Origin of the sequence: Streptomyces sp. MMG1121, from assembly GCF_001280015.1 — a bacterium.
In the GTDB taxonomy this organism is placed as follows: Bacteria; Actinomycetota; Actinomycetes; order Streptomycetales; family Streptomycetaceae; genus Streptomyces.
Genome location: NZ_LGDV01000201.1, coordinates 57,672 through 115,342, shown reverse-complemented (window position 1 = coordinate 115,342; position 57,671 = coordinate 57,672). Strand labels below are relative to the sequence as shown.

At 73.5% G+C, this 57,671-nt stretch carries 49 protein-coding genes and 1 riboswitch (2 of these 50 cut by a window edge); of the genes, 27 read left to right on the top strand and 22 right to left on the bottom strand.

What is annotated here, in order from left to right:
- From ADK64_RS25575 to ADK64_RS25545, 7 genes are all read right to left on the bottom strand, one after another.
- Window positions 1-893 carry the 5' portion of an amino acid permease gene (locus ADK64_RS25575; protein ID WP_053662331.1) on the bottom strand. It extends 547 nt beyond the left edge of the window, so only the first 893 of its 1,440 coding nucleotides appear in the window; its start codon is at window positions 891-893; its stop codon lies beyond the left edge, outside the window.
- A 167-nt stretch (window positions 894-1,060) separates the two neighbouring features.
- Window positions 1,061-1,762, bottom strand: a complete 702-nt coding sequence (locus tag ADK64_RS25570; protein WP_053662329.1) for a GntR family transcriptional regulator — start codon at window positions 1,760-1,762, stop codon at window positions 1,061-1,063.
- A 22-nt stretch (window positions 1,763-1,784) separates the two neighbouring features.
- A complete protein-coding gene (locus ADK64_RS25565) occupies window positions 1,785-2,786 on the bottom strand; it encodes a proline racemase family protein (RefSeq protein WP_053662326.1) in 1,002 nt (333 codons plus the stop codon).
- Window positions 2,787-2,812: 26 nt separating this feature from the next.
- On the bottom strand, window positions 2,813-3,709 hold the full coding sequence (locus ADK64_RS25560) for a dihydrodipicolinate synthase family protein (RefSeq protein WP_053662324.1): 897 nt from the start codon (window positions 3,707-3,709) through the stop codon (window positions 2,813-2,815).
- A complete protein-coding gene (locus ADK64_RS25555; RefSeq protein WP_053662322.1) occupies window positions 3,706-5,160 on the bottom strand; it encodes an NAD(P)/FAD-dependent oxidoreductase in 1,455 nt (484 codons plus the stop codon). Before ADK64_RS25555 ends, ADK64_RS25560 begins: the two co-directional genes overlap by 4 nt.
- Window positions 5,153-5,455 (bottom strand): (2Fe-2S)-binding protein, encoded by a 303-nt coding sequence (locus tag ADK64_RS25550; RefSeq protein WP_053662321.1) that lies wholly within the window; start codon window positions 5,453-5,455, stop codon window positions 5,153-5,155. The genes ADK64_RS25555 and ADK64_RS25550 overlap by 8 nt, the downstream gene beginning before the upstream one ends.
- A complete protein-coding gene (locus ADK64_RS25545) occupies window positions 5,452-6,612 on the bottom strand; it encodes an NAD(P)/FAD-dependent oxidoreductase (protein ID WP_053662319.1) in 1,161 nt (386 codons plus the stop codon). The genes ADK64_RS25550 and ADK64_RS25545 overlap by 4 nt, the downstream gene beginning before the upstream one ends.
- Before the next feature lie 176 nt (window positions 6,613-6,788).
- On the opposite strand from ADK64_RS25545, the gene ADK64_RS48710 reads away from it, so the two are divergent.
- From ADK64_RS48710 to ADK64_RS25525, 6 genes are all read left to right on the top strand, one after another.
- A complete protein-coding gene (locus ADK64_RS48710) occupies window positions 6,789-6,911 on the top strand; it encodes a putative leader peptide (RefSeq protein WP_324614437.1) in 123 nt (40 codons plus the stop codon).
- Between the two features lie 78 nt (window positions 6,912-6,989).
- Window positions 6,990-7,877, top strand: a complete 888-nt coding sequence (locus ADK64_RS25540; RefSeq protein WP_053662317.1) for a glutathione S-transferase C-terminal domain-containing protein — start codon at window positions 6,990-6,992, stop codon at window positions 7,875-7,877.
- A 77-nt stretch (window positions 7,878-7,954) separates the two neighbouring features.
- A riboswitch (SAM riboswitch) is annotated at window positions 7,955-8,067 on the top strand.
- Between the two features lie 33 nt (window positions 8,068-8,100).
- Window positions 8,101-8,250 carry a hypothetical protein gene (locus ADK64_RS46110; protein ID WP_159046330.1) on the top strand — a complete coding sequence of 50 codons (150 nt, stop codon included), beginning with the start codon at window positions 8,101-8,103 and terminating at the stop codon, window positions 8,248-8,250.
- Between the two features lie 135 nt (window positions 8,251-8,385).
- Window positions 8,386-8,859, top strand: coding sequence for a putative leader peptide (locus ADK64_RS49105; RefSeq protein WP_420713034.1), 474 nt, complete (start codon window positions 8,386-8,388; stop codon window positions 8,857-8,859).
- Between the two features lie 132 nt (window positions 8,860-8,991).
- Window positions 8,992-10,203, top strand: coding sequence for an LLM class flavin-dependent oxidoreductase (locus ADK64_RS25530; RefSeq protein ID WP_053662313.1), 1,212 nt, complete (start codon window positions 8,992-8,994; stop codon window positions 10,201-10,203).
- Between the two features lie 25 nt (window positions 10,204-10,228).
- Window positions 10,229-11,611 (top strand): NtaA/DmoA family FMN-dependent monooxygenase, encoded by a 1,383-nt coding sequence (locus ADK64_RS25525; protein WP_053662311.1) that lies wholly within the window; start codon window positions 10,229-10,231, stop codon window positions 11,609-11,611.
- Between the two features lie 114 nt (window positions 11,612-11,725).
- On the opposite strand, the gene ADK64_RS25520 is transcribed toward ADK64_RS25525, so the two are convergent.
- Window positions 11,726-12,811, bottom strand: coding sequence for a M12 family metallopeptidase (locus tag ADK64_RS25520; RefSeq protein ID WP_053662308.1), 1,086 nt, complete (start codon window positions 12,809-12,811; stop codon window positions 11,726-11,728).
- Window positions 12,812-12,933: 122 nt separating this feature from the next.
- On the opposite strand from ADK64_RS25520, the gene ADK64_RS25515 reads away from it, so the two are divergent.
- On the top strand, window positions 12,934-14,622 hold the full coding sequence (locus ADK64_RS25515; protein ID WP_234384700.1) for a helix-turn-helix transcriptional regulator: 1,689 nt from the start codon (window positions 12,934-12,936) through the stop codon (window positions 14,620-14,622).
- Window positions 14,623-14,645: 23 nt separating this feature from the next.
- On the opposite strand, the gene ADK64_RS25510 is transcribed toward ADK64_RS25515, so the two are convergent.
- Entirely contained in the window at window positions 14,646-17,249 is a 2,604-nt protein-coding gene (locus tag ADK64_RS25510) for a CHAT domain-containing protein (protein ID WP_053662793.1), read from the bottom strand.
- A gap of 86 nt (window positions 17,250-17,335) precedes the next feature.
- On the opposite strand from ADK64_RS25510, the gene ADK64_RS25505 reads away from it, so the two are divergent.
- The 3 genes from ADK64_RS25505 to ADK64_RS25495 are packed head-to-tail and all read left to right on the top strand — an operon-like array spanning window position 17,336 to window position 19,886.
- Window positions 17,336-18,769, top strand: coding sequence for a S8 family peptidase (locus ADK64_RS25505; RefSeq protein ID WP_053662304.1), 1,434 nt, complete (start codon window positions 17,336-17,338; stop codon window positions 18,767-18,769).
- Window positions 18,766-19,404, top strand: coding sequence for an RNA polymerase sigma factor (locus tag ADK64_RS25500; protein ID WP_199829709.1), 639 nt, complete (start codon window positions 18,766-18,768; stop codon window positions 19,402-19,404). Before ADK64_RS25505 ends, ADK64_RS25500 begins: the two co-directional genes overlap by 4 nt.
- On the top strand, window positions 19,401-19,886 hold the full coding sequence (locus tag ADK64_RS25495) for a hypothetical protein (RefSeq protein WP_053662300.1): 486 nt from the start codon (window positions 19,401-19,403) through the stop codon (window positions 19,884-19,886). The genes ADK64_RS25500 and ADK64_RS25495 overlap by 4 nt, the downstream gene beginning before the upstream one ends.
- 6 nt (window positions 19,887-19,892) lie before the next feature.
- On the opposite strand, the gene ADK64_RS25490 is transcribed toward ADK64_RS25495, so the two are convergent.
- The 6 genes from ADK64_RS25490 to ADK64_RS25465 form a co-directional block, all read right to left on the bottom strand.
- Entirely contained in the window at window positions 19,893-21,116 is a 1,224-nt protein-coding gene (locus tag ADK64_RS25490) for a cytochrome P450 (protein ID WP_053662298.1), read from the bottom strand.
- Window positions 21,117-21,198: 82 nt separating this feature from the next.
- Window positions 21,199-21,978, bottom strand: coding sequence for an N-formylglutamate amidohydrolase (locus ADK64_RS25485; RefSeq protein ID WP_107093078.1), 780 nt, complete (start codon window positions 21,976-21,978; stop codon window positions 21,199-21,201).
- A gap of 138 nt (window positions 21,979-22,116) precedes the next feature.
- Window positions 22,117-24,336 (bottom strand): NADP-dependent isocitrate dehydrogenase, encoded by a 2,220-nt coding sequence (locus tag ADK64_RS25480; protein ID WP_053662294.1) that lies wholly within the window; start codon window positions 24,334-24,336, stop codon window positions 22,117-22,119.
- A gap of 144 nt (window positions 24,337-24,480) precedes the next feature.
- Complete coding sequence (locus tag ADK64_RS25475) at window positions 24,481-25,590, bottom strand: mechanosensitive ion channel family protein (RefSeq protein WP_053662292.1); 1,110 nt, start codon at window positions 25,588-25,590, stop codon at window positions 24,481-24,483.
- A gap of 181 nt (window positions 25,591-25,771) precedes the next feature.
- On the bottom strand, window positions 25,772-27,304 hold the full coding sequence (locus ADK64_RS25470; protein ID WP_053662290.1) for an amino acid permease: 1,533 nt from the start codon (window positions 27,302-27,304) through the stop codon (window positions 25,772-25,774).
- A 44-nt stretch (window positions 27,305-27,348) separates the two neighbouring features.
- Window positions 27,349-28,335 carry a hypothetical protein gene (locus ADK64_RS25465; RefSeq protein WP_199829708.1) on the bottom strand — a complete coding sequence of 329 codons (987 nt, stop codon included), beginning with the start codon at window positions 28,333-28,335 and terminating at the stop codon, window positions 27,349-27,351.
- Window positions 28,336-28,590: 255 nt separating this feature from the next.
- Here ADK64_RS25465 and ADK64_RS25460 point away from each other — a divergent pair, with 255 nt between their 5' ends.
- Genes ADK64_RS25460 through ADK64_RS25445 form a run of 4 tightly spaced genes read left to right on the top strand, consistent with a single transcriptional unit; the run spans window position 28,591 to window position 32,935 of the window.
- Window positions 28,591-30,021, top strand: a complete 1,431-nt coding sequence (locus tag ADK64_RS25460; RefSeq protein WP_053662286.1) for an FGGY family carbohydrate kinase — start codon at window positions 28,591-28,593, stop codon at window positions 30,019-30,021.
- The gene (locus tag ADK64_RS25455; protein ID WP_053662284.1) at window positions 30,018-31,436 is read left to right on the top strand and encodes an FAD-dependent oxidoreductase; all 1,419 of its coding nucleotides are present in this window, start codon (window positions 30,018-30,020) and stop codon (window positions 31,434-31,436) included. Before ADK64_RS25460 ends, ADK64_RS25455 begins: the two co-directional genes overlap by 4 nt.
- Entirely contained in the window at window positions 31,433-32,734 is a 1,302-nt protein-coding gene (locus tag ADK64_RS25450) for an NAD(P)/FAD-dependent oxidoreductase (RefSeq protein WP_053662282.1), read from the top strand. Before ADK64_RS25455 ends, ADK64_RS25450 begins: the two co-directional genes overlap by 4 nt.
- A gap of 39 nt (window positions 32,735-32,773) precedes the next feature.
- Entirely contained in the window at window positions 32,774-32,935 is a 162-nt protein-coding gene (locus ADK64_RS25445) for a hypothetical protein (RefSeq protein ID WP_159046329.1), read from the top strand.
- 12 nt (window positions 32,936-32,947) lie between these two features.
- On the opposite strand, the gene ADK64_RS25440 is transcribed toward ADK64_RS25445, so the two are convergent.
- Together ADK64_RS25440 and ADK64_RS25435 are read right to left on the bottom strand one after the other, a co-directional pair.
- The gene (locus ADK64_RS25440; RefSeq protein WP_053662278.1) at window positions 32,948-33,712 is read right to left on the bottom strand and encodes a crotonase/enoyl-CoA hydratase family protein; all 765 of its coding nucleotides are present in this window, start codon (window positions 33,710-33,712) and stop codon (window positions 32,948-32,950) included.
- A 39-nt stretch (window positions 33,713-33,751) separates the two neighbouring features.
- A complete protein-coding gene (locus ADK64_RS25435; RefSeq protein WP_234384699.1) occupies window positions 33,752-34,735 on the bottom strand; it encodes a lysylphosphatidylglycerol synthase transmembrane domain-containing protein in 984 nt (327 codons plus the stop codon).
- Between the two features lie 195 nt (window positions 34,736-34,930).
- Here ADK64_RS25435 and ADK64_RS25430 point away from each other — a divergent pair, with 195 nt between their 5' ends.
- The 6 genes from ADK64_RS25430 to ADK64_RS25410 all read left to right on the top strand — a co-directional run bounded on the left by ADK64_RS25430 (window position 34,931) and on the right by ADK64_RS25410 (window position 44,032).
- Window positions 34,931-36,808: an ABC transporter ATP-binding protein gene (locus tag ADK64_RS25430; RefSeq protein WP_053662276.1), complete on the top strand. Its 1,878-nt coding sequence runs from the start codon at window positions 34,931-34,933 to the stop codon at window positions 36,806-36,808.
- Window positions 36,809-36,973: 165 nt separating this feature from the next.
- A complete protein-coding gene (locus ADK64_RS25425; protein ID WP_053662274.1) occupies window positions 36,974-38,332 on the top strand; it encodes a lectin in 1,359 nt (452 codons plus the stop codon).
- Between the two features lie 24 nt (window positions 38,333-38,356).
- On the top strand, window positions 38,357-40,549 hold the full coding sequence (locus tag ADK64_RS25420; RefSeq protein ID WP_053662273.1) for an RICIN domain-containing protein: 2,193 nt from the start codon (window positions 38,357-38,359) through the stop codon (window positions 40,547-40,549).
- A gap of 63 nt (window positions 40,550-40,612) precedes the next feature.
- Window positions 40,613-40,771: a hypothetical protein gene (locus tag ADK64_RS46105; RefSeq protein WP_159046328.1), complete on the top strand. Its 159-nt coding sequence runs from the start codon at window positions 40,613-40,615 to the stop codon at window positions 40,769-40,771.
- Window positions 40,768-43,134, top strand: a complete 2,367-nt coding sequence (locus tag ADK64_RS25415; RefSeq protein ID WP_053662788.1) for a glycoside hydrolase family 65 protein — start codon at window positions 40,768-40,770, stop codon at window positions 43,132-43,134. Before ADK64_RS46105 ends, ADK64_RS25415 begins: the two co-directional genes overlap by 4 nt.
- Window positions 43,135-43,222: 88 nt before the next feature.
- Window positions 43,223-44,032, top strand: coding sequence for a LytR/AlgR family response regulator transcription factor (locus ADK64_RS25410; protein ID WP_053662271.1), 810 nt, complete (start codon window positions 43,223-43,225; stop codon window positions 44,030-44,032).
- Between the two features lie 14 nt (window positions 44,033-44,046).
- Here ADK64_RS25410 and ADK64_RS25405 read toward each other — a convergent pair whose 3' ends face one another.
- From ADK64_RS25405 to ADK64_RS46100, 5 genes are read right to left on the bottom strand one after another with little or no spacing between them, the layout of a single operon-like run.
- Complete coding sequence (locus ADK64_RS25405; protein WP_053662269.1) at window positions 44,047-44,580, bottom strand: hypothetical protein; 534 nt, start codon at window positions 44,578-44,580, stop codon at window positions 44,047-44,049.
- Window positions 44,577-45,752 (bottom strand): hypothetical protein, encoded by a 1,176-nt coding sequence (locus ADK64_RS25400; protein ID WP_053662267.1) that lies wholly within the window; start codon window positions 45,750-45,752, stop codon window positions 44,577-44,579. The genes ADK64_RS25405 and ADK64_RS25400 overlap by 4 nt, the downstream gene beginning before the upstream one ends.
- Before the next feature lie 48 nt (window positions 45,753-45,800).
- Window positions 45,801-47,999: a hypothetical protein gene (locus ADK64_RS25395; protein ID WP_053662265.1), complete on the bottom strand. Its 2,199-nt coding sequence runs from the start codon at window positions 47,997-47,999 to the stop codon at window positions 45,801-45,803.
- On the bottom strand, window positions 47,996-49,072 hold the full coding sequence (locus ADK64_RS25390) for a hypothetical protein (RefSeq protein ID WP_053662263.1): 1,077 nt from the start codon (window positions 49,070-49,072) through the stop codon (window positions 47,996-47,998). The genes ADK64_RS25395 and ADK64_RS25390 overlap by 4 nt, the downstream gene beginning before the upstream one ends.
- Window positions 49,073-49,085: 13 nt before the next feature.
- Window positions 49,086-50,000 carry a protein kinase domain-containing protein gene (locus ADK64_RS46100; protein ID WP_159046327.1) on the bottom strand — a complete coding sequence of 305 codons (915 nt, stop codon included), beginning with the start codon at window positions 49,998-50,000 and terminating at the stop codon, window positions 49,086-49,088.
- Between the two features lie 266 nt (window positions 50,001-50,266).
- Between ADK64_RS46100 and ADK64_RS25380 the strand changes: the two genes are divergently transcribed.
- The 7 genes in view from ADK64_RS25380 to ADK64_RS25350 are tightly spaced (at most 1 nt apart) and all read left to right on the top strand, a layout consistent with a single transcriptional unit that may run on beyond the window.
- Entirely contained in the window at window positions 50,267-51,121 is an 855-nt protein-coding gene (locus tag ADK64_RS25380) for a CHAT domain-containing protein (RefSeq protein ID WP_107093077.1), read from the top strand.
- The gene (locus tag ADK64_RS25375) at window positions 51,118-51,759 is read left to right on the top strand and encodes a hypothetical protein (RefSeq protein WP_053662256.1); all 642 of its coding nucleotides are present in this window, start codon (window positions 51,118-51,120) and stop codon (window positions 51,757-51,759) included. Before ADK64_RS25380 ends, ADK64_RS25375 begins: the two co-directional genes overlap by 4 nt.
- A 1-nt stretch (window position 51,760) precedes the next feature.
- Window positions 51,761-52,774 carry a HesA/MoeB/ThiF family protein gene (locus tag ADK64_RS25370; RefSeq protein WP_053662254.1) on the top strand — a complete coding sequence of 338 codons (1,014 nt, stop codon included), beginning with the start codon at window positions 51,761-51,763 and terminating at the stop codon, window positions 52,772-52,774.
- Window positions 52,771-54,270 (top strand): effector-associated domain EAD1-containing protein, encoded by a 1,500-nt coding sequence (locus tag ADK64_RS25365; RefSeq protein ID WP_053662252.1) that lies wholly within the window; start codon window positions 52,771-52,773, stop codon window positions 54,268-54,270. Before ADK64_RS25370 ends, ADK64_RS25365 begins: the two co-directional genes overlap by 4 nt.
- Complete coding sequence (locus tag ADK64_RS25360; protein WP_053662250.1) at window positions 54,263-55,369, top strand: JAB N-terminal domain-containing protein; 1,107 nt, start codon at window positions 54,263-54,265, stop codon at window positions 55,367-55,369. The genes ADK64_RS25365 and ADK64_RS25360 overlap by 8 nt, the downstream gene beginning before the upstream one ends.
- On the top strand, window positions 55,320-56,189 hold the full coding sequence (locus ADK64_RS25355; RefSeq protein WP_159046326.1) for a hypothetical protein: 870 nt from the start codon (window positions 55,320-55,322) through the stop codon (window positions 56,187-56,189). Before ADK64_RS25360 ends, ADK64_RS25355 begins: the two co-directional genes overlap by 50 nt.
- Window positions 56,186-57,671 carry the 5' portion of an ATP-binding protein gene (locus tag ADK64_RS25350; RefSeq protein WP_053662245.1) on the top strand. The gene runs 434 nt beyond the window's last position, so the window shows 1,486 of its 1,920 coding nt (coding positions 1-1,486); its start codon is at window positions 56,186-56,188; its stop codon lies off the right edge, out of view. Before ADK64_RS25355 ends, ADK64_RS25350 begins: the two co-directional genes overlap by 4 nt.

The following is a 57,671-nucleotide window of genomic DNA, read 5'->3' as shown; positions in this document are numbered from 1 at the left end:
GCGTCCGAGAACGGCGCGGTGGAGTGCACCAGACGCTCGTGCGGGACCGTGCCGAAGACCGACAGGGTGCCCAGCAGGTACACCAGCGCGGCGCCCGTCGTGCCGATGACGGTGGCCCGGCCCACGTTGCGGCGGGCGTTCTTGACCTCGCCCGCGCTGACGGCGGCGGACTCCACCCCGAGGTAGGAGAACAGCAGCAGGGCGGCGGAGGCGGACACCGCGCCGACCGCGCCGTGACCGCTCGAGTTGAACGGTCCCATCCGCGCCGGGTCGAAGAAGAACAGCCCGCCGACCGCGACGAGCAGCAGCGGCACGAACTTCAGCACGGTGGACACGAGTTGTACGGCGCCCACGTAGCGGGTGCCGGCGAAGTTGGCCACGGCGGGCAGCCACAGCAGGGTCAGGGCGGCCAGGCACGCGGACCAGTGGTGGCCGCCCACGGGCATCAGCACGTCGAGGTAGCCGACGGCGGCGACGGCGAGCGCGGCGTTCGACACCCAGCCGGTGATCCAGTACGACCAGGCGGACAGGAAACCGGCGAAGTCACCGAAGGCCTCGCGGGCGTAGACGTACGGCCCGCCGGTGCGCGGATCGCGTGCGGCGAGCCGGCCGAAGACCAGGGCCAGGGCGATCGCGGCGACGGTCAGCACGGCGAACGCGACCAGGCTGACCGTGCCGAAGGGGGCGATGGAGGCGGGGAGCATGAAGATGCCACCGCCGATGATGTTGCCCATGACCAGCGCGGTGGCGACCGGTAGACCGAAGCTCCGGGCATGCTTGCTGGTACTGGACGAGTCCGCGACGGGTGGGGCGTCGTGCGGGACCTCGACGGGGACCACGCGGGTCTCCGAGGGGGCCGGAGCCGGCTGTGGCGCGGTTCCGGTGCTGTGCATGGGTGGTCTGCCTCTCATCGAACAGCTGTCCCGGGATCGCCGGTACGGGAGTATGGTCCGGGAACCTCCCGCCCGCCACAAAATTGCCGGTTCTTGTGTCGTCCCACCGGGGCGTACGTGTAAAAAGTGCGCCGGAACAGCATCTGTGCCGTGAAATGTCCTGCGGTCTAGGCGGGATCCCCGCCCGCCGCCCACAGGCCGCGGACATGACCCAGATGCCGGGTCATGATCTCGCGCACGGCCTGTTCGTTGCGCTCCAGCAGGGCGTCGAGGAGTTCGAGGTGCTCCTCGGCGGAGGCGAGCAGGCGGCCCGCCTGCACCAGTGCCGTCAGGCCGTAGAGGCGGGAGCGGCCGCGCAGGTCGGCGATCACCTCGACCAGGTGGGCGTTGCCGGCCAGGGCCAGCAGGCCGAGGTGGAAACGGGTGTCGGCCTCGACATAGGCGATCAGGTCGCCCGCCACCGCCGCGGTGACGATCTCCCGGGCCGCCGGGCGCAGCGCCTCCAGCGAGACGCGGTCGCCCGTGCGGGCCAGTCCGGCCACGGTGGGGATCTCGATGAGCGCACGGATGTGCGTGTACTCGTCCAGCTGCTGGTCGGAGACGGCGGTGACCCGGAAGCCCTTGTTCGGCACGGTGTCGACCAGGCCCTCCTTGGCCAGGTCCAGCATCGCCTCCCGCACCGGCGTCGCCGAGACACCGAAGCGGGCGGCGAGCGACGGCGCGGAGTAGACCTCGCCCGGCCGCAGCTCACCCGCGATCAGCGCGGCGCGCAGCGCGTCGGCGACCCGCTCGCGGTAGCTGCTGCGCCGGCCGCCGAGCCGGGGCAGTGCCGGAAGGTTCGCATCCGGACTGTTCTGTGCCTGTGCCATGTCACGCATCACCGACGCGAGTCTAGAGGACGAAGCCCTCGGGGAAGGGGTCGGTGGGGTCCAGGAGGTACTGGGCCGTACCCGTGATCCAGGCGCGGCCGGTGAAACTGGGCAGGACGGCCGGGACTTCGGCGACCTCCGTCTCGCCGAGCAGCCGTCCGGTGAACCGGGTGCCGATGAACGACTCGTTCACGAACTCGGTGTGCAAGGGCAGTTCACCACGGGCGTGCAGTTGTGCCATGCGCGCACTCGTGCCCGTACCGCACGGGGAGCGGTCGAACCAGCCCGGGTGGATGACCATCGCGTGCCGCGAGTGCCGTGCGGTGGCCCCCGGCGCGTAGAGGTGTACGTGGTGGCAGCCGCGGATGGACGGGTCCGCCGGATGCACCGGTTCCGCCCCGGAGTTGATCACCTCCATCAGTGACAGGCCCGCCGCGAGGATGTCGTCCTTGCGGGCGCGGTCGAAGGGCAGCCCGAAGGCGTCGAGCGGCAGGATCGCGTAGAAGTTGCCGCCGTAGGCGAGGTCGTAGGTGACGGTACGGCCGTCGGGGAGGGTGGCCCTGCGGTCCAGGGCGACGACGAACGAGGGCACGTTCCTCAGGGTCACGTGCCGTGCGGCGCCGTTCTCCACCGCCACCTCGGCCACCACCGGTCCCGCCGGGGTGTCCAGCCGGATGGTGGTCACCGGCTCCACGACGTCCACCATGCCGGTCTCGACCAGTACGGTGGCCACCCCGATGGTGCCGTGCCCGCACATCGGCAGATAGCCGGAGACCTCGATGTAGATCACCCCCCAGTCGCAGTCGGGGCGGCTCGGCGGCTGGAGGATCGCGCCGCTCATCGAGGAGTGCCCGCGCGGCTCGTTCATCAGCAACCGCTTGACGGCGTCGCGGTGTTCACGGAAGTACAGCCGCCGCTCGTTCATCGTCGCACCCGGTACGGTGCCGATCCCGCCGGTGATCACGCGGGTCGGCATGCCCTCGGTGTGCGAGTCGACGGCGTGCAGGACGAGCTTGCTGCGCATGCTTCTCGGCCTCCTTTCCGGGCGTCTCAGGCCAGTCCCGCGGCGACTGCCTTCTCCGTGGCCGCCCGGACCGCCGCGTCCTGCTCGGGCGTCAGCGCCGTGCGCGGCGGGCGCACCGGGCCGCCGTAGCGGCCGACGACGTCCATGGACCGTTTGATGGCCTGTACGAACTCCGTCCGCGAGTCCCAGCGCAGCAGCGGGTGCAGTTGCCGGTACAAGGGGAGCGCGGTGGTGAGGTCGCCGGCCACCGCGGCACGGTACAGCTCCGCCGAGGCGCGCGGGAGCGCGTTGGGGTAGCCTGCCACCCAGCCCTTGGCGCCCGCCACGGCCAGCTCCAGCAGTACGTCGTCGGCACCGGCCAACAGGTCCAGTTCCGGGGCGAGTTCGGCGATGCGATAGGCGCGGCGGACGTCGCCGGAGAACTCCTTCACGCCGTGGATGTGGCCCTCGCCGTGCAGCCGGGCGAGGAGTTCGGGCACCAGGTCGACCTTGGTGTCGACCGGGTTGTTGTACGCCACCACCGGCAGACCCGACCGGGCGACCTCCGCGTAGTGGGCGAGGACGGAACGCTCGTCGGCGCGGTAGGCGTTGGGCGGCAGCAGCATCACCGACGCGCAGCCGGCCTCGCCCGCCTGCTCGGCCCAGCGGCGGGCCTCGGCACAGCCGTACGCGGCGACGCCCGGCATCACCCGCTCCCCGCCGACCGCCGCCACGGCCGTCTCCACCACCCGGGCGCGCTCCTCGGGGGTGAGCACCTGGTACTCGCCGAGCGAGCCGTTCGGTACGACGCCGTCACAGCCGCTCGCGACCAGCCAGGCGCAGTGCTCGGCGTAGCGGTCGTAGTCGGGGGAGAGGTCGTCGCGCAGGGGGAGCGCGGTGGCGACGAGGACGCCGCGCCAGGGGCGGTTCTCCGGGTGGGTCATGAGTCGGTCCCCGATTCCATAGGGTGTGACATGTCACTGTCTGGTTCACGGTGTGGGTCGTCCGGCAGGCTCGCCAGCACGCCGAGCGGCACCGGGCGCGCGAAGGGCCGGCGTTCCGCGGTGAGGGGGCATCCGGTCAGGCCGGCCACCGCGGGCGCGCACATCCGGCCCTGGCACCAGCCCATACCGGCCCGGGTGAGCAGTTTCGCGGTGCGCAGGTCCCCGGCACCGAGCGCGCGGACGGCCGTACGGACCTCGCCGGCGGTGACCTCCTCGCACCGGCACACCACCGTGGCGTCCGGGATCCGGTCCGCCCAGCCCGCGGGCGGTGTGTACACCGTGTCGAGCGCCGCGAAGAACGCCCGCAGCCGGATCCGGGCCCGGGCGGCGCCGGCCAGGGCGCGCGGGTCGGGAGCGGTGCCGTGCAGGCGGGCGGCGGCCGAGCGGCCGGCGATATGCCCCTCGGCGAGCGCGAGTGCCGCGCCGCCGATACCGGTGCTCTCTCCGGCGGCCCACACCCCGGGCACATCGGTGCGCTGTTCGTCGTCGACCCGTACGGCCGTGCCCTCCGTCCCGGACAGCGTGCAGCCGAGAGTCTCGGCGAGGTCGGTGTGCGCCACCATGCCGTGTCCGACGGCGAGGGCGTCGCAGGGGATGCGGCGCGTCCTGCCGGGCAGGATCCGGCCGGTCCGGTCCAGCGCGGCCACGGTGACCGCCGTCAGCCGGTCGGTGCCGTGCGCCTCCACCACGGTGTGCCGGGCCAGCGTGCGCACCCGGTGCCGCAGCAACTGACCCGCGTACCAGGCGCCTTCGGCGAGTTTGCCCGGCTGCGCGGCGAGGTCCGGCGCTCGGCGCAGCAGGGCCGCGGGGGCGGCGGACTCGACCAGTGCGGCCACCTCGGCCCCCGCTGCGGCGAGCCCGGTGGCCACCGGCAGCAGCAGCGGGCCGGTGCCCGCGACCACGACCGTCCGGCCCGGCAGCACCAGGCCGCCCTTGAGCATGGCCTGCGCGCCGCCCGCCGTGACGACACCGGGCAGCGTCCAGCCCGGGAAGGGCAGCACGCGTTCGTAGCCGCCGGTGGCGAGCAGCACGGCGTCGGCGCGGACGGTGACCCCCTCCTCCTGGGCGGGGCCGAGCAGGGCGTGCAGGGCGAAGGAACCCGACTCTATTTGTACGCACCAGATGTGATGGTCCGGCATATGAGTGATCCGGCCTGCCGTGATGTGCCGGGCGAGGGCGTCCGACAGGCGCCGCCAGGTGCGCCACTGGTGGTGCAGGGCCTGCGGGCGACGGGCGTTCAGGGCCGGGGCGGGCTGTCGGTAGAACTGGCCGCCCGCCTGGCCCGCCGCGTCGACCAGCGTGACGCGCACGCCCCGGGCGGCAGCCGCCAGCGCCCCGGCCAGGCCCGCCGGGCCCGCCCCGACGACGGCGAGATGCGCTCGCTCAGTCATCGTCGCGTCCCGTCCCCTCCTGGGTGCGGATCACATCGCCCGGGTGTACCGGGACCACACAAGCCCGTTGGTTCGGGCGGCTGTTGACGGTCACCAGACAGTCGAAGCACACCCCGATCCCGCAGAACACCCCACGGGGCCGCCCCGCGCCGCGCGTGCTGCGCCAGGCCGTCACGCCCGCCGCCCACAGCGCGGCCGCGACCGTCTGCCCGGGCAGCGCCTCCACCGGCCGCTCGTCCAGGGTGACCGTGAATGCTTCGCCCGGCCGGGCCCGCGCCAACTCCAGTGGATTCACCGTGTGTTGCCTCCGTCCGTGTCGAACCGGTCCGGCCGGAACGGGGTGAGATCCAGCTCCGGTGCCTTGCCGGTGAGCGTCTGGGCGATCAACTGTCCGGTACCGGTGGCGAGTCCGATGCCGGCCCCCTCGTGACCGCAGGCGTGGAACATCCCGGGTACCCGGGGGTCGGGCCCGATCGCCGGGAGGTGGTCGGGCAGATACGGCCGGAAGCCCGCGTACGTCCGCAGGGCGCGGACCCGCTCCAGGAAGGGGAACAGGCCGATCGCCCCGGCCGCGAGCGCCCGTACCGCCGCCAGGGACAGCGAGCGGTCGAAACCGACCCGCTCCCGGCTCGCGCCGATCAGCACCGGCCCGGCGGCCGTGCCCTCCACGACCGGCGAGGTGCGCAAGGCGGCCGAGTCGCTCGCGACGTCGGCCACGTAGTCCGCCGCGTACACCTTGTGCCGGACCATGCGCGGCAGCGGCTCGGTGACCAGGACGAAGCCGCGTCGGGGGAGCACCGGCAGCCGGACGTCCGCGAGTGCCGCGAGGTCGCCGCCCCAGGTACCGGCCGCGTTCACCACCGCCGGTGCGTACAGGTCGCCCCGGTCGGTGCGGACACCGGCCACCGTGCCGTCCGCCGCGCGCCGGATCCCGGTCACCGTCCAGCCCGTGTGCAGCCGGGCCCCGGAGGCGCGGAGCAGGTGGGCGGCGGCCAGGGCGGGCATGACCTGGGCGTCCTGCGGATAGTGCATCCCGCCCGCCAGGCCGGGGGCCAAGTGGGGCTCCAGGCCGGGGAGTCCGGTGGCGCTCACCGGCTCGGCGGTGACGCCGGCGGCGCGTTGCCCGGCCGCGAAGGCCGACAGCGAGGCCAGGGCGTCGGGCGTGGCGGCGACCACCAGGCCGCCCTTGGGTTCGTACTCGATCGCCGTGCCCAGCTCGTCCGCCAGTCGCTCCCACAACCGGGCGGACAGCAGGGCGAGTTCGAGTTCCGGGCCCGGTTCCTTGTCGGAGACCAGCAGGTTGCCCTCGCCCGCTCCGGTGGTGCCGCCGGCCACCGGCCCCCGGTCCACCACCCGCACGTCGAGGCCGGCCCGTGCGGCGTACAGCGCACAGGCCGCACCCGCCATACCGGCTCCGACGACCACGACATCGCAGGTCAGTCGCTTCGCCACGGCAGTACTATGTCACATGGTGCACTGTCTGAGGAGACCTCGGACACATCCGGTCGCCCTTCGCCCCCCGACGGCCCCTCACCCGCCCGGAGTCCCAGGCGTGGACGCCCCCTTGACGTCGCACGACGCCGGATCGACACTCCAGGGAGGGAATCCTAGTGAACAGGTAGGGAAGTATGCCGCGCCTCGACACGGTCACCGGCCGCACGGGCCGCACGCCGTTGCGCGCACCCCTTCTGACCTCCCGCCGCCACATCGATCTGTTGCGCGTCTGCAGCGCGATCAGCCCGCGGCGCTGAGCCGGGCCCCGGCGCGCCCACCGGCCGACGACGTCCGTCGGCGCGCCCCTCGAACACGTCCACCACCAGGGGAGACGCATGTCCATCACTCCGCTCGCCGCCGTCCCGTCCGTCCACCGCGCCGCCCCCGTCTTCCGGGGCCGGATCGGCCGGGACGCGCGCAGTGGCCACTACGCCGTGCCCCACCGCTACCGGCTGCATCTGTCCACCGCGTGTCCCGACGGACTGCGCCTCGCCGTCGGACACGGCCTCCTCGGCCTGGACGGCGGCTGTCCGGTCACCTATCTGCCCGCCGTCCCGGACTGTCCCGGCGGCGGCCACGCGGCCCTGCGCCCGCTGTACGAGGCGAGCGCCCACCACTACACCGGCCCGGCCCTCGCCCCCGTCCTCAGCGACGACTGGTCCGGACGCATCGTCAGCACCCGTGCCCGCGACATCCTGCGCGACCTGGACCGCTTCCCCCACGAGGGCCGTACCGTGCTGTACCCGAGCGGACTGGAGTCCGTGATCGAGGCCGTGGAGCGGATGTGCGACGAGGGCATCGAGGAGGCCGCGCAGCGCGCCGGACGGGCGGGCACCGACCCGGTCGAACAGGCCGCCGCCCTGGAGGTGTTGCTCGACACGCTGGGCCGGCTGGAGAACCGGCTGGCGGGGGAGGAGTACCTCGTCGACGACGGGCTCACCGCCGCCGACGTCGAACTGTGGGTGACCCTGGTGCAGCTCGACACCGTCCACCGCTGCCACCTCGACGCCTCAGCCGTGCACCGTATCGCCGGCCACCGCGCCCTGTGGGCCTACGCCCGCCGGCTGGCCGCACACCCCGCCTTCGGCCGCCCCCTCGACCTCGACGGCATCTCCCGTCGCCACCACGGCCGTTGCCGGGGCCTGGAGGCCGCCGGAGCCGCCGTCCAGATCCTGGACTGGGCGGGCCACGCCGCCGACGCCGAGGACCCTTCCCGCAGGTGACATCGGGCCGCGAACGTCCAGGTAGCGGATAGCCGTTGACATGGGCACGGACGACAGCCTCAACTTACGGCCAGAACGGTCATGAGCGTCAACACCAAGCCCTGGCTCGCTGACCGGCAACCCTCGCATCGCGGTGGGGTGCCCCAGGTGACGACCGGACCGGAACGACGTATTTCGGTAAGCGCGAGGGCCCCGCGGGGCCGGAACGGTGACAGGTGACGCCATGGACGCGAGCCCCCGGACGGCCACGAGCCGCCCCCAGGGCCGCGTACCGTCGTACGCCCGCCTCCTCGTCGCCGACCGCGCCGTAGATCTGCTCCGGGTCAACAGCGCACTGTGTACCGCGCCGGGCGCTGCCCGGCGCCGGGGCTGACGCCCGCCTCCCGCCTCCCGCGTTCCTGACGCACACCGTCCCCCTGGTGTGCCGTCGTCCGCCCAGCCCCCGGTCCCGCGCGCCGCCGTGTGCCGCCACGTGCCGTAGTGCCGTCGCGGCCCGCGCCCGTTCGCCGTGGACCGGGGTGCCGACCTTGCCGGAGCCCGCCATGAGCGAACCCCCGGGCGCCGCCGTCTCCCCAGCCGAGCCGCCGGCCGCCGATTCACCGTCAAAGTCGCGCCGCCTACAACCTCTTCGACGAAGCGGTCGCGAAGAAGGAGATCAACCCGCCCGGCCTGCCGGCGACCCACACCCGACCATCCATCACCCACCGACTTCCCGGCCGCGTCGACAGCATTCACCCGCGCGCCGCCGCTCACGGATCGTGCGGGTGCGCTGCGCGGGAACAAGGGAAGCCGGTTGCGCGTTGTGCATCATGACGAGATCCACCGGGCGGCCGAGACGGCCCGCCGCGACCGAGGGACGGAGGTGACGGCCGTGACCCACGTACCGACGCCGTGCCTCCCGCAGCCGTACCGCTCCGTCCGCCTGCACTCCAGGCCGCACATAGATCTCCAGCGCGTGTCCGCCGCGCTCTGTCGCCACTGACCTTTCCCCCGCGCCCCTGGCTGCCGGCTCGCCAGGCCGTCCGGCCCCGGTCTCCCGCTGCCGCAGCTCGCCCCGCCGCCGCCCCGGGTCGCCAGCCGCTGTTCTCGTACGGACATCAAGGAAGGCACCGACGTGTCCTCAACTTCCGCATCCCCCCTGCATCTTGCCGTCGCACTGGACGGCACCGGCTGGCACCCCGCCTCCTGGCGCGAGCCGGTCGCCCGCCCCCGGGACCTGTTCAGCGCCGGCTACTGGGCCGACCTCGTCGCCGAGGCCGAGCGCGGCCTGATCGACTTCGTGACCATCGAGGACGGCCTGGGCCCGCAGTCCTCGCACCTCCTCGACCCCGACGAGCGCACCGACCAGGTACGCGGCCGGCTCGACGCGGTCCTCATCGCCTCCCGTGTCGCCCCGCTCACCCGCCACATAGGCCTGGTCCCGACCGTGGTGGCCACGCACACCGAGCCGTTCCACCTCTCCAAGGCCATCGCCACCCTCGACTACGTCAGCACCGGCCGCGCGGGCCTGCGCGTGCAGGTCAGCGGCCGGCCGGACGAGGCCGCCCACTTCGGCCGCCGTACCATCGGCCGGATCGAGGCCTACGACAGCCCGGCGGCGCGGGACATCGTCACCGAGCTGTTCGACGAGGCCGCCGACTACGTGGAGGTGGTCCGCCGGCTCTGGGACAGCTGGGAGGACGACGCCGAGATCCGGGACGCGGCGACCGGCCGCTTCATCGACCGGGACAAACTGCACTACATCGACTTCGAGGGCCGGCACTTCAGCGTCAAGGGCCCCTCGATCACACCCCGCCCGCCGCAGGGCCAGCCGCCGGTCACCGCACTCGCCCACCAGGGCGTCCCGTACCGGCTCCTCGCCCGCCAGGCCGACGTCGGCTACGTCACCCCGCACGACGCAGCGCAGGCCCGTGCGATCGTCGCCGAGATCCGCGCCGAACAGGAGGCGGCGGGCCGGGCCGATGACACCCTGCACCTCTTCGGCGACCTGGTCGTCTTCCTCGACGACAGCCGGGCCGAGGCCGAGGCCCGCCGCGACCGCCTCGACACGCTCGCCGGTGAGCCGTACACCGGTGACGCCCGGGTCTTCACCGGCACGGCCGCCCAACTCGCCGATCTTTGCGAGGAGTTGGCGTCGGCCGGGCTGGGCGGCTTCCGGCTGCGCCCCGCCGTCGCCGGGCACGACCTGCCCCGCGTCAGCCGTGACCTGGTGCCCGAACTCCGGCGCCGGGGCCGCTTCCGGCACGCCTACGAGGCGGACACGCTGCGCGGCCTGCTGGGCCTTGCCCGCCCCGCCAACCGCTACGCCGCCGCCGTATCAGCCTGAGCAGCCGGAGAGGACGACCGCACCCATGAGCAAGCCCCTGAAGCAGATCCACCTGGCCGCCCACTTCCCCGGGGTCAACAACACCACCGTGTGGAGCGACCCGGCCGCAGGCAGCCACATCGAGTTCAGCTCCTTCGCCCACTTCGCGCGCACCGCCGAACGCGCCAAGTTCGACTTCCTGTTCCTCGCCGAGGGCCTGCGCCTGCGAGAACAGGGCGGACGGATATACGACCTGGACGTGGTCGGCCGTCCGGACACCTTCACGGTGCTGGCCGCGCTGGCCGCCGTGACCGACCGGCTCGGGCTGACCGGCACCATCAACTCCACGTTCAACGAGCCGTACGAGGTGGCCCGCCAGTTCGCGAGCCTCGACCACCTCTCCGGCGGCCGCTCTGCCTGGAACGTGGTCACGTCCTGGGACGCCTTCACCGGCGAGAACTTCCGCCGCGGCGGCTTCCTGCCGCAGGAGGAGCGCTACTCCCGCGCCAAGGAGTTCCTCGCCACCACGAACGAACTCCTCGACTCCTGGCGCGGCGACGAGATCCTCGCCGACCGGACCACCGGCGCCTTCCTGCGGGACGCCAAGGCGGGCGCCTTCGTCCACCAGGGACAGCACTTCGACATCCACGGCCGCTTCAACGTGCCGCGCTCTCCGCAGGGCCGCCCGGTGATCTTCCAGGCGGGCGACTCCGACGAGGGCCGCGAGTTCGCCGCCGCCGGCGCGGACGCCATCTTCAGCAGGTACGCGACACTGCAGGAGGGCCAGGCCTTCTACACGGACGTCAAGGACCGCCTCGCCCGGTACGGCCGCCGGCCCGACCAACTGCTCATCCTGCCCGCCGCGACGTTCGTCCTCGGCGACAGTGACCAGGAGGCCGCCGACCTCGCCCGCGAGGTGCGCCGGCAGCAGGTCAGCGGTGCGACCGCCATCAAGCACCTGGAGTTCGTCTGGAACCGCGACCTGTCGGCCTACGACCCGGAGGGCCCGCTGCCCGACGTCGACCCCCTCGTGAGCGAGGAGCACATCTCCCGGGGCCGCGCCCAGGTGCGGATGTACCGGGACCCGATCGCCGTCGCCCGCGAATGGCGGCAGCTCGCCGAGGCCAACAAGTGGTCCATCCGCGACCTGGTCATCAACACCGGCAACCGGCAGACCTTCGTCGGCTCCGCGGCCACCGTCGCTCGGACCATCAACGACTTCGTGCAGGCCGACGCCTCCGACGGGTTCATCCTCGTCCCGCACATCACCCCCGGCGGCCTCGACACCTTCGCCGACCAGGTCGTACCCCTGCTCCAGGAACAGGGCGTGTTCCGCGCCGACTACGCGGGCACGACCCTGCGCGACCACCTCGGCCTCGCCCACCCGGACGCCCCCGCCACCGCCTCGCCCGACCGGGCCGCTTCGTGACGTTCCTCGCGCTCCGTGCGGACACACGGCCGCGGCCGCGGACGTCACCTCCCCCGTAGGTGACGTCCGCGGCGGCTCCCCCGGTGCCGGACAGTGGCTTTCGGCGTCCGTGCCTCACCAGCACATGACCGCTGTCTCCCCCGAACCCCAGGTCGAGTACAGGCGGACCCGGACGACGTAGCGGCGGCCCCTGACGAACCGGACCCGGACGGCGGCGTTGTCCGACCCGCCGCCGTCGTCGTGCCCCGCGAGGAAGCGCGGCACCCCGTCACGCTCCTCGAAGACCACGAGCACGGTGTCGGCGTCGCCGAAGGTGCCCACGGTGTAGTCGCGGGTCTCCGACGGCTCGACACCGAAATCGGCCTGCTCGCCCGGCCCGAGACCGAGTGGCGCCGAGCGGAACGGCACCAGCGCGGCCGGACCGGCCGGACCGGCCGGCGGATACCACCGCAGCACGAACTCCTTGTCGGCCGGGGACGGAGCACCGGACGGACGCAGCCCCCCGCGGTACTGCTCCGGCTCCAGCACCAGCCCCGGCCCGAACGGGAACGTCATGACCGACTGAGGGTCCCACACCGAGCCGCTCGCCTCACCGGCGTCCAGCGTGCGCAGGACGTTCGCGTCGGTCGTCTCCCGGCTCCAGTGGTTCGGCGGGCCCGCCAGCTCGGCGTACACGGCCTCGTCGTCCCAGTGGAGCCCGGCATACGGACTCTGGTGCTCGTGCGCCATGCCGAGCGCGTGCCCGATCACATGCAGGATCGTGCCGCGCTCCCCGGGCCCCGTGACATCCCATCCCAGGTTCATGGTGCGCTCGCCCCGGCCGACCGACAGCGCCTCCCGGCCGACCGCCGACCAGGAACCGCCGCCGCTCTGGAACCCGATCCGCAGCTCCGCCTCGTGCCGGTCGCCGACCTCGGCGAAGGTGACGCCGATGCCCAGCTCCTGCCACTCGCGCAGACAGTCGCGGACCGCCTCCCGCTGCTCCTCCGAGCCGGCCCACGGCACCCGGCGCAGCTCCCCGGCCCCGGGAACCGGGATCACGGAGGCGTCGCGGCCGTCGGTGTGGAAGTAGTAGTGCAGGACCGTGCCGTTGACCCACATCCGCCGCCCGGCGAGCAGCGCGCCCAGCCGCTCGGCCGTCAGCCCCGGTGCGAAGCACGGGGCCGGCCGCCGCGGTAGCGAACACAGGCGTCGGGTCATGGGCCCAGCGTGCCCGTCCGCCGCCGCCGGGCGCCTGAGTCGAAGGCTACTCAAGTCGCCCTGTATCAAACCTGAGTACGCGCGCTCCTGATGGTGTGAGGACTTACGAACAGGACGCGACGATGTTGGAGCTGCCCCGCCCGTTCGCCGGCCGGGCGGACGAACTGGAGCTGGTGCGCGGGTCATGGGCGGCCGGCCGGCACGGCATCGTGGTGACCGGACCGGCCGGCCACGGCAAGACCCGGCTGATCACGGAGGCGGTCCGGGGCACCGACCACGCCCGGGTGACCGGTACGCCCGAGGCCCGGGACCTGCCCTTCGCTGCGTTCGCGCACCTCCTGCCCGACGCCGTCTCGCCGCAGCGCGCCCTGCGCATCCTGTCCGGCGTACGGCTCCTGGTCGTGGACGACGCCCAGCTGCTGGACGAGGCCTCCGCGGCCCTCGTCCACCAGCTCGCCGTGCACGCCCGCACCCGGCTCGTCGTCGCCGCGGTGGACGGCGCGCCCACGCCCGGCGCGGTGTCCCGGCTGTGGACCGGCGAACTGCTGCCCCGGCTGGCCCTCCAGCCGCTGCCGTACGAGGACACCGCGCAGCTGCTCGCCATGGCCGGACTCGAACCGCTCACCGTGCGCCGCCTGCACGGTGTGTGCCGGGGCGATCTACGGCTGCTGCGCGACCTGGTGACCGCGCTCTGCGCGGGAGGCCGGCTGACCCCCGTCCCGGGCACCGGCGAACGGGCGTGGCGGGGCGCGCTGCCGGTCACCCCGGCCGTGCGCGAGCGGCTCGCCCCGGCACTGGAGCGCCCCGGCCCCGGCGAACGGGAGACGCTGGAACGCCTGGCGTTCGCCGAGCCGCTTCCGCTGGCGCTGGACGAACTCGATCTCGACGTCCTGGAACGCCTGGAGGCGGACGGGCTGATCCACGTCGACGACCAGGCGGCCGTGTCCCTCGCCCACCCCCTGCACGGCCCGGCCCTGCGCGCCACGACCGGCCGTCTGCGCGCCCGCCGCCTGACGAGTGCGCCCCGTGACGTCGGCCCGGCCCTGGAGGCCGAACAGCGGTCCCTGGTACGGCGGATCGAGCAACTGGACGTCCGGCCGGTGCCCGCCCCGGTGGGGGAGTGGCTGGTGGCGGAGGGCACGCCGGTCCCGGCCGGTTACGCCGCCGTCCGCGCCCGGTTCGCCCGGCTGCGGGGCGAGCTGCGGGACGCTGCCGCCTGGGCTCGGGAGGGGCTGCGGGAGGCGCCGGGTGACGCGTCCTGCCGCGCGGAACTCAGGCTCACCGATGGTGAGGTGGGCGATGGTGAGGAGCTGTACGCCCGGTACGACTCCGTACGCCTGGGTGAGCCGGGTCGGGTGGTCGGGCGGTTGCCGGAGGGAAGTGTGTTCGCCCGTCATGCCGAAGCGCTGACACGGGGTGACGGGGGCGAACTGGACGAGGCCGCGCAGGCGTTGGAGGAGCGCGGGTTCCTACTGTTCGCGGCCGAGGCGCATGCGCAGGCGGTGCGGGCGCACCGGGATCCGCGCGCCGCGCGGCTCTCCCGCACCCGGGCCGTCGCGCTCGCGCGCCGCTGCCAGGGGGCGCGGACGCCTGCACTGGCCTCGCTCGTACTGGGTGAACTGACCGCCCGGCAGCGGCAGATCGTGACCCTCGCCGCGGCGGGGCTCAGCAACCGGGAGATCGCCGAGAGGCTGACGTTGTCGGTGCGGACGGTGGGGAATCACCTGTACAGCGCCTACACCCGGCTGGGCACGGGGGACAGGGGAGCGTTGCCGTGGCTCGTCGAGTTGCCGGAGTGCGAGTCGGCATAGCGTCTGCCGGGTGCGGGCCCTTGCTACGCCGCACCAAATGCCGCAAACGCCCACCCCGTTGCCTGGTGGACCGGGTCGCCCGGCAGGGCCGCCCGGGCGTTGCGGAGGGCCTCGGCCAGGGAGAGGCCCGTGTCGAGGCCCTGGTGCAGGGCGAGCATCAGCGGGACCACCGCCGCGTCGTTGACCGGTGCGCTGCTCGCCACCACCCCGGCCGTGCCCAGCGGGAGCAACGCGGTGACCAGTCCGAGGAGTTCGTCGGCGCCGACCGAGGCGAGGCGGGCGGTGTCACAGCTGCAGAGGATGATCCGGTACGGGCTGCGGGCCAGGCGCTCGAAGTCGTGCACGATGAGCGGGCCGTCGGCCATCCGGAGGCTGCTGAACAACGGGCTGTCCGCACGGAACGTGCCGTGCGCCGCGAGGTGGGCGAGGGCCGCGCCGTCGAGGTGCTCCAGGACCCGGGGGACCTGGGCGTCCTCGCCCTCCAGGACCGTCGCCCTGCCGTCCCGGTGGGCCAGTTCGGGCACCTCCGCGCCGCCGGTGGCAAGGCCCGGGCCGCGTACCAGCACATGCCGCCCGCCCGGCGGCGGCTCGGTCTCGCGGGCCCGCAGCCAGCTGCCCGCCGACGGCGACACGCTGAGCACCCGCTCGCGCAGCGCGGGCAGCAGCGCCCACGGCACCCGGTGCAGCGCCCCCGGCGGCACGATCACCACGGGACCGTCGCCGAGATGCTGCGCCGCCCCGCCCAGCAGCAGTTCCTGAAGCCGTCGGCCGCCCGCCTCCACCAGGGGCAGCCGCGCCTCGGCGCCGGGGTGGGCGAGCCGTCGCAGGCCCGCCTGGACGTACTCCGCCTCGGCCATCGCTTCCGTCAGCGGGCCACCGTCGAACCGCCGTACCCGGCCCTGCCCGCACAGCAGGACGTGCACCCGCCCGTCCACCACGGCGAGTTCGACCAGGCGGGCGTCGCCGAGCCGGTCCAGCAGCCGGGCCACGTCGAAGCGGTCCTCCTCGTGGGCCCCGGCGCCGCGGATGTGGTGGGTGCGGGAGCGGATCTCCCGCTCCAAGCGCCGCTGTTCGCGCTCCAGGGCGGGCACCGGGCGGCCCTCCATCCGGGCCTCCTCCGCGCGGGCCGCTATCTCCCGGTAAGCGGTCAGACCGCTCAGCAGGGCCGGGTCGGCCGGCGGCCGGGTCGGTGGTGCCGACAGGACGGTGGCCCGCCAGCGCTCGCTCCACTCCAGCAGCCGCCGGGGGCCGCCCTGGTCGAGGCTCACCTCCTGGGCCAGCGCCGCCAGTTCGGCGCCCTGCGCGGTCGTGTGGGCCCGCAGCTCCGAGGCGCCCAGCGTCATCCGGTGGTCGTCCAGTACGTCCAGTCCGCGCCGGCAGGCCTCCAGCACCCCGCGCCGGGACCCGGCGGCGCGGGCCCTGAGCGCCTGTGCCGCCCAGCCCGTCACCCGGGCCGGCGGCGGGCCGCCGTACCGGCTGCGCGCGGCCACCGCCAAGTGCCGTTCCGCGTCCGCCCGCCAGCCCAGCGCGAGCGCGATCCGGCCCGCGAGCAGCGAGGCCTCCGGCGCGGCGGGCGAACCGAAGGAGGCCAGCTTCTCGGCGACCGCCGCCGCGTCCGCGACCAGCCGCCCCGAGCGGCGCCCGGCCGCCACCCGGGCCTCGATCAGCACCAGCCGGGCATGGGTCTCCCACCACATCCGCCGCTGGGCCGCGAACAGCCGTACGGCGACGGCGGCACGGGCGACGGCGGTGTGCGGGTCCCCGGCCGAGCGGGCGGCCCGCGCGGCGGCCAGCAGCAGTTCGGCCTTGCGGGTGGACTGCCCGCCGATCCGGTCCAGCAGCGCGATCGTCGCGTCCGCCTCGGCCAGCGCCTCCGGAGCCAGCCCGGCCGCCATCAGCACCTCGCAGCGCCGGATGGACAGCATGTAGGTGGGTGTGCCGAGTTTCGCGTACCGCTCCTCGGCCTCGTCCAGCAGGCGCAGGGCCACCGGGATGTCTCCGGACCGGAACGCGGCGAGTCCCCGGCTCTCCACCACGTCGGCCTTGTCGTGCTCCTGGCCCGTGGTCTCCCACAGCCGCTCCGCCGCCGTGAAGTCCGCGACCGCCCGGTCCACCGTGCCGAGCGCCAGATGCACGGTGGCCCGCAGGGTCAGCGCCCGCGCGGTCCAGATGTCGTCGCCGACCTGCCGCAGCACGGGCAGCGCCCGCCGTACGTCCTCCAGCGCCTCGCGGTGATGCCCCAGCACCCACCACACGTACGCCCGCCGGTACAGCACCCGGGCCCGGGTGTGTCCGGAGCCCCGGGCGACTCCCCGCTCGAAGGAGGTGAGCCCCTGTCGCGTGCGCCCCGCGTGCACCAGTGCGACCCCGAGTGTCGCGAGGACGTCCGCCTCCCGGTCGGCCGACTCGGCGCGCGCGGCCAGGTCCCGGGCCCGGCGCAGATGCCCCAGCGCGATCCGCAGGTCGCCGAAGTCCCGCTGCCAGATGCCGAGGACCTGGTGGGCGACACTGGCGTGCAGCGGCGGCGGTCCGGCTTGCAGCACCTGTTCCGCGCGCGCCCGGGCCTCGCCCGGGTCGGCGAAGACCAAGGGCAGCAATTCGGAAACTGACTCGCTTCCCGCTGTCACGTCTCGCATGGTAGTGGCCAGCTGTATCAGACGGTGGTCCCGCGACTCTCACTGTCGAACACCGTCTTGTCGGGGGAGGAGACACCATGGCACCACAGCGTTTCCACGAGCAGTTCGACCACATCCAGCGCACCATGCCGGACACCGCGCTGGCGATGGGCCCGTACGACGACGGCGACGCCCACTTCCTGTACGAGAAGGGCGTCGTCCTCGCCCGGGACGGCGAGGAGGCCCGCGTCGTCGAGGACACCGTGCGCGCCCACTTCACGGCGACCGCCGGGCTCGTGCCCGACCATGTGCGCCGGGACGGCCCGCAGACCAACCGCACCGGCGTCACCCGCATCCGGATCGGCGACCCCGCCGAGGGCGCCGACAGCGTGCCGTACGCCCTGGGCGCCCTGCGCGAGGCCGAAGTCCGCCAGGGCCGCCGGCTGGTGAGCCGCAACCACGTGGTGCACATCGCGGTCAACGCCTGCCCCGGCGACGAGCCGGTGCCCGTCGCCCGCACCCGGCCCGCCAACCCGGCCGTCGCCGAAGGCCGTTACGACGCCGACACGGCCGCGCGCGTCCTCGTGATCGACACCGGGCTCGTGCACGACCACGGCGCCTACCCGCCGCTCGCCCACACCACGGGCGACGTCCAGCCGGCCGAGACCGACGCCGACGGGGTGCTGCGCCAGTACGTCGGCCACGGCACGTTCATCGCCGGGATCCTCGCGGCCGTCGCACCCGACTCCGAGGTGACCGTCCGCAACACGCTGAGCGACGCGGGCGCGATCCTGGAATCGGAGTTCGGCGCCCGGCTCTTCGAGGCGGTCGACGAGGGCGGCTGGCCCGACATCATCAGCCTCTCCGCCGGCACCCCCACCGAGGGCGTCACCGACGGCCTCATCGGCCTGGACGCGTTCATGCGCGAACTGCGCGAGCAGCGCACGCTGCTGGTGGCCGCCGCCGGCAACAACTCCAGCCACGCCCCGTTCTGGCCCGCCGCCTACGCCGGTCTGCCCGAGTACGCGGACAGTGTCCTGTCGGTCGGCGCGCTGAGCGTGGACGGCGAGAGCGAGGCCTGCTTCAGCAACCACGGGCCATGGGTCCGGGTCTTCGCCCCCGGCGAGCGCCTCACCAGCGCCCTCACCGGCTTCGACACGCCCGTGCCGTACGTCTACCAGCACTCCACCTACGAGGCCTGCCGGTTCGACTACGACTACTCCTGTACGTGTCAGTTCCCGCGCCACACCGGCGTGTTGAGCGAGGGCCGGGAGAGCACCGGGGCCAAGCCGCACCAGGTGATGTTCGACGGACTCGCGCAGTGGAGCGGCACGTCCTTCGCCACGCCGGTCGTCGCGGGCCTCGTCGCCGCGCACATGACGGCGTACGGGGAGCGCGACCCGCGCGCCGCCCGCGACGGGCTGCTCGCGGCGGCCACCGCGGTCGCGGAGGTGCGCGGGGCGCGGGTCCCGGTGCTCAGGCCACCCACCTGGCGCCCCGCGCCGGTCGTCGCCCCGGCCGTGCCCGTATGAGGTCCGGGACGCTCCGCTCCACGGCGTACGATGACGTGCCGTACACGAGGGGTGGAGCCGTGGACCGTACAGAGGTCGGGGCGTTGGTCCAGTCCGCCGTCGACGGGGACGCCGCGGCCTGGAAGGCGCTGGTGGAAGGGATGAGTCCGCTGGTGTGGTCGGTGGTGCGCGCCCACCGGCTCTCGGACGCCGACGCCCATGAGGTCTACCAGACCGTGTGGTTCCGTTTCGCCCAGCATCTGGGGCGGATCCGTGAACCCGACAAGACCGGGTCCTGGCTGGCCAGCACGGCGCGGCACGAGTGCCTGAAGGTGCTCAAGAGCCTGACGCGGCTGACCCTGACGGACGACCCGCAGGTGCTGGACCGGGCCAGCGACGACCGGACACCGGAGGAGTCACTGATCGACTCGGAGGAGGCGGCGGACCGTGCCGAGCGGGTGCGCCGCCTGTGGCAGGAGCTGGACGGGATGGGCGAGCGCTGCCGGCAGCTGCTGCGCGTGCTGGTCGCCTCCCCGCCGCCCAGCTACGTGGAGATCTCGGCCGCGCTCGGTATCGCGGTCGGCAGTATCGGGCCCCTGCGCCAGCGCTGTCTGCGCCGGCTGCGGGCCCGGATGGACGCACGGGGTGCGGTATGAGCGGTGACGACGGCAACGGCGCGCCCCAGGAGGGCGCGGGCGACGGCGAGTTCGTGGAGGCGCTGTTGGAGGAGGAGCTGCGGCAGGCGGCCGCCGTCCTGGACCCGGTCCCGGACGCGTTGCGCCAACTGGCGCTGGAAGCCTACGCGTTGCACGACCTGGACGCCCGGATCGCCGAGCTGACCTTCGACTCGCTCGTCGACGCGCTGCCGGTCAGGGGGGTCGCGGACCCGCCGCGGATGCTGACGTTCCGGGCGGGCGAGGTGACCGTCGACGTCGAGGTCACCGAGGACGGGCTGATGGGCCAGGTGCTGCCGCCGCTGTCGGCGCGCGTCGAGGTGCTCGGCGGCCCCCAGGCCGTCCGCCCGGTCACGGTCGACACCCTCGGCCGCTTCACCAGCGACACACCTCCGGCCGGCCCGTTCGCCCTCAGGCTGCGGACCGGCGCGGAGGTGATCGTCACGGAGTGGCTGCGGGCCTGAATCCGGTCAGGCGGACCAGGTGACGGGCAGCGTGCGCGGGCCGCGGATCATCGTCCGGTGCCGCCAGGCCACCTGCTCCGCCGGCACGGCGAGCCGTAGCCCGGGCAGCCGGTCCAGCAGCGTGTCCACCAGCAACTCGGTCTGCAGCCGGGCCAGGACCGTGCCGGTGCAGAAGTGCGGGCCGTTGCCGAACGCCACGTGCGGGTTCGGCTCGCGGTCGGGGTCGATGCGGTCCGGTTCCGGGAAGACGGCCGGGTCGCGGTTGGCGGCGAGGTAGGAGACGTACACCGGCTCGCCCGCGGTGATCCGGTGGCCGGCGATCTCCACGTCCTCCAGCGCGATCCGGGCGAGCCCGACCGAGCTGCGGTGCGGGATCCACCGGAACAGCTCGTCCAGCACCGGCCCGCGCGCCTCGGGACGGGCCCGCATCCGCTCCATCAGCTCCGGCCGGGTCAGCATCAGATACAGCATCTGCCCGCAGTTGTGCGTGACGGCCTCGCCGCCGATCTGCAGCGGGCCGGCCAGCCCGACGGCCTCCTCCTCGCGGATCTCGCCGCGCGCCACGGCCCCGCCGAGCATCGCGTACACGTCCTCGCCCGGATCCTCGGCCCGGGACCGGATGGTCGCGGTGATCCACCCGTACAGGCCCTCCTTGGCCCGGCCGGCCGCCTCGGCCCCGTTGGTGGAGATGATCTCCCGGGTCCAGGCGTGCACCCGCTCCCGGTCCGCGGCGGGCACGCCCATCACCTCGCTGACGACGGTGAGCGGGAACGGCTCCAGCACCCGCTCGATCAGGTCGGCGGGCGGCCCCTGGCGTACGACGCCGTCCACCAGCTCGTCCAGGATCGCCTGGGCGCGGGGCCGCAGGCGCTTCATGGCGCTCACCGTGAAGGCGCCGGCGACGGGTTTGCGCAGCCGGTTGTGGTCGGGCTGGTCGGCCCAGGCGAGCGAGCCGGGGCGGGGCGCGAAGTTCGGCGCCATACGCGTGACCTGACGGTGCGTCACTTCGGTACGGCTGAACCGCGGGTCGTTGGTGATCAGCTTCACGTCGTCGTAGCGGGTCGCCAGCCACGCCCAGCCCTCGCCGAACGGCAGCCGGATCCGGGTCAGCGGACCCTCGCGCATGAGGCCGGCCAGGGCCGGGTCGAAGTCCGTCCCGTCCAGATCGGGTGTGGACCAGTCCCGCACGGGCGGCGGGGCCTGGCCGGTGAGCGTGGTCTCCTCGGTCATGCCCTCCACCCTGGTACGACGGCCTCCGGCTGTCCTGCGGGAGTGCGCCAGGTGGGGGCGGGGCCGCCCGGTGGGGCGCTGCTCAGAGCATGTCCACGAGTGCGGCCAGTGCTGCGGCCAGCCGCTCCAGTCCCGGTCCCGCCGGGCCGCCCGGCTCCGTCATGTAGGTGTCCCGGCGGATCTCCACCATCAGGGCGGTGACCCGGGCGTCGGTGCCGTAGAACTCCAGCGGTACGTACGTCCCCGCGAACGGGCTGTCCAGGCCGGTCTCCCCGCAGCCCGCGAACGCCTCGCGGGCGGCCTCGGCCAGCTTCGGCGGGGTGTGGAAGGCGTCCGTGCCCAGGCACACCGCGGGGCGCGGGCCGGTGCCGTGCAGCTCGTAGGGCAGCGGCGCCGTCGGATAGGAGTGCACGTCGATGATCACGGCCCGTCCGGCCGCGGCCAGCCGCCCCGCCACCGCCTCGGTCATGGCCCGCGCGTACGGCCGGAAGCAGCGCTCCAGCAGCGGCTCCGGATCGGTGTCCGCGCGCCGCAGCTCGCCCCGGTGCGTGGTCCGCGTGTACACGGCGCCCATCCCGACGGCCGCCATCTCCTCGCGCTCGTCCGGGAACCGCTCCGGGTCCACGACCAGCCGGGACAGCCGGTTCACGAACCTCCAGGGGGTGAGCCCGGCCAACTCCGCCGCCCGCTCGGCGAGTTCGTCGGTGTGCGCGTCCGTGATGTGATCCAGCTCCCGCTCCAGCCCGGCATCGTCCAGCACGATCCCGGCGCGCACGTCCCCGGGTACGGCCCGCGCCGAGTGCGGTACGTGCAGCAGCACGGGCGAGTCGGGGGCGCCGGGAAGGAGGTCGTACGGGTTCACGGGCTGCTCCGGAGGGGTCGGCGGTGACGTCAGGGATCACGTTGTCACACCGCGGTCCCCGTACGGCGAACAGCTCCGCCCCGGCCGTGAGTCACCGGCCGGGGCGGAGTCAGAGGGTCGGCTCGGGCGCCGTACCCCTTAGGCGAGGGACGCCAGCGCCTCGTTCCAGGTGGCCGACGGGCGCATGACCGCGTCCGCCTTGGCCTTGTCGACCTGGTAGTAGCCGCCGATGTCAGCCGGGGAGCCCTGGACGGCGTTCAGCTCGTCCACGATCTTCTGCTCGTCGGCCGCGAGGGCCTCGGCGAACGGCGCGAACGCCTTGGCCAGGTCGGCGTCGTCGGTCTGCTGGGCCAGCTCCTGCGCCCAGTACAGGGACAGGTAGAAGTGGCTGCCGCGGTTGTCGATGCCGCCGACGCGACGGGTCGGGGACTTGTCCTCGTTGAGGAAGGTCGCCGTGGCGCGGTCGAGGGTGTCGGCGAGGACCTTGGCGCGGGTGTTGCCGGTGGCCTCGGCGTACTGCTCGAAGGACGGCACCAGGGCGAAGAACTCGCCGAGGGAGTCCCAGCGCAGGTAGTTCTCCTTGACGAGCTGCTGGACGTGCTTGGGCGCGGAGCCGCCGGCGCCCGTCTCGAACAGGCCGCCGCCCGCCATCAGCGGGACGACCGACAGCATCTTGGCGCTGGTGCCCAGCTCCAGGATCGGGAAGAGGTCGGTCAGGTAGTCGCGCAGCACGTTGCCGGTCACCGAGATGGTGTTGTCGCCGCGGCGGATGCGCTCCACCGACAGCTTGGTGGCCTCGACCGGGGAGAGGATCTTGATGTCCAGGCCCTCGGTGTCGTGCTCCGGCAGGTACCGCTCGACCTTGGCGATCAGGTTGGCGTCGTGCGCGCGGCCCTCGTCCAGCCAGAACACGGCCGGGTCGCCGGTGGCGCGGGCGCGGGTGACGGCCAGCTTGACCCAGTCGCGGATCGGGTCGTCCTTGGTCTGGCAGGCGCGGAAGATGTCGCCCTCGCCGACCGGCTGCTCGATCAGCACGGTGCCGGTCCGGTCGGTCACGCGGACCGTGCCGGCGGCCGCGATCTCGAAGGTCTTGTCGTGGGAGCCGTACTCCTCGGCCTTCTGCGCCATCAGGCCGACGTTCGGGACCGAGCCCATCGTGGACGGGTCGTAGGCGCCGTTGGCCCGGCAGTCGTCGAGGACGGCCTGGTAGACACCGGCGTAGGAGGAGTCCGGGATGACGGCGAGGGTGTCGTGCTCCTGGCCGTCCGGGCCCCACATGTGGCCGGAGGTGCGGATCATCGCCGGCATGGAGGCGTCGACGATGACGTCCGAGGGGACGTGCAGGTTGGTGATGCCCTTGTCGGAGTCGACCATGGCCAGCTCCGGGCCCTCGGTCAGCTCGGCGTCGAAGGAGGCCTTGATCTCGGCGCCCTCGGGCAGGTTCTCCAGGCCCTTGAGGATGCCGCCGAGGCCGTCGTTCGGGGTGAGACCGGCGGCCTTCAGGGTCGCGCCGTACCGCGCGAACGTCTTCGGGAAGAAGGCGCGCACCACGTGACCGAAGATGATCGGGTCGGAGACCTTCATCATCGTGGCCTTCAGGTGCACGGAGAACAGCACGCCGTCCTGCTTGGCGCGGGCCACCTGCGCGGCGAGGAACGTCTCCAGCTCGGCGACGCGCATGACGGAGGCGTCGACGACCTCGTCCTTCAGTACCGGTACGGACTCGCGCAGCACCGTGGTGGTGCCGTCGGCGGCGACCAGCTCGATCTTCAGCGCGCCGTCCTCGGCGATGACGACCGACTTCTCGGTGGAGCGGAAGTCGTTCTCGCCCATCGTCGCCACGTTGGTCTTGGACTCGGCGGTCCAGGCGCCCATGCGGTGCGGGTGGGCCTTGGCGTAGTTCTTCACCGAGGCCGGGGCGCGGCGGTCGGAGTTGCCCTCACGCAGCACCGGGTTGACGGCGGAGCCCTTGACCTTGTCGTAGCGGGCGCGGATCTCGCGCTCCTCGTCGGTCTTCGGGTCGTCCGGGTAGTCCGGGAGCGCGTAGCCCTTGCCCTGCAGCTCGGCGACCGCGGCCTTCAGCTGCGGGATGGACGCCGAGATGTTCGGCAGCTTGACGATGTTGGCCGCGGGGGTCTTGGCCAGCTCGCCCAGCTCGGCCAGCGCGTCGGCGATGCGCTGGTCCTCGTTCAGGTACTCCGGGAAGTGGGCGATGATGCGCCCGGCCAGCGAGATGTCGCGCGTCGTGACCGGCACACCGGCCTGCGAGGCGTACGCCTGGATCACCGGCAGGAACGAATGCGTCGCCAGGGCCGGGGCCTCGTCTGTGTAGGTGTAGATGATGGTCGAGTCAGTCACCGGGTGCTCCGCTCCACGTCTGCAACATTGCTCGACATCAAGATATCTCGTGATGGGGGTCGGCTCGACAGGGGTCCCGACGCGGAATCCCCCGCGTCGGGTGCCAGGGGTGGCCGGGCGGCCACCCTGTGTCGTCGGACCAGGTCAGCGGCCCGCCGGTCGCCCGGGCTCTGCCACGGCCTCCGGGAGAACGTCGGTTCCGCCCCGCTGCTGCGGAATCACCGCCGCCCCCTGCTGCAGTGCCACCGTGCGGGCCGGGGCCGGGATGCGGATGCCCTCGGCGAGGTAGCGGCGGTGCAGGCGCTTGATGAATTCGTGTTTGATCCGGTACTGGTCGCTGAACTCGCCGACGCCGAGGATCACCGTGAAACCGATGCGGGAGTCGCCGAAGGTGTGGAAACGGACGGCGGGCTCGTGGTCGGGCACGGCACCGTCGATGTCGTGCATGACCTCCGCGACGACCTGGGCCGTGACCCGCTCGACGTGCTCCAGGTCCGAGTCGTAGCCGACGCCCACCTGCACCAGCACCGTCAGCCGCTGCTCGGGGCGCGTGTAGTTGGTCATGTTGGCCTTGGCGAGCTGGCCGTTGGGGATGACCACCAGGTTGTTCGACAGCTGGCGGACCGTCGTCTGGCGCCAGTTGATGTCCACGACATAGCCCTCCTCGCCGCTGCTCAGCCGGATGTAGTCGCCCGGCTGGACGGTCTTGGAGGCCAGGATGTGGACGCCCGCGAAGAGGTTGGCCAGCGTGTCCTGGAGGGCGAGGGCCACCGCCAGGCCGCCGACGCCGAGGGCGGTCAGCAGGGGTGCGATGGAGATGCCGAGCGTCTGCAGGACGACCAGGAAGCCGATCGCGAGGACCAGGATGCGGGTGATGTTGACGAAGATGGTCGCCGAACCCGCCACGCCCGAGCGGGACTGGGTGACCGTCCGGACCAGACCGGCGATCACCCGGGCCGCCGACAGGGTCACCACGAAGATCAGCCAGACCTGGAGGATCTGGTTCGTGTGGTGCTGGACCGCCCGGGTCAGCGGCAGCACCGCCGCGGCCGCCGCCGCGCCGCCCGCAATCGCCGCCCAGGGCACGACCGAGCGCAGCGCGTCCACGATGACGTCGTCGCCGCTCCACTTGGTCCGCTTGGCGTGGCCCGCCAGCCAGCGCAGCAGCGTGCGGGAGAGGAAGGCGAGCAGCAGGCCCGCCGCGATGGCGATACCGGCGAGGACGAGGTCGTCCAGGGTCAGCGCGCGGTTCACCGGTCACCTCCGGGGCCCACGCCGGCTGCGGAGTTGCGAAGTCTCGTCACGTTGTCACCTGCTCGAAGTGCGGGATGTGCGATCGCGCCGGCCGGAGGAACCCCGGTGACCGGCGCGATCGTTCATCCTGCCGTATCCGGAACACCAGTTCGCACCCGGACCGGCGGTGCAGGCGGCCCGCTCAGACGATGCCCTCCGCGAGTTCGGCCTGGTCGCGGTCGTCGCCGTAGGCGGCGGCGGTGGGCGTGCCGTACGAACGGCGGGCGACGTACCACCAGATGCTCGCGAGCAGCAGGACGACGGCGAGGGCCACCGAGGCGTAGTTCATCGAGTCCACCGTGACCGGCGAGGCCTGCGGCAGGCAGAACAGTACGGTCACACAGGCCACCCAGATCACCGCGATCCAGCCGATCGGCCTGCTCCAGCGGCCCAGATGCCAGGGCCCGGGCCGGAAGCGGTCGCCGGCGCGCAACCGCAGCAGCACGGGGATGGCGTAGGCGGGCGTGATGCCGATGACGTTGATGGCGGTCACCGCGTTGTACGCCGTCGCCGAGTACAGCGACGGCAGCGCGAGGACGCAGGCCACGACGACGGCCAGCCAGACGGCGGCGACCGGCGTCTGGGTGCGGCCGCTCACCTTGCGCCACAGGTGCGAGCCGGGCAGCGCCCCGTCCCGGCTGAACGCGAACACCATCCGGCTGGCCGCCGCGACCTCGGCGTTGCCGCAGAACAGCTGGGCGGTGATCACGACCAGGAGCAGGGCGCTCGCGCCGTCGGTGCCCAGCCCGTCGAGGAGGATCTGGGCGGGCGGCACCCCGGTGCCGGTGGTGCGCGTGGCGTCGTAGTCCTGGATGGCGAAGGTCAGGCCGGCGAGCAGGACGAAGCCGGCGATCCAGGACACCCAGATGGACCGCACGATGCCGCGCGCCGCGGACACCGAGGCCTGCGAGGTCTCCTCGGACAGATGGGCGGAGGCGTCGTAGCCGGAGAAGGTGTACTGCGCGAGCAGCAGGCCGACGGCCGCCACGTAGAGCGGGTTGTGCCAGCCGGTCTCGTTGACGAACTTCGTGAAGACGAAGGACGCCGACTGGTGGTGGTCGGGGACGATCGCGAGCGCGCCGACGATGAGCGCGACGCCGGCCAGATGCCACCACACGCTGATCGAGTTGAGCAGGCTGACCAGGCGGACCCCGAACAGGTTCAGCACCGCGTGCAGCAGCAGGATGGCGCAGAAGATCAGCATGGTCTTGCCGGGCGTCGGCTCGAAGCCCCACTGGAGGTTCGCGAACGCGCCGGTGAACAGGGCGGCGCCGTAGTCGATGCCGGCGATCGCGCCGAGCAGACCGAGCAGGTTCAGCCAGCCCGTGTACCAGCCCCAGCGTCGGCCGCCGAGCCGGTCGGCCATGTAGTACAGCGCGCCGGAGGTCGGATAGGCGCTGGTGACCTCGGCGAGCGAGAGACCGACGCACAGCACGAACAGGCCGACGCCCGCCCAGCCCCACAGCATCACGGCGGGACCGCCGGTGTTCAGGCCGAAGCCGTACAGGGTCATGCAGCCGGACAGGATCGAGATCACCGAGAAGCTGATCGCGAAGTTGCCGAAGCCGCCCATACGGCGGGCCAGCACCGGCCGGTAGCCGAGTTCGCGCAGACGTTGCTCCTCGTCCTGCTGGGGCAGGCCCGGCGCGGGCGAGGGATCGGGGGTGGCGGACATGCGGGGGAAACCTCCGGGTCAACGGACTGGTGAAGGTGGGGCGTTCAGGGGCGGGAGCCGTCCGCGGCGGCCCGGCAGCGCTCCCGGGCCTGCACGAAGACCTCCACGGCGCGGTCGCGGTCGGGCGTGCGGTACATCCAGGGCGGGGGTGTGAAGTACGGGCCGATCGCCTCGAACACCCGGGCGGCGTCGGGGAATCGGAGCGATCCCCACAGGGCGTGGGCCACGTGGTTGAGGTCCAGCAGCGAGCGTTCGCCGCGGTGGGTGTGCTCGAACCAGGAGTGCAGGGCGCGCCCCGCCTCGCGGGCCGCGTCCTCCGCCACCCAGTGCAGGTCGAGCGCCGCGTCGTGCCCACTGTCGCGCCGGTAGCGCTCGACCCGGACGTACAGCGGCAGCACGTGCAGGGCGGAGCCGGCCGGGGCCTGACCGGCGGCCCACTGGGCGTAGCCGGAGGCCTCCGCGAGCCGGCCCGTGCCGCCGCGCGCGTAGAGGAACTGGAGCATCCGGTGGTGGGCCTCGCGGTTGAACGGGTCGCGCTTGTGGGCCTCGGCCAGCAGGCCCCAGGGGCCCGGCGGCAGCATCGGCTCGGGCGCGGCCGCCCGGTGCTCCTCCCAGCGCTGTTCCGGGTCCAGCTGGGCCAGCGCCAGCAGACACACCCAGGGCACCGGGTCCTGCGGGACGGTACGGGTGGCGGACTGGGCGGCGTCCCAGGCCTCGATCCACAACTCGTGGGTACGGAGATGCCGTTCACGCTGGGCGCGAAGGGCCCGCTCCACCCCGATCCGGGCGTGCATCACCATGGCGTGGGGGCTGTCCGGCTCCTCCGTGAGCCAGGCGCGCACCACGTCGGTGCCGGCCGCCGCCGCCGCGAGAACCTGGGTCCGCTGGGTCCACTGCCACCAGTTCGCGGTGTCCGCGAGCAGGGTGCGCATGGCCATCCAGCGGCCGGTGCGCAGATCCTGCAGCGCGGTGCGCAGGGCCTGGTCGGGTCCGGCCGGGTCGTAGGAGGGGCGTGCTCCTTCTCTGGCCATCAGCCGTCGGCCCCGGGCCACTGGCGCACGGGCGAGGTGGCGGGGTGGCGTAGCAACTGCTCTCCTGTGGGCGGGAATCGAGAACGCGGTGCGCTGGTCGGCGGTCACTATAGAGGGGGAGGTTGCGCCTTGCCATTGTTGCCAACTCAAGTATTTATTCAGGCAAGTTGAATGACCAACCGTGCTTGACGCCGGATGCGGCGTGACGGCAGGCTGACGCGGTGTGATCTTCCACAGGGGCGGAGGGGTGCTGCGATGACCGGGCCGGTGCTCGCCGTCGACCAGGGCACGTCCGGCACCAAGGCCCTCGTGGTCTGCCCGGAGCGCGGTGTCCTCGGCACCGGGTTCGCCGAGGTCCGCCCCCGCCATCTGCCCGGCGGCCTGGTCGAGGTCGACCCCCGCCAGCTGTACGACTCGGTCGTCACCGCAGGCCACCAGGCGCTCGCCGAGGCGGGCGAGCCGGTCGTGGCACTGGGCCTCGCCAACCAGGGCGAGACCGTCCTCGCCTGGGACCCGGACACCGGCCGCCCGCTCACCGACGCCCTGGTCTGGCAGGACCGGCGCGCCGAGACCGTGTGCGCCGAACTATCCGACCACGCCGATGAGTTGCGGCGACTGACCGGGTTGCCCCTCGACCCGTACTTCGCCGCCCCCAAGATGGCCTGGATCCGCCGCCACCGTACCCGCGAGGGCCTCGTCACCACCTCCGACGCCTGGCTGGTCCACCGCCTGACCGGCAGCTGCGCCACCGACGCCGCCACCGCCGGCCGCACCCAGCTGCTCGACCTGGACAGCGCCCGGTGGGCGCCGCGGGCGCTGGAGGTGTACGGCCTGACGGACGAACGGCTTCCACGGGTGAGCGACAACGCCGAGCTCATCGGCACCACCTCGGCGTTCGGCCACGACATCCCGCTCACCGGCCTGGCCGTCGACCAGCAGGCCGCCCTGCTCGCCCAGCGCGTCACCCGCCCCGGCGCCGCCAAGTGCACCTACGGCACCGGAGCGTTCCTCCTCGCGCACACCGGCGAGCACCCCCGGCGCGGCACCTCCGGCCTGGTCAGCTGCGTCGCCTGGCGGCTCGCCGGCACCACCAGCTACTGCCTCGACGGCCAGGTCTACACGGCCGCCTCCGCCGTCCGCTGGCTCACCGACCTCGGCGTCATCTCCTCGGCCGCCGACCTCGACCCGGTGGGCGCCACCGTCCCGGACAGCGGCGGCGTCACCTTCGTCCCCGCCCTCGCCGGACTCGCCGCCCCCTGGTGGCGCGGAGATCTGCGCGGCTCGCTCACCGGACTCGGCCTCGACACCACCCGCGGCCACCTCGTGCGCGCCCTGTGCGAGGGCATCGCCGCCCAGGTCGCCGAACTCGCCGACGCCGCCGCCGACGACCTCGGCGCCGGCCTGGACCTGCTGCGCGCCGACGGCGGCCTGACCCGCTCCGCACTCCTCATGCAGACCCAGGCCGACCTGCTGCAACGCCCCGTCGAGGTGTCCGCGCTGCCCGACGCCACCGCCCTGGGCGCCGCCGCCCTGGCCCGCCTGGGCGCGGACCGTTCCCTGACCGTCGACCAGGCCCTGCCCGAGGGGAAGCCCGCCGCCGTGTACGAGCCCCGCATCAGCGCCGGCCAGGCCGCGGAACGCCGCGCCCGCTTCCGCACCGCCGTGACGGCCCTGCTCGGCTCATGACCGTCACCGCTCAAGGCCCGCTGCCCACCGCGACGTACGACGTGGCGATCGTCGGAGCGGGCGTCGTCGGCTGCGCGATCGCCCGCGAACTCGCCCGCCACCCCCGGCTGCGCATCGCCCTGGTGGAGGCCCAGGACGACGTGGGCCAGGGCACCTCCAAGGCCAACACCGCGATCCTGCACACCGGTTTCGACGCGGCCCCCGGCACCCTGGAGGCCCGGCTGGTCGGCGAGGGGTACGCGCGGCTGGGCGCCTACGCCGCCGAGACCGGCATCCCCGTCGAACGCGTCGGCGCCCTGCTGGTCGCCTGGGACGAGGAGCAGCTCGCCGCCCTGCCCGGGCTGGTCCGCAAGGCCGAGCGCAACGGCTACGACGCGACGCGCCCGCTGAGCCGCGAGGAGCTGTACGCCCGCGAACCGCACCTCGGCCCCGGCGCGCTCGGCGCCCTGCACGTCCCCGGCGAGAGCGTCATCTGCCCCTGGACGACGACCCTGGCCTACGCTACCCAGGCCGTCCTCGCCGGAGTCGACCTGCACCTCAACGCCAAGGTGGAACAGGTGGGTTCGGGGGAGGAAGGCCATCGGCTGCACACCTCCCGCGGACCCCTGCGCACCCGTCGGCTGGTCAACGCGGCGGGTCTGTACGCCGACACCCTCGACCGGCTGCTCGGCCACGAGGACTTCACCGTCACCCCGCGCCGCGGCCAGCTCCTGGTGTACGACAAGCTCGCCCGCCCGCTCGTACGGCACATCCTCCTGCCCGTCCCGACCGCGCTCGGCAAGGGCGTCCTGGTCGCGCCCACCGTCTACGGCAACGTCCTGCTCGGCCCCACCGCCGAGGACCTGGACGACAAACGGGCCACCGGCTCCACCGCCGACGGCCTCGCCGGCCTCAGGGACAAGGGCCGCCGTGTCCTGCCCGCCCTGGTGGAGGAGGAGGTTACCGCCGTCTACGCCGGGCTGCGCGCGGCCACCGGGCAGGAGGACTACCGCATCGCCGTCCACCCCGGGCAGGGGTACGTCACGGTGGGCGGCATCCGCTCCACCGGCCTGACCGCGTCCCTGGCCGTCGCCGCCCATGTCACCGGCCTGCTGGCCGACACCGGACTCGACCCCGGCCCGGTGCGGGAGCTGGAGCCGGTGACCATGCCTCAGCTCGGCGAGGCGTCCCCGCGCCCCTACCAGCGACCCGAACTCATCGCCGCCGACCCCGGGTACGGCACCCTGGTCTGCCACTGCGAACGCGTCTCCCGAGGCGAGATCCGCGACGCCCTCGCGAGCCCGATCCCGCCGCGCGGCCTGGAGGGAATGCGCCGCCGCACCCGGGCCCGGGCGGGGCGCTGCCAGGGGTTCTACTGCGGGGCCGTGGTGCGGGAGCTGTTCGAGGCGGCGCACAGGGAGGAGGGCCGGACATGACGGTCGAGCGGGGCGCACCGGGTGCCGGCGGGGCCCGCGGTGCATCGGGGCCGCCCCTGCGCCGGGTCGACGTCCTGGTCGTCGGCGCGGGGCCCGCGGGCCTGGTCGCCGCCGCCCGGCTGGCCGCCTCCGGAGCGGGCCGGGTGGAGGTGCTGGAGCGTGAGCAGGAGGCCGGGGGAGTGCCCCGGCACTGCGCCCACGGCGGCTTCGGCACCCGCGCCCACCCGCGGACCGGTCCCGAGTACGCCCGCGCGCTGGCCGAGGCGGCCGATCGGGCGGGCGCCGTGATCCGGACCGGGGTGAGCGTCCTGGACTGGGGCGCGACCGGTGGCGGTGGCGGCCCGAGGCCGGTGCTCACCGCCGTCGGCCCCGGCGGGCCCGAGATCATCGAGGCGCGGTCGGTCGTCCTGGCCACCGGCGCCCGGGAACGTCCGCGCCCGGCCCGGCTGGTGCCCGGCACCCGCCCCGCCGGGGTCTACACCACGGGTGAACTCCAGCAGGCCGTCCATCTGTTCGGGCAGCGCATCGGTCACCGCGCGGTCGTCGTCGGCGCCGAGGACGTCTCCTACGCGGCGGCCGACACCGTGCGCGCGGCCGGGGCACGGGTGGTGGCCCTGGTCACGGAAGAGTCCCGCGCCCAAGTCCCGTTCCACCAGGTCCAGTCGGCCCGCCTGCGCCGCCGCGCCCCGCTGCTCACGAACACCACGGTCGCCGAACTCCTCGGCCGTGGCCGCCTGTCCGGGGTCCGCGTCCGCCACCGCGACGGCCGTACGACCGTACTGGCCTGCGACACCGTCGTGTTCACCGGTGACTTCGTCCCGGACCACGAACTCGCCCGCCGGGGCGCCCTCGCCCTGGACCCCGGCACGCGCGGCCCCGCGGTCGACGCCTGCCTGCACACCTCGCGCCCCCGGGTCTTCGCCGCCGGGAACGTCCTGCACGCCGTCGAACCCGCCGGCGTGGCGGCCCGCGAGGGTGCCCGGGCGGCCGGGTCCGTGCTCGCCCTCCTGGCGGGTGCCCCCTGGCCCGGCCCCGGAGTACCGCTCGCCGTCGAGGCGCCGCTGCGCTGGATCGCGCCGAACCGCATCGCCCCGGCGGCCCGGCCCGGGGCGTACGTCCTGCGCACCGCCGCCCCGCTGCGCCGGCCCGTCCTGTCCGTCCGCCAGGACGGCCGCCTGCTGCACCGCGAACGGCTCGGCCCGGGCACGGCCCTGCCGAACCGCACCCTCACCCTCACCGCCCGCTGGCACGACCGCGTCGACCCCGGGGGCGGCGCGGTGCGGGTGAGCGCGGATTGAGCGGGCCGGTGGTCAGTGCCGTCCGGCACCGTGGGGCCGGTGACGGACACGAACCCTCCGCGGACGGAGCTGGTGCGGACACCGGCCGGACTCGACGCGAAGACCTGGCGGTGGACGAACCTCCGGGCGATCGTCCGGTCCTGGGGCCTGCCCGCACCGCGCCAACCCCTGCGCGCCTACGCCGGACCGGCCGAGGAGTGAGCTGCCGCCCGCTCACATCCCGCTGAACGAGCCGTGCCGCCCCGCGCCCGAGGCGAACCGGGCGGCCCCCTCCGTGCCCTGCGCCAGCACGCCCCTTCCGTGGCGGAGTTCGGCGGTCAGTGCCGACGCCTCGTCCAGGCCCTGCTGGTCCAGGAGCGAGGCCCGGTCACTGCGCAGACAGGCCTGCGGGAAGCGGGCGATGTCCGCGGCGAGCGCCTCGGCCTCGGCGCGGGAGTGACCCGTGGGCACCACGCGGTTGGCGAGCCCCATCTCGTACGCCTCCCGGGCCGGGACCGGGCGGCCGGTCAGGATCAGGTCCATGGCCCGGCTCGTGCCGATCAGCCGGGGCAGCCGTACCGTGCCGCCGTCGATCAGGGGTACGCCCCAGCGGCGGCAGAACACGCCGAAGACGGCGTCCTCCTCCGCGACCCGCAGATCGCACCACAGGGCGAGTTCGAGGCCGCCCGCGACCGCGTGCCCGGCCACCGCCGCGATCACCGGCTTGGACAGCCGCATCCGGGTCGGCCCCATCGGGCCGTCGCCGTCCTCGGCCACGCGATTGCCGCGCTCGGTACCGATCGCCTTCAGGTCCGCGCCCGCGCAGAACGTGCCGCCCTCACCCCACAGCACCGCCACCCGGGCGCCCTCGTCGGCCTCGAACTCCCGGAAGGCACGGCTGAGTCCGGCGGCCGTGGGACCGTCGACCGCGTTGCGGGCCTCGGGCCGGGACAGCACGACCGTGGTGACGTACTCCTTGCGCTCCACACGGACCGGCACGGCGAACTCCCTTGACTCGGCTGGGAGGGCCACTCTGCCTCAGATGACCTTCAGCCGCACCAGCGCCCCCAGCGTCAGCGCCCCCGGCACCAGCGGCACCCACACGGTGATGATGCGGTAGGCGAGCACCACCGCCGTGGCCACCGCCACCGGGCCGCCCGCCGCCACCAGCGCCACGATCAGCGCGGCCTCGACGGAGCCGATGCCGCCCGGTGTGGGCACCAGCGCCACCGCGACCGTCGCGGCGAGATACGCCAGGGCCGTGTGCGCCGGCGGCACCGGCAGCCCCAGCGCCCGCCCGACCGCGACCAGACCGGCGGCCTGGAGCGCCGGGAAGGCGAGCGAGCCGCCCCACAGCGCGAGTGCCCGGGCCGGACGCGTGTGCACCGAGCGGGCCTCGCCCAGGGCCGCGCGGACGAAGCCGAGCAGAGGCGCGCGCAGCCGCCGTACGAGGGTCAGCGCGGCCACCGCCACCACCAGCACCGCGCCCGCGATCGTCAGCAGCGGGCCGACCGCCCCGGCGGGGATCAGCGTGCCGAGGCGCAGCGCGTCGGGGAAGGCCAGCAGCAGCGCGGCCAGCAGGCTCAGCCGGCCCACCGACTCGGCGAGCAGATACAGCGCGAGAGCGGCTGAGGAGCGGGCGAGCGGCACCCCGCACACGGTCATGAACCGCAGATTGACCGCGCCGGCACCGAGCCCGGTCGGCAGCAGATGGTTCGCCGAGCCCGCCGCGAACTGCGTGGCCAGCAGCCGCCACCGGGGAAGCGGCTGGATGACGGCGCCCTGCCGGGTGAAGGCGGCGGCCACCCAGGTCAAACAGGTGGCGCCGCCCGCCGCCAGCAGCCAGGGCCACGAGGCGGTGCGCAGCTGGCCGAAGCCCTCGGCGAGCACCGACCGGTTCTCCACCGCCACGATCGCGACGAGCAGGAGCGGAAGCAGACACAGGATCCGCCGCACGGGGAGGCGCCGGGCGAGCCTCAGGAGGCGTCCGTCGCGAAGGTGGAGGAGAGGTACCGCGGTCACACCTGGAGAGGTTTTCCGCACCGTCTCAACGGCGGGTGGCGGATTCGGGGACGGCGTCTTACAGGACGGCGGCTTGCAGACGGTGGTCATCGGGGCCTTCGGGGGAGGGGACGGGGGCGGGGGTGCCGGTGGGGGTGAAAAGCAGCGGACATTGACCTCAACGAAGCTTGAGGTTCTACGTTCTTGTGCATGAGCATGGAGACCACCGCATGGACGCAGCTGCACAGCGTCATGAACGCCCAGGACGAGCGCCGTCCCTTCGCCCGCGCCACGTTGCGCCGTATCGCCGCCTTCGCCCGTCCGCACCGCGCGGGCATCGTCCGGTTCGTCTTGTTCGGGGTGGTGACCGCCCTGCTCGCCGTCGCGACCCCCGTGCTCGCCGGCCGCGTCGTCGACGCGATCGTGGCGGGGCACGACTCCGCGAAAGTGGTGCGGCTGTCCCTGCTCATCGCGCTGGTGGCGCTGGCTGAGGCAGGGCTCGGCATCCTCGGGCGACGGCTGTCGTCGTCGCTCGGGGAGGGACTCATCCTCGACCTCAGAACGGCTGTGTTCGATCATGTGCAGCGCATGCCGGTCGCGTTCTTCACACGGACTCGTACGGGCGCGCTGGTGAGCCGACTCAACAACGACGTCATCGGCGCCCAGCGGGCCTTCGCCAACACCCTGTCGGGCGTGGTGAGCAACCTGGTCACGCTGGTGCTCACGCTCGCGGTGATGCTGACCCTGTCCTGGCAGATCACGCTGCTCGCGCTGGTGCTGCTGCCGGTGTTCGTCCTGCCCGCGCGCCGCATGGGCAGCCGGATGGCCCGGATGCAGCGGGAGGCGGCGGCGCTGAACGCGGCCATGGGCACCCGGATGACCGAGCGGTTCTCCGCCCCCGGCGCCACCCTGGTCAAGCTGTTCGGCCGCCCCGAGGAGGAGTCCGCGGAGTTCGCGGCCCGCGCCGCCCGCGTCCGGGACATCGGGGTGCGTACGGCCACCGCGCAGTCGGTGTTCATCACCTCCCTCACCCTGGTCTCCGCGCTCGCGCTGGCCCTCGTCTACGGCCTCGGCGGCTGGTTCGCGCTGCACGGCACCCTCCAGGCGGGCGCGGTCGTCTCCCTCTCCCTGCTGCTGACCCGGATGTATGCCCCGCTCACCGCGCTCGCCGGCGCCCGCGTGGAGGTGATGAGCGCCCTCGTCAGCTTCGAGCGGGTCTTCGAGGTGCTGGACCTGAAGCCGCTCATCGAGGAGAAGCCGGACGCCCGTGAGGTCCCCGAGGGCCCGGTGGCCGTCGAGTTCGAGGACGTCCGGTTCTCCTACCCGGCCGCCGACCAGGTCTCCCTCGCCTCCCTGGAGGAGGTCGCGGCCCTCGACACCCGCGGCGGCTCCGAGGTCCTGCACGGCATCTCCTTCCGTGCCGAACCCGGCCAGACCATCGCCCTCGTCGGTTCCTCCGGCGCCGGCAAGTCCACCATCGCCCAGCTGCTGCCGCGCCTGTACGACGTCGACGCCGGCGCGGTCCGCATCGGCGGGGCCGACGTCCGCGACCTGACCGCGGCCTCCCTGCGGGCCACCCTCGGCATGGTCACCCAGGACGGCCACCTCTTCCACGACAGTGTCCGCGCCAACCTGCTGCTGGCCCGCCCGGACGCCACGGACGAGGACCTCTGGGACGCCCTCGGCCGCGCCCGCCTGGACGGTGTCGTACGGTCCCTGCCCGACGGTCTGGACACGGTCGTCGGCGAGCGCGGCTACCGGCTGTCCGGCGGTGAGCGCCAGCGCATGACGATCGCCCGGCTGCTGCTGGCCCGCCAGCGCGTGGTCATCCTGGACGAGGCCACCGCCCACCTGGACAACACCTCCGAGGCGGCCGTCCAGGAAGCGCTCGCCGAGGCGCTGGAAGGCCGCACCGCCGTGGTCATCGCCCACCGTCTGTCCACGGTCCGGGCGGCCGACCAGATCCTGGTCGTGGAGTCCGGCCGGATCGCGGAACGGGGCACGCACGAGGAACTGCTGGCGGCGGACGGCCGGTACGCCGAGCTGCACCGCACCCAGTTCGCCCGGCGCGACGGCGAGGTGACGACGGCCTGACAAACGGGGGCGGTCGCGGGGTGGGCGTCGCCCACCCCTTGACGCCGATGGTCCGGACCTTTAACTTCACGCCTTAAACAAAGACTCCGGATGCGCTCGACACCCAAGCGTCACCCCGGTGTTGGGCCGCGCTCGGCACCCCCACGCGAAAGGCCGCCCCCGCCCATGGCCAGAACTCTCCCCACGGCAGTCTCCGTCGCCGTACTCGCGCTCTCCGCCGGACTGCTCACCGCCTCCCCCGCCCAGGCCGCCACCGGCACCATCACCGGCCTCGCCGGCAAGTGCCTCGACGTCGCCGGGGCGAACTCCGCCGACGGCACGCCCGTCCAGCTCTACGACTGCAACGGCACCGGCGCCCAGCAGTGGACCGTCGGTGCTGACGGCACGATCCGCGCCCTCGGCAAGTGCCTGGACGTGACGGGCAACTCGACCGCCGACGGGGCCAAGGTCCAGCTGTGGTCCTGTACCGGCGGCGCGAACCAGAAGTGGACCGTCACCGCCGCCCACGACATCGTCAACCCGCAGGCGAACAAGTGCCTGGACGTCACCGACAACAACTCCGCCAACGGCACCCGCGCTCAGATCTGGAGCTGCGGCGGCACCGCGAACCAGAAGTGGACCGCGCCCGCGGCGGACGGCGGCACCACCCCGTCCGCGCCGATGGCCGTCGCACCGTACCTGTACAACGGCTGGGGCAGCCCGCCGAACCCGAGCACCATCACCCAGGCCACCGGCGTGAAGTGGTTCACCCTCGCCTTCGTGCTCAGCAACGGCTACTGCGACCCGCAGTGGGACGGCAGCCGCCCGCTGACCGGCGGCGTGGACCAGCAGACGGTCAACACGGTGCGGGCGAACGGCGGTGACGTGATCCCGTCCTTCGGCGGCTACAGCGGCAACAAGCTGGAGAGCTCCTGCTCCAGCGCGGGTGAACTCGCCGCCGCCTACCAGAAGGTGATCGACGCCTACGGTCTGAAGGCGATCGACATCGACATCGAGGCCGACGCCTACAGCAACGCGACCGTGCAGCAGCGGACCGTGGACGCGCTGAAGACCGTGAAGGCGAACAACCCCGGTCTGAAGGTGTACGTCACCATCGGCACCGGGCAGTCCGGCCCCGACACCAGCCTGATCAACCGGGCCGCCGCGTCCGGGCTGACCGTGGACGCCTGGGCCATCATGCCGTTCGACTTCGGCGGCGCCGGACAGAACATGGGCAACCTCACCACCCAGGCCGCAGAGGGCCTGAAGAACGCCCTGAAGAACGCGTACGGCTACAGCGACGACCAGGCCTACCGGGACATGGGCATCTCGTCCATGAACGGCATCACCGACAACAGCGAGACCGTCACGGTGAACGACTTCCGCACCATCCTCGCCTACGCACAGGCGCACCACCTCGCCCGGCTCACCTTCTGGTCCGCCAACCGCGACCGCCCGTGCACCGGCGGCCCCGCCGACAGCTGCTCCGGCGTGAGCCAGTCCGACTGGGACTACACCCGCGTCTTCGCCGGCTACACCGGCTGACCCCGGCCCCCGAGGAGAACTCCCGTGCATCCGCCCTCCCGCCGCCGTGGAGCCACGGCACTCGCCCTGGTCGCCGCGACCGCCGCCGCGCTGCTCACCGCCGCGCCCGCGCACGCCGCCCGCGCGCAGACCGGTGCCCTGCCCACCGGCTTCGCCACCGTCATCAACGCCGCGAGCGGCAAGTGCCTGGACGCCAAGGGCGCGGCCACCGCGAACGGCACCGTCGTGCAGCAGTACGCGTGCAACGGCACCACCGCCCAGCAGTGGAGCCTCACCGACGCCGGCAACGGCTACGTCCACCTCGACAACCGCAACGACACCAGCGAGGCCCTGGACGTCACCGACGTCTCCACCGCCGACAACGCGCCGATCCAGCTGTGGAGTTACGGCGGCGGCGCCAACCAGCAATGGCAGCCGGTGGACGACGGCGGCGGCGCCTTCCACTTCGTCAACCGCAACAGCGGCAAGTGCCTGGACGATCCGGGCGCCTCGCTCGCCGACAGCACGGGGTTCGTCCAGTACGCCTGCAACGGCACCGCCGCCCAGCGCTTCCAGGTGGTCCCCGTGACCCAGTCGACGGGCGATCCCGACCTCGGCCCGAACGTCGTCGTCTTCGACCCGTCGATGTCGTCCGCCACCATCCAGGGCAAGCTGGACGCGATCTTCAAGCAGCAGGAGACCAACCAGTTCGGCGCCCAGCGCTACGCCGTGCTGTTCAAGCCCGGCGCCTACAGCGCGGACGTCAACGTCGGCTTCTACACCCAGGTGCTCGGCCTCGGCCTGACCCCGGACGCGGTCTCGGTCAACGGCGCCGTGCACGCCGAGGCCGACTGGTTCCAGGGCAACGCCACCCAGAACTTCTGGCGCGGCGCCGAGAACCTGTCCGTCAATCCCGCGAACGGCGGCGACCGCTGGGCGGTCTCGCAGGCGGCGCCGTACCGCCGGATGCATCTGCGCGGCAACCTCGCCCTGGACGACGGCGGCTGGTCCAGCGGCGGCTATCTCGCGGACAGCAAGGTCGACGGACAGGTCAACTCCGGCTCCCAGCAGCAGTGGCTGACCCGTAACTCGCAGCTCGGCAGCTGGACGGGCAGCAACTGGAACATGGTCTTCGTCGGCAGCCAGGGCGTGCCCGCCACCAGCTTCCCGAACCCGCCGTACACGACCGTCGCGCAGAGCCCGGTCACCCGCGAGAAGCCGTTCCTGTACGTCGACGGCGCCGGGAACTACCAGGTGTTCGTGCCTTCCGTGCGCACGAACTCCACGGCCACCAGCTGGGGCAACGGCAGCCCGGCCGGCAGCTCGCTGCCGCTGAGCCGGTTCTACGTCGTCAAGCCGGGCGCCACCGCCGCGCAGATCAACGCGGCCCTCGCCGCGGGCCAGAACCTGCTCGTCACCCCCGGCGTCTACCACCTCGACCAGACCCTGCAGGTGACCCGCCCCGACACGGTCGTCCTCGGCCTCGGGCTCGCCACCTTCGTCCCCGACAACGGCATCACCGCGATGTCCGTCGCCGACGTCGACGGCGTCGACATCGCGGGCCTGCTCTTCGACGCCGGCACCACCAGCTCGAAGACCCTGCTCGAGGTCGGGCCGGCCGGCTCCTCCGCCTCCCACGCGGCCGACCCGACCTCCCTGCACGACGTCTACTTCCGCGTCGGCGGCGCGGGCGTCGGCAAGGCGGCCACCAGCCTCGTCGTCAACAGCGGCAACGTCATCGGCGACCACATGTGGATCTGGCGCGCCGACCACGGCAGCGGCGTCGGCTGGACCAGCAACACCGCCGACACCGGACTCGTCGTGAACGGGAACGACGTGACGATGTACGGCCTGTTCGTCGAACACTTCCAGAAGGACCAGGTGGTCTGGAACGGCAACGGCGGCCGCACCTACTTCTTCCAGAACGAGATGCCGTACGACCCGCCGGACCAGTCCGCCTGGATGGACGGCTCCACCCGCGGCTACGCGGCCTACAAGGTCGCCGACTCCGTCACCAGCCATCAGGCGTACGGCCTCGGCAGCTACTGCTACTTCAACGCCGACCCCAGCGTGACGGCCGACCGGGCCTTCGCGGTGCCGGACCGCCCGGACGTCCGCTTCACCGACATGGTGACGGTCTCCCTCGGCGGCACCGGCACCATCAGTCACGTCATCAACACCAAGGGAGGGCCCTCGAACGCGTCGTCGAACGTGGCGGACCTGGTCAGCTATCCCTGACGGCATCCCCCGTCCGGCCTAATCCGGGGACGCCACCGGGCGCCGCCGCTGCACAATCACCCCATGGAGCCGCACACCCGCACGGCCCGAGGGGACGGGGGGCGGGCCGTCGTGCGCACGTCCGACGAGGGCGGCGCGACGGCCCGACCCGAACTCGCTCACACGTTCGACGGTCCGGGCGGCCGGCTCCTCGGCCGCCCGCTGCCCGAGGGGTGGCGGTGACCGGACCGACCTGGGAGTACGACGGCTACCGGCCGGTGGAGGAGCGGCTGCGGGAGTCCCTGTGCACCCTCGGCAACGGATACTTCGCCACCCGCGGCGCGCTGCCGGAGTGCACCGCGGACGACACGCACTACCCGGGCACCTACGCGGCCGGCTGCTACGACCGGCTCACCTCCGAGGTCGCCGGACGGCGGGTCGAGAACGAGGACATGGTCAACCTGCCCAACTGGCTGCCGCTGCGGTTCCGCCCCGCGGGCGGTGACTGGCTCACCCCGGATACCGCCCCCGTCACCGAGCACCACCAGATCCTCCACCTCGACCCCGGCCTGCTGGAACGCCGTACCCGCTACGACCTCCCCGGCGGCACCCTCCATGTGCGCCAGCTGCGCCTCGTCCACCTGGCCGACCCCCATCTCGCCGCCCTGCGCACGGAGTTCACCGCCGAGGGCCGCCCCCTCGACCTGGAGGCCGAGGCCGCGCTCGACGGCAGCGTCACCAACTCCGGCGTCGCCCGCTACCGGGACCTGGCCGGCCGGCACCTCACGCGCTTCCACACCGGCACCGCCGCACCCGGCACGGTGTGGCTGCGCTGCCGTACCCGCACCTCCGACATCCGCTTCGGACTGGCCCACCGGCTGACCACCGAGGCGCCGGTCACCCACGTGAACGAGGCCCACCGCGCCGTACAGCGCGTGCGCCTGCGCCTCACGCCCGGCCGTACCGTCACCGTCGACAAGACCGTCGCCCTGCACACCTCCCGCGACCCCGCCATCGGCGACCCCCTGCACGCGGCCGTAGAGCGCGTCGCCGCCGCCCCCGGCTTCGACGAGCTGTCCGAGACACACGCCGCGGCCTGGGAGCAGCTGTGGCGGCGCACCGCGCCGGAGGTCCCCGGCGAGGCCGGCAGCATCCTGCGCCTGCACCTGTTCCACCTGCTCCAGACCCTCTCCCCGCACACCGCCGACCTCGACGCCGGCGTCCCCGCGCGCGGACTGCACGGCGAGGCCTACCGCGGCCATGTCTTCTGGGACGAACTCTTCGTCCTGCCCTACCTCAACCTCCATCTCCCCGAGGTCTCCCGCGCCCTGCTCCGCTACCGGCACCGCCGCCTGGACGCCGCCCGGCACGCGGCGCACGAACTCGGCCGGCGCGGCGCGCTCTACCCCTGGCAGAGCGGCAGCGACGGCCGCGAGGAGACCCAGCAGCTCCACCTCAACCCCCGCTCCGGCCGCTGGCTGCCGGACCACTCCCGGCTCCAGCACCACGTCGGCTCGGCGGTGGCCTACAACGTCTGGCACTACTACGAAGCCACCGGCGACACCGACTTCCTGTACGGCGAGGGCGCCGAGATGCTTCTGCACATCGCCCGCTTCTGGGCGGACTCGGCCACCTACGACCCCCGCCTCGGCCGGCACCGCATCCGCGGCGTGGTCGGCCCCGACGAGTACCACGACGCCTACCCCGGCGCGGCCGCACCCGGCCTCGACGACAACGCGTACACCAACGTCACCGCCACCTGGGTGCTCGCCCGCGCCCTGGAGCTGCTGAACGCCCTGCCCGAACCGCGCCGCCGCGAACTCACCGACGGCATCGGCCTGGAGCGGGACGAGCCCACCCGCTGGGAGGAGGTCTCCCACACCCTCCGCATCCCCTTCCACGACGGGGTGATCAGCCAGTTCGAGGGCTACGGCGACCTCGCCGAGCTGGACTGGGACGGCTATCGCAAGCGGTACGACGACATCCGGCGCCTGGACCGGATCCTGGAGGCGGAGGGCGACACCGTCAACCGGTACAAGGCGTCCAAACAGGCCGACGTACTCATGCTCGGCTACCTCTTCTCGGCCTCCGAACTCCGTTCCCTGTTCCGACGGTTGGGCTACCACCTCGACGACCGCACCTGGACCGCCACCGTCGACCACTACCTGCACCGCACCAGCCACGGCTCCACGCTGAGCGGACTGGTCCACGGCTGGGTCCTGGCCCGCGCCCGCCGCACCGACGCCTGGGCCTTCGTGCAGGAGGCACTGCGCGGAGACATCGCCGACCTCCAGGGCGGCACCACCGGCGAGGGCATCCACCTCGGCGCGATGGCCGGCACCCTCGACCTCGTCCAGCGCGGACTGACCGGCCTGGAGACCCGCGGCGGCGTCCTCAGCCTCGACCCGGTCCCGCTCCCCGAACTCTCCTCCTACGGCTTCTTCGTGCGCTACCACGGCCACTGGGGCGTCCACCTGCGCCTGCGCAGCGGCCTGCTGGAGATCGCCGTACCCTCCTCGGACCGCTCACCCATCGGCATCCGCCTTAACGACCGGGTGATCCCGGTGGAGCCGGGCGAGACGGCCCGCCTGGTCCTGCCGGACTGACCTGCCACACGCGGTGCGACCGCGATCTCGACTGCGGCGGCCGAGGGGACCACGATACGTAGGTGAACGGAGAGAGAGGCCGGGGGAGATGAGCGCAGCCGACACCCCCTTGCGGGTGCTTGCGGTGGACGACGAGGAGCCCGCTCTCGAGGAGCTGCTGTACCTGCTGGGGCGGGACCCGCGCGTCGGCAGTGTGCTGCCCGCGTCGACGGCCACCGAGGCGCTGCGCCGGCTCGGCCGGGCCATGGAGGACGGACCGGGCGCCCACCGGGCGGTCGACGTCGTCTTCCTCGACATCAACATGCCCGGACTCGACGGTCTCGAACTCGCCCGCCTGCTGGGCGGGTTCGCCGCTCCGCCGCTCATCGTCTTCGTCACCGCCCACGACGACTTCGCGGTGCGCGCCTTCGACCTCAAGGCCGTCGACTACCTCCTCAAACCCCTGCGCAAGGAACGCTTCGCCGAGGCCGTACGCCGCGTCGCCGAACTGGTCCGCGCCGGGCAGGGGCCGCGGCCGGCCACCGCCACCGCCCCCGTCGGCCCGGCACCCGGCCTCGCCGATCACGTCCCCGTGGAGCTGGGCGGAGTGACCCGGTTCGTGGCCATCGCCGACATCGCCTACGTCGAGGCACAGGGCGACTACGCGCGGCTGCACACCCGGCACGGCAGCCACCTGGTGCGCGTCCCGCTGTCCACGCTGGAGGAACAGTGGCGCGAGCGCGGCTTCGTGCGGATCCACCGCAGCCGGCTCGTCGCCCTCGGCCGGATCGAGGAACTCCGCCTGGACGGCGGCAACGTGACCGTCCGCGTCGGCGACCGGATCCTCGCCGTGAGCCGGCGCAACGCCAGGGAACTGCGCGATCTGCTGGCCCGGCACGCGGCGGGCCGGGCCCGTTGAGCGGCGGGCGGCCGTCAGCCGCCCGCGTCGTCCGAGGAGTGGCAGCGCTTCGGGAACGACGTGTCGCCGTCGGGCGCGGCGAGGAAGAACACGTCGATCCTGACCTTGCCGGACGGGCCGCCCTTCCAGTAACCGCGCTTGGGCGCGTGCCTGAAACGGGAGAAACCGTCGGTGATCTGCGAGTTGACCTTGTTGGCCGCGTCCTGGCCCGGCCCCGGATCCGGCGCCGTACCGAAGGACAGCACGAAACCCGCCGTGCGGTCCGCCACCCCGGCCCCGCGCAGCTGCGCGCCGAACTGCTGCCGCACGGACCCGGCGCTGCCCGTCTTCACCGTGAAGCTGCACGGTTTGAGCACCAGCCCGCGCTCCGCAGGCTGGGCGCTCGGCGAGGGGGACGAGCCGCTCGGCGACGGGGTCGCGCTCGCGCGCTGCTCGCGCGGCAGGGAGCCCAGCGCGACCACGAGCAGCAGCAGAAGCAGATCGGCGAAGAGCCACCCGGCGAGCAGGACGGTGCGCCCGGCCGCGGCCCGCGCCGGCCGCCCGCTCACGACCGGCCCCGGTACGGCGGCGGATCGGCGTTGTCCAGGCCGCCGGACGGCAGATGCCCGGTACGGCTCTCCAGCCGGTCGACCAGCTGCCAGATGCCCCGCGTGGAGTCGACCAGGTTCTCCGTCCGCTCGGTGAAGACCAGCAGCGTCTCGCCGAGACTGCGGGCCAGTTCACGGACCGCGGCGACGGCTACGTCGTGCCGGTGGATCTCGTGCCCGGTCGCCTCCTGGGCCCGCCGCAGATCGGCCACCAGCGTCTCGATGGCGGCCCGCAGCTTCGCCTCGTCCTCGGCGGTCTGCTCCCGGATCCGGATCATCTCCTGGGCCAGCTCACTGGGCGGGGTGAGGGCCCGGATCAACCGGGTCAGCTCGTCGACGGTCTTCGTCCAGCCGTCCAGCGCGGTCTGGATCCGGCTGCCGGGCCCGGTCTCCAGAACGGCCGTGATCTCTTCGGAGGTGCGGCGCAGCGCCGATTCCAGTTGCTGCGTACCGGCGTTGAGCTGGGCGGCCAGCCGGTCCGCACTGCGGCTGTCCAGCGGCTTGCCGGCCGGCCGCGCGGGCGTGGCCAGCAGGAACGTGGCCAGGGCGAGCTCGGCGCCGAGCCGCCCGCGCTCCTCCTCCCGGGACAGATGCCGCTCCCGGCTGCGCTGCAGGGCGTGCAGCGCCAGGGTCAGAGCGACGACGACCAGGATGAGCAGGGTGACATGGAGCGCGGAGGTGCCCAGCGTCACGGTGGTCGCCTCGGCCGGGTGGCCCTGCGGGAAGCCACGGGCCCAGCCGAGCAGGAAGGGGTCCTCGCTGCGGGTCGCCTCGTAGGCGTCGAGGGCGCCGCGCAGCCGCCACCAGGTGAGCGCGATGGGTGCGAAGACCAGCACGTCACGTGCGACCCCGAGCCAGCCCTCCAGCGCGCCGCGGCCCTTCGCGGGGGCGTCCGGGAGCAGTACCTCGGGCGGGTAGGCGCTGACCAGGTCGGTGCCGGCGAGCGTGGCACCGCCCCGCTCCAGGTCTGTGACGACACGGTTCAGGACGCGGGTGTCGGACCCGTCGGCGCGGCCCCGGTCGGCGAGGGCGCGGATCCGCCGGGCGATCTGGTCGAGTTCCGGGTCGGTGCCGGAGCGCTGCCCGGGAACCGACCCGGGGGGCGGTGGCGTTGCCTCTTCAGTGGATGTCATGCGGCGCCATTCGTGTCGTCCGGCGGACTGCGTGGGGGACGGGGGAGGTCAGGGCATGGAGGTCAGCAGGATGTAGCCGACGGCGCAGAGCAGGACGAGGACGAGCGCGGTCGCGAAGAACACGCTCGCCCCGTCGAGATGGCCGAGGTGATCGCGCCGGCGCTCGCGGCCGGCGGACGGCGCCTGCGGGCCGTCTCCGGCGCGGGGGTCGGTCGTACTCCGGCTCGGCCGCTGCGGCGGGACGGGCGTGTCCCAGCGCGCGGGGTCCGGGACGACCCCCTGGGGATGGTGGGGCGTTCCCGCGCTCGCTGCCGAGGCGGGCGGCTGGGCCGGGTCCGGGGCGGCCGGGTGCGCCCACTCGGTGTGCGCGCGCGTGGCGGAGGGCGGCGGGTACGCCCCCGTACCCGTACCCGTGGTGGCGGGATGCGGCTGGTACGCGCCTGGGGCGGGGGTAGGCGGTGCGGCGGGCCTGGCGGGTCCGCCGAGCACCGGCCCGCCCGACCGGGGCCGGAACGTGGACACCGTGGCCGGTCGCGGACCCTGACCGGCGTAACCGTGGTCGCGGAGGAACTGCTCCGACAGCTCGTACCGGATCGGCTGCTCGGCCATGTCGTCCCCGGCCAGTTCCAGTGCGGCGGCGTACAGCCCCAACGGTGCCTGGACCCCCGCGCGTTCGACCAGTTCCGTGGCGGCCGCGCGATCCAGTACCGGGCCGTACGCGGCGAGCAGCAACTGGCGGAAGCAGTCGACCTCCTTGACGCGGTCGCCGCCGGCGATCCGGTCGACGGGGCCGAGCAGCAGGCGCTGCTCGTACCACAGCCGTGCGGTGTCCGGGCTCTCCCCGGCGTCGGCGAGATGGCGCAGCACCAGATGCATCGCGTCCGGGAACCGCTCGGCGTACCGCCCGACGAGGTCCAGCAGTTCGTCCGCCGGGCTGGCGGCGAGGAGGCCGGCGTGGTCCAGCGCGGCGGCGGGCATGCCGAGGTGCAGGGCCACGATCAGCAGCCGGCGGTGCCCGGGCCGGCTCAGGTCCAGGCCCTCGTGCACCTGCTGGTGGAAGACGGCGCTCACCGACGATGCCGGGGGCTCCGCGTCCGCCGTCGCGTGCACCAGCGCGTCGGGTCCGTTGCCGGCGAGGCACGCCTCCACGGCCTCGCTCACCAGGAGGTCCCGCAGCTCGTGCCGGCGTACCGCCCGCTGCTCCAGGCGGTGCCAGCGGCGCAGCGCGGCGACCAGCCACTCCACGGGCTGCTTGCGCAACTCGCCCACGAAATGGTTCCGTTCGGACATCAGGGCGCCGCGGGCGGCGGCCCGCTCCAGCAGGTCGTCGTCGAGGAAGACGTCGAGCCGCACCCGGGGGTCGGAGATCCGGCCGTCCACGACCGGCACCGACCGCCGCCAGGCGGCCGCGTCGGCCGCGTCGCGCAGTGGCTGCCGCGGCCGGATCCGCTCCAGTGCCGCGTGCCCGGACTCCAGGTACAGCTCCACCAGCTGGGCGGCGAAGCGGGCCGTGTCCGAGTCGGGCGGCGGCTCGGTGACGTCGACGCGGTGGCGCTGGTTGATGTACATCGACTGGGGCGGGCGGGCGGCGAGGAACACCACCCGGGGCTGATGACTGCCCTTGTCGGTGGACTCCCGCCCGGCGAAGGTCCAGGGCCGGCCGTCGACCGGTCCGACGATGTCGAGCAGGGCCGTCATCATCGGCAGGGCCAGGGGCGGCCGGGTGATGACGCTGAAGTCCTCCGCGGGCTCGGCGAGCACCCGGGCGACGAGCGCGGAGAGCTGGTGTGCCGGGATCTCGGTGACCCGCTCGCGCAGTGCGGCCAGCCCGGGCCGCGCCGCCTCCTCGAGGTCGGTGAGGTCGAGCGGGGCCAGCGCGGTCCGGCTGCCGTCCGGTTCGCGCTCCTGCCAGCCCGGCCAGTCGTGCAGCCCCAGGGCGAGGCGGGAGCCGATCGCCCGGGGGTCGCCGACCAGGACGTGGGTCAGGGTGGCGCCGCCCCGGCCGTCCGGATTGCGGGAGGGCAGCTTGCGCAGCACGGCCGCCTCGTCCTCGAACACGAGGTGGACGAGGCTGGCCGTCAGCTCCGGCTGCTCGCCCTGCCCGTCCTGGGTGGCCCAGACGTACTGGAGGCGTTTGGCCCAGCGGTCGATGGTGCGCAGCCCGGAGTGCGCGACGGGGCGCACCCCGGCGTTGCCTTCGTGGTCCCGTTCGGCCCAGCCGAAGAGGATCTGGTCGACCGTCGTCATCCGACAGCTCCCTGGCCGAGGTCGGTGGGGCCGAGAACCCCGCACATGGCGAAGAGGGCGAGCATGGGCTTGAGCGTGCGGCGCGGCGCGAAACTGCCGTGCGGGGAGCGCTGGACGCCCTCCGCCTCGACCGCCTTGTGGCCGGTCGCGGTGGCGAAGTGCAGCGTGGAGCGGGCACAGCGCACAAAGGGGGCGAGCCAGCCGGCGGCACCCCGGGAGCTGAGGAAGGCGTAGGCGTCCTCGCTCTCCTCCTCCACCGTGGCGAGGTGCAGCTCCTCGTCGGGGGAGGCGTTCTGGAACCAGCGGTCGACGAGGCTCTCGTGGTGCCGCAGCAGATCGCACTTGCCGATCACGACGGCGGCCGGCAGCGGCAGGAACTGGGAGCCGTCGACCCCGCGCAGCCGGCCGATCTTGTCCAGTACGACGCCGAAGGACGGGTCGCCGGTGACGCTGCCGGCGGCGGCGGTCAGCCCGCGGATGCGCGTGGGGTCGACGACGAAGACCAGGGCGCTGACCGCGCCGAGGAACGGCACCTGGGCGTCGTGGTCGGCGAGCCACTCGCCGGACACGTCGAAGAAGGCGACGGCGAAACTGCGTCCGGTGTTGCTGTTGTGGATCCACAGCGCGTCGGTGAACTCCGGCGGCTGGGCCGGGGTTCCGGCGAGGCCCTGCCCCTGGTCCAGGAAGGGGCGGACGACGTCCTTCAGATAGCGCTGGTGCAGTTTCAGGTCGAGGCCGCCGACGACCAGGCCGAGGCGGGCCATCCGGTCGACGTCGGCGAGCATGCCGAGCATGGCGGCCAGCAGATGGCTCTTGCCGGCCGCCGACTCGCCGACCACGCCGATGACCAGGGGCTCGCCGAAGTCGCCGTAGCGGCCGGGCAGGACGTGCGGTTCACCGCCGCCGGCGCACAGCCGGTAGGCGTCGAGGCGGCGGTGGTTCCAGCGCACGTCGTCCTCGCCGGGCAGGCGGACGAGCGGTTCGGGCCGGCCGTCGGCGTTGAGGGTGACGGTCTCGGCCTGCGCCCAGTCGACCGTGCTCAGGCAGATGGGGCACCTCACGTGGTCTGCCACGTCACTCCTCCTGTCAGGCCAGCGCCAGCACGGCGGTCAGCACGGCGATGAGCGCCACGGCCAGGACGACGGACACGACGACGGTCTGCCGCCGTCCGGGGCGCGGGGCCGGGTACCCGCCCGGGGGCGGGGAGGGCGCGGGGGCGTACGCCGGCCGGTGCGCCCGCTCGTGGAAGGCGCGCTGCCGGGCGCGCAGTTCGCGGAAGTGCTGCCGGGCCTGCTGCTCCCGCTCGGCGAGCCGGGGCGGACGGACCTGGCCCGGGCCCTGCGTGGTGCTGCGCCCCGCCTGGGTGTCGCGGCGCAGCTGGAGGGTGTACCCGGTGACGCGGTGGCGGGCCTCGTCGGTGAAGACCCCGTCCAGCAGGGTGCGCAGGCTGGTGTCGAGCCAGCGCACCCGGTCGCGCATCTCCGCGGCCGCGGTGGCCTCCTCGCCGGTGGCGAGGTGGAAGAGGACGGCGCCGGTGGCGTAGACGTCGTCACGGCAGTCGGCCCGGCCCTTGCCCAGGGCCTGTTCCGGGGAGCGCCACGGGTCGGCTCCGGCCGCCCCGCCGCGCGGCTCGCCCTCGTCCAGGGCCAGGCCGAAGTCGGCCAGCTGCACGGTGGTGCCGTCCCACCACAGGTTCTCGGGCCGGATGTCGCGGTGCACCAGCCGTAAGTCGCCGAGGTGCCGCAGTACCGTCAGGACGCCGTCCGTGACGGCCCAGAACTCGCCCGGCGGCAGCGGCAGCCGGTCGGCCGTCTCGGACAGCGGGCGGCCGCGCCGGGTGGCGACCAGGAAGGGGGCCCGGCCGTCCGGCCGGTAGCCGACGACCCGGCTCAGTTCGGGCGGATAGCGGGTGACGCCGAGCCGGCGGATCAGCACATCGGCCGTGCGCACGGTCCGCTCCAGTTCCCGGCGGGCCCCGTCGGTGACGGCGATGCGCTGCACGACATGCTCCCCGCCGCCGTGCACCAGCACACCGCGTCGCTCCCGGAATCCGCTCCGGGTACTCGCTCCCTGCTGATCGAAATCAATCTCGAAGATCGATTTCCCGGCATCGCGGCCGCCACAGGTGATCATTTCCAGACGCTCGATCAAACCCGCCCCCGATAAAAGCGCTGCGGAATCCGAAACTACACCCCCCAGCCGCCACTGCGCGTACTCTTCTCCCCAAGGGCCTGTGAAACAACGGCAGTTGGCTCGGGGGACGATGGATGGCCAGTCCGACATGGACACAACTGCGCGACGCCGGCGCATTCGAAACACTGGGCGAATTGTTTCCGGACGTGCTGGGTGCTCACGCATTTCTCGAAGACCTCGGGATAAGACCCGCCCTGCTGCCGCCGTTCGCCGCGCCGCTGCCCGCCGCCTCCTGGTGGCGCACGGTGTGCCGCACCGTGGACCAGGGCCGCTTCCGGGGCGTCACGCTGCGCGACCTCATCGCAGGGGCGGCCGCCCTGTACCCGGGGCACGAGGGCCTGGCCGCCCTCGCCGGCCGCGGCACGCCCACGGGCCTGCGGGTGCTGTGCCTGATGTCCGCGCCCCTGGACGAGGCCCGGCTGCGGCTCGGCGCCGAGCAGCGCGTCATCCAGGACGCGGCGGCCCGCTCGGCCGGCCGGCTGACGGTGACGGTCCACCCGGCGGCCCGGGTGTCCGACCTGCTGCCCCGGCTCCAGTCGGTCCGGCCGCGGATCGTGCACTTCGCCGGGCACGGCACGCACGACGGCCGGCTGCTCTTCGAGGACGAGGCGGGCACCTCCGCGCCGGTCCCGGTACGGGCCCTGGCCGCCGCGCTCGCCCTGCACGCGCCTCTCGACTGCGTCGTCCTCAACTCCTGCTGGTCGGCGGCGTACGCGGACGGCCTGCTCGCCTGCGCCGAGACCGTCGTGGGCACCCGAGGCGAACTCCCCGACGACGCGGCCCTCGCCTTCGCCGAGGGCTTCTACGGCTCCCTCGCCCACACCACCGCCGTCGACCGGGCCTGCGCGGCCGGCCGCGCCTGCCTGGAACTGCACGGCCACGCACCGGACGAGGTCCGTCAGGTCTGCCGAGGGAGCCGAGTGCCATGACGACACCCGAGACGACCGCCGGGACCTCCGCCCCGGCCGGTGTCGCCAGTGGCTTCGAGCGCGGACTCCAGCGCGGGGACAACCCGCAGGTGGGCGGGGCCGACGGAGCCGCCTCCACCACCCTGGACTCGCGCTGGCTCGGCACCTGGCGGCGACCCGGCTCCCGGCGCCGCGCCCCCTGCCGGGTGTGCGGCCACACCTTCCGGCTGGACGACACCGTGTATCTGCGCCACGCGGAGGACGGCAAGCTGGCCGACGTCACCCACCATCTGCGCAACCTGCCGTGCAGCGGCGAGGCACCGCCCGCCGCCGGGCCGCCCGACCCGACCGCGCAGGCCGCCTTCTTCCGTGGCGTCGACCTCACCGACCCCCCGCCGGACACGCTGCACACCGCACGGCTGATGCCCGGCGACCCGGTGCTCGGACAACCCCAGCGGCGCAACGCCTGTTTCGTGTGCACCCACACCTTCCGGCTGTTCGAGACGGTCGTCGTCTGCCCCTGCTCGCCCGAGGCACCCGGCTGCCGCAAGGCCGTCCACCAGGACCCGGCGCGCGGCCTCGGCTGCTTCGAGCAGTGGCGCAGCGAACTGACCGTCAAACAGTGCCCCATGAACTTCCGCACGCTGAGGCGGGACTGACATGGGCCGCTTCGACCGGCACGCCCTGATCGCCGGCTGGGACCAGCGGCGGCTCGCCGAGTCCACCGTCGTGCTGTGCGGGGTGGGCGCCCTGGGCAACCAGTGCGCCCAGGCGCTCGCCCTGGCCGGCGTCGGCCGGCTGGTGCTGTGCGACCCCGACGAGGTCTCGGAGTCGAACCTCAGCCGCGCCCCGCTGTTCCGCGCCGCCGACATCGGCCGGCCCAAGGCGACCGTCGCGGCCCGCCGGCTCACCAAGCTGTCCCCGGTGACCCGCGTCGACGCCCGCACCGCGCCCCTGGTCAGCGGGGTGGGCCTCGCGGAACTGCGGGACGCCTCCCTCGTCGTCAGCTGTCTGGACAGCCTGGCCGCCCGGCTCCAGCTCGCCGGCCGCTGCCTGCAGACCGGCGCACCGCTGCTGGACGGCGGCACCAGCGCCTGGGGCGGCGAGATACGGCTGTACGAGCCGTCCGGCCCCTGCTTCGGCTGCGGCCTGACCGCCCGCGACCGCGCCGCCCAGGACGACCCGTGGGCCTGCGCGGACGCCGTCGTACCCGAGGCCGGCGCCTCGGCGCCCGTCTCCGCGCTGGTCGGCTCCTGGCTGGCGGTCACCGCGGTACGGCTGCTGTGCGGAGCGGGCAGCGGCCCCGGCGTGGTCCGGGTGGACGCCGCCGGCGGTACGGCGGCCCCGGTCACCCCGCGCCGCGACCCCGACTGCCCGCTGCACACCCCCATCCCCGCCGGCCTGGTGGCCCCCGTCCCGCACACGGTGCTGTCCACCCCGGCCGATCTGACCGACCATCTCGCCCCCGAGGAGACCGTGATGACCTGGGCGCCGTTGCCCGGATCAGCGCCCACGCGCGCATCCACCCGGCTCGCGGACGCGCCGCCGGGCGCCCGGCTCGCCGATCTCGGCGTGGCACCGCGCGAGATCCTGCCGGTCCTCACGACCGGCCGCACCCGCGGAATCCGCTACCTGGAACTCTCCGAGGCCGGCGGGAAAGGAACGCCCCGATGAGCTATGAAGCGGGCAAGCTGCCCACCGAGATCAAACGCGAGCTGATCGACACGCTGGCCGACATCTACCGCACCCAGATCCAGGCCGAGGAACTCCTGGAGGACATGGACTTCCCGCCGCAGGCCCGGCCCCGCTGGGACGGGAGCCAGGAAGTCACCGCGTACTGGCGGCAGGTGGTGCGCGCCCTGGAACTGGGCGCCGTCCAGCGCGACGGCGTGCGGCAGCTGCTGGACACCGTACTGCGGCGCTGGCCGGGCAACGAGGTCCTGAAGAAGATCCTGCGCTTCCTCAGCGAGGAGGAGCAGGAACGCGCACAGTCCGCCGACAACGCCGAAACCCTCTACCGCACCGTGGAGTTCGTGGGCAGCGAGGCCTACCCCGAGCTGCTGAGACTGGTGCGCGAACTGGTCGACGCGGACGCCGTCCAGCTCTACGCCGGCCACCGGCAGGCCGCCTTCCGGGTCACCGGGCTGCCCCCGGACCGGGTGGAGGAACTGCGGGAGCGGGCCGCGCGCATCGCCCCCGGAGTTGAAGTGCTCTACGGCGAGTACGAGTTCCGGCCCACCCTGTACACACGCCTGGAGGTCATGGGCCCCGACGGCCAGCAGTTCGAGATCCCCTACGTACCCAACACGACCCTGCCGAGCGAACTCGTCCCGGCCGTCTGGGCGCAGTACCGGCCCGAGGTGGCCCAGGACGCCAACGGGCATTTGCTGCGGGCCGTGGTCGACTACCGTGACGAGAACGGCGAGGCCCACCGGCTCGATCCCGAGGAACCACTGCACAACCAAGGAGTCCGGGACGGCGGTCAGTTGCAGATGTCCGCCGAGTCCACCGCCGGCGTCGACAGCTGGCTGCGCCTGGAGGCACTCGCCCGGGCCCGCGACGACCTCGTGGACTTCGCCGCGGAGCACCCCGAGTTCACCCTGGTCGAGATGGACGACGACCGGCTGCCGCTGGAGTACACGGTGGAGCTGCACGTGCCCGGCTTCGCCCCGCCGCAGGACCTGGAGGCCTGGCCGCCGGACCCGCGGCGCATCGACCGGCACGAGCTGGTGATCTGGATGCCGGCCGAGTTCCCCATCCAGGCGCCGCGCGTGCGCTGGCGCTCGGACGTGTTCCACCCGAACATCGCCCGCGGCCAGGACAACAAGGGCGCGGTGTGTCTCGGCCCGCTGATGACCGACTACACACCCGACCTGAGCATGGAGTCCCTGTGCCAGATGCTCATCGACATGGTCCGCTACCGAAACTACGAGATCCTGCCGCACGACTACCGGATGGCCATGGACTACGAAAGCCTGGTGCAGGACATCATCCAGCGCGGCGAGTACCTCGACGGGGACGCCGCCGCCTGGGCGTTCTCCTGGGAGGGCCAGGAACGCATCAAGGAGATCGGCGGCACCCCCTGGCTGACCCGGGCCGGTCTGACCGAGCGGGCCGACCGCTCCCGATTCCTGACGGTCGAGCGCGTGGAAGCGAGCCCGGATGAGTGACGAAAGCCGCGCCGGCGGCGCCATGGTGCTGCTCTACAAGGGCACGAGCTTCGAGCTGGTCGGCAAGATCTCCCTCTCCTCGCTGATCATCGAGGCGGTGCGCCGGGAACTGGCCGGCGGCGACCCGGACGAGCAACTGATCCTGGAGATGCGCTATGTGCGCCGGCCGGACCCACGGCTGGCGGACGGCCCGCGCACCCTCCACAACCTGCGCAGCCAGATCGGCCGACTGGGGGTCACCGTCTCGCGCGGCTCGGAGAAGGTGGTCGACGGCGAGTTCCCGGTACGGGAACTGCTCGGACCGGTCCTGCAGCACGTGGTCCAGCAGATCGATGCCGACGAGGAGGTGTGGGGCTTCTGCCTCGACCATCCCTCGCTCAGCGGTCTGGCCCTCGGGCGCTCCACCCCCGAGGTCGAGGGCGCCATGGACCTCAACCTCCGCGAGAGCAGGCGAAGTTTCACCGTACGCAAGGTGGCCGAGCCCCCCGTGCCCGGGGTGGACCCGGGGGAGCTGGGCATCGACGCGGCCGGGCTCGGCCCCGTGACGGTCCTGCTCTCCGGCGACATCCACGGCCATCTGCACGAGATGAAGCTCTCCCGCCGGCTGGAGGAGGGCGGCTTCCTGCTCGGCCGGGTCCTCAGGGTCCTCGGCCCCGACCGACCCGGCCGCTCGGAGCGCCCGGACGGGGAGAACGGCGACAGCGACGCGCCGGCCGAGCGCTACCTGGTGGAGATCAACGAGGTCACGCCCGCCGAGCACTCGGGAGCCGGAGCCCTGCACTTCACCTTCACCGGAGACTCCTTCCGCGAGGTGAACCAGCGCATCACCGCCTCCGGACAGGACCGGCAGCTGATGGGCTGGTACCACACCCATCTGTTCTCGGGGAACGACTCGGGCCTGTCCAGCATCGACGTCGATCTGCACCTCGGCACCTTCCGGCAGCCCTGGCAGGTGGCCGGACTGATCAATCTCACCGGCGACGAGCGGCTCCTGCGCTTCTACGCCCGTTCCGGCGACTCCGTACGCGAATGCGAACAGTGGGTGAAAGATGACCGCGGTCGATACCGCCTTACGCGTGCTGCTGTGGTCGACGACTGACGGCGGCGCGGGGGCGGGCCCGCCCCCGCCCGAGGGCGAACTGACGGACCCGCAGCAACTGGCCGTGCCGCCGGCCGACGTCAGCGCGGCCGTCGTCCGGCTGGCGGCACAGTCCGCCGCCCGGCTGCGGCTCGACGCGCTGGCGTCCGGCGAGCGGCGGCCGGTCGGCGCCGGCGCGCTCCTGCTCGCCGCCGCCGTCGGCGGCCGCGCCCAGGCCCTGCTCGCGGCCGAGACGGTCCGTGCGGTGCCGCCCGCCCGCTCGCTGTGGGACGTGCTCGCCCACCACGCGGTGGTCGCGCCCGCGCTGGCGCACATCGGCGACCGGACACTGGCCGGCCGGCTGCGCGCCGCCTCACCGCTCACCGCGCTCCTCGACCGGCCCGACCCGGTCGGCGAGAGCGACGCCGAACTCCTCCTGGAGGACGTACTGCTGACACATCATCAGGGACGTCGGCTGATCACCACGGTCTACTGCGAGGCCCCCGCCTCCCCGGCCCAGGCCCTGTGGCGCGGCCGGCTGCTCGACCAGCTCCGGATGAGTGAACGGGAGCTGGTGATCGACGTGTACGAGGCGGCGCTGCTGCGCCATACCGCGGCGCACCTGGCGCTGATCCGCCGGGCCCGCGTCGGCCTGACCGCGCCGCCCGACCTGGCCGCGGCCCGCCCGGTCGCCTCCTGGTGGGCCGCGCTCGCCCGGCTGGAGCGCTCGCACCGGCCGCTGCTGCGCGCCCGCTCCGGCATCGGCAAGGAGTATCTGGCGGGCGTGCGCCTGTACCGGCAGGTCGAACGGCTCGAAGCCAGAGGGGGAAGTCCCGCATGACCACGAGCGTGCGCCGTATCTCCGTCGTCGCACCGGACCGGGCGGCCCTGGCGGCCCTGCGCCGGCAGCCGCCCCGCGTCACCGTCGGCGAGGCCCTGTCCTCGGGGCCGTACATGCTGCTCCTGCCGCTCCAGCCGGGCTGGGATCTGCTGGCCTGGGAGACCGTCTCCCCGGAGCTGCTGCTCCAGTCCGACCTGCCGCACGGCACCCCGGTCTACCCGCCGTCCTACTCGCTGCCGCCCGCACCCGCACCCGCACCCGCGGCCGCGCCGCCCGACCTGACGAAGCCCGACGACGGACCACCGCGCGAGCGGACCCCGCCCGAGGAGCCGGTCTACCGGCATCCGCAGCCCGGGGAACTCCACGAGGACCAGGCCACCGTCCTCGCCTACGGCCGGGACATCGCCCAGGTCTCCTCGCTCTTGCGGGCCGGTCTGTCGGTGCTGGTCGTGGCCGAGAAGCCGGTGGTGCCGCACCTGTGGCGGGAAATGGCGACCCGGGCCGGGCTGCGCGCCGAGGTGCTGGAGGAGCCCCCGGAGAACGAGGACGGCGAGCCGGAGGACCAGCCACCGCCCGGGGACCCGCTCATCCCGGTGCAGCAGAACCCGCGCCAGCGCCTGCTCGGCCGGCTGCGCGAACTGGTGCGCGGACTCAACGACGACACCGTGCTCGTCGTGCAGCACCTGGATCTGCTCGCCGGCGGGTCCGACGGACAGCTCTCCCCGGAGGCCCGGGAGGTCACCGAGCTGCTGCACGGGGCGCCCGAGCGCGTGATGCTCGCCTTCGCCGCTCCCTCGCTGTCGGTGCCCGAGGTGCTCGGCGAGCGCTTCAGCACCCGCGTGACGATCACCGGTGTCCCGCGCACCGTGTGGTTCCGGGACGACCGGGAGGAACAGCCGCTGGGCCGGGCCCTGGTGACGGTCGGCGAGGCGGCACGCTTCGAGCGCTACGACCCGGTCGAGTTCTACAAGCACGTCGCCGGTATGAACCCGGTGCTGCTGCGCCAGGCCCTGCGCTACGCGATGAGCGTCCACAAGGACCACCCGGCGCCGGTCGCCCGCGACCTGTACTCCACGATCCGCGCGTTCAAGGCCCAGATGTCGAGCAACTTCGAGGTGCCGGACGTCGGCTTCGACGACATCGCCGGCTACGACGAGGTCAAGGCCCACATCCAGCGGGCTATCGACATCGTGATGGGCCACCACCGGCTGCCGCCGCAGTACGACCATCTGCGCACCAAGCTGATCCCGCGCGGCTTCATCTTCCACGGCCCGCCCGGCACCGGTAAGACCCTGTTCGCGAAGGCGATCGCCAACCGGATGAACGCCACCATCCTCGTGGTCTCCGGCCCGGAGGTCATGGGCACCTACGTCGGCGAGAGCGAGCGCAACGTCCGGGAGATCTTCTCGGAGGCGCGGCGCAACGCCCCCTCGGTGGTGGTCTTCGACGAGTTCGACTCCATCGCCTCGCGCCGCTCCGAAC

Coding starts and splice junctions, on each gene's coding strand:
- ADK64_RS46105 (WP_159046328.1), top strand. CDS start 40,613: ATGGAGCCGCACACCCGCACGGCCCGAGGGGACGGGGGGCGGGCCGTC.
- ADK64_RS25465 (WP_199829708.1), bottom strand. CDS start 28,335: ATGGCCAGAGAAGGAGCACGCCCCTCCTACGACCCGGCCGGACCCGAC.
- ADK64_RS25430 (WP_053662276.1), top strand. CDS start 34,931: ATGGAGACCACCGCATGGACGCAGCTGCACAGCGTCATGAACGCCCAG.
- ADK64_RS25460 (WP_053662286.1), top strand. CDS start 28,591: ATGACCGGGCCGGTGCTCGCCGTCGACCAGGGCACGTCCGGCACCAAG.
- ADK64_RS25540 (WP_053662317.1), top strand. CDS start 6,990: ATGTCCATCACTCCGCTCGCCGCCGTCCCGTCCGTCCACCGCGCCGCC.
- ADK64_RS25520 (WP_053662308.1), bottom strand. CDS start 12,811: ATGACCCGACGCCTGTGTTCGCTACCGCGGCGGCCGGCCCCGTGCTTC.
- ADK64_RS25500 (WP_199829709.1), top strand. CDS start 18,766: ATGAGGTCCGGGACGCTCCGCTCCACGGCGTACGATGACGTGCCGTAC.
- ADK64_RS25565 (WP_053662326.1), bottom strand. CDS start 2,786: ATGCGCAGCAAGCTCGTCCTGCACGCCGTCGACTCGCACACCGAGGGC.
- ADK64_RS25570 (WP_053662329.1), bottom strand. CDS start 1,762: ATGGCACAGGCACAGAACAGTCCGGATGCGAACCTTCCGGCACTGCCC.
- ADK64_RS25515 (WP_234384700.1), top strand. CDS start 12,934: ATGTTGGAGCTGCCCCGCCCGTTCGCCGGCCGGGCGGACGAACTGGAG.
- ADK64_RS48710 (WP_324614437.1), top strand. CDS start 6,789: ATGCCGCGCCTCGACACGGTCACCGGCCGCACGGGCCGCACGCCGTTG.
- ADK64_RS25365 (WP_053662252.1), top strand. CDS start 52,771: ATGAGCTATGAAGCGGGCAAGCTGCCCACCGAGATCAAACGCGAGCTG.
- ADK64_RS25450 (WP_053662282.1), top strand. CDS start 31,433: ATGACGGTCGAGCGGGGCGCACCGGGTGCCGGCGGGGCCCGCGGTGCA.
- ADK64_RS25505 (WP_053662304.1), top strand. CDS start 17,336: ATGGCACCACAGCGTTTCCACGAGCAGTTCGACCACATCCAGCGCACC.
- ADK64_RS25425 (WP_053662274.1), top strand. CDS start 36,974: ATGGCCAGAACTCTCCCCACGGCAGTCTCCGTCGCCGTACTCGCGCTC.
- ADK64_RS46110 (WP_159046330.1), top strand. CDS start 8,101: ATGGACGCGAGCCCCCGGACGGCCACGAGCCGCCCCCAGGGCCGCGTA.
- ADK64_RS25525 (WP_053662311.1), top strand. CDS start 10,229: ATGAGCAAGCCCCTGAAGCAGATCCACCTGGCCGCCCACTTCCCCGGG.
- ADK64_RS25400 (WP_053662267.1), bottom strand. CDS start 45,752: ATGACATCCACTGAAGAGGCAACGCCACCGCCCCCCGGGTCGGTTCCC.
- ADK64_RS25375 (WP_053662256.1), top strand. CDS start 51,118: ATGACGACACCCGAGACGACCGCCGGGACCTCCGCCCCGGCCGGTGTC.
- ADK64_RS25495 (WP_053662300.1), top strand. CDS start 19,401: ATGAGCGGTGACGACGGCAACGGCGCGCCCCAGGAGGGCGCGGGCGAC.
- ADK64_RS25470 (WP_053662290.1), bottom strand. CDS start 27,304: ATGTCCGCCACCCCCGATCCCTCGCCCGCGCCGGGCCTGCCCCAGCAG.
- ADK64_RS25355 (WP_159046326.1), top strand. CDS start 55,320: ATGACCGCGGTCGATACCGCCTTACGCGTGCTGCTGTGGTCGACGACT.
- ADK64_RS25370 (WP_053662254.1), top strand. CDS start 51,761: ATGGGCCGCTTCGACCGGCACGCCCTGATCGCCGGCTGGGACCAGCGG.
- ADK64_RS25380 (WP_107093077.1), top strand. CDS start 50,267: ATGGCCAGTCCGACATGGACACAACTGCGCGACGCCGGCGCATTCGAA.
- ADK64_RS25360 (WP_053662250.1), top strand. CDS start 54,263: ATGAGTGACGAAAGCCGCGCCGGCGGCGCCATGGTGCTGCTCTACAAG.
- ADK64_RS25410 (WP_053662271.1), top strand. CDS start 43,223: ATGAGCGCAGCCGACACCCCCTTGCGGGTGCTTGCGGTGGACGACGAG.
- ADK64_RS25555 (WP_053662322.1), bottom strand. CDS start 5,160: ATGACTGAGCGAGCGCATCTCGCCGTCGTCGGGGCGGGCCCGGCGGGC.
- ADK64_RS25455 (WP_053662284.1), top strand. CDS start 30,018: ATGACCGTCACCGCTCAAGGCCCGCTGCCCACCGCGACGTACGACGTG.
- ADK64_RS25395 (WP_053662265.1), bottom strand. CDS start 47,999: ATGACGACGGTCGACCAGATCCTCTTCGGCTGGGCCGAACGGGACCAC.
- ADK64_RS25560 (WP_053662324.1), bottom strand. CDS start 3,709: ATGACCCACCCGGAGAACCGCCCCTGGCGCGGCGTCCTCGTCGCCACC.
- ADK64_RS25490 (WP_053662298.1), bottom strand. CDS start 21,116: ATGACCGAGGAGACCACGCTCACCGGCCAGGCCCCGCCGCCCGTGCGG.